Here is a 51,608-nt window from a genome sequence, read left to right as displayed (position 1 = left end):
AGCGTGGCAACACGTGAAGCTAAGCCTTACTAATCGCTCGATCGGCTTGATCTCATCGTTTACCGATAGGTAAATCGATCATCTCTTTTCCGAGCGCCGTGCGCAGCAGTAAGCCTGCGTCGAAGACACATGATCTCCGTCACAAAACCTGTTCTCGACGATCGAAGACACAGATAAGGCCGCCCATCCGGGCGGCCTTTCCGCGTTCCCCAACCTTGGCGAGTCGGCTTACGTCACCAGCCGACGAAGCCTTCCGCGACGGGGCTGACGACGTCTATGTGGTCCACCACCTCGCGCACGCCCGCTACGTTCCTAGCCCCCACCAGCAGGGCCTGACGCTGTGACTCGGTCCGCACGGAGCCCCAGAGATGGACGACGCCGTCCTTGACGACGACGTTCTCGCCGAAGTCGGGCGCCCAGCTCTGCCCCTTGTAGGCCTGAAGCACCCGGTCCCGGATCGTGCGGTCGTCGGCGGCCGGAGCAGCGGCGGCGGGTTCCATGGTCGCCAGGACGCGCATCAGGTTCGCGCGGCTGATGATGCCGACCACCTGACGGTTGCTCAGGACGGGCACGCGCTTGATCCGCTTCCCCTCCATCATGTGGACGACCTCGTTGAGGTCGGTGTTCTCGTCGACGCTGATGACGGTGGCGCTCATTACGTCGCGCACGGTGCGGCCGTGCTCACGCGTGAAGTTCTCCGCCTGGGACGAGGAACCCGCCACCAGCCCGAGCCACCACGACTTGCGCCGTTCGGTGCCGGTTTCGGCCCGGTGCAGCAGGTCGCCTTCGCTGATGATCCCGATCACCCGTCCACTGTCGTCCACCACCGGCATGCCGCTGATCCGGTGGTCGAGCATGCGCTGAGCCGCCTGCGCCACCGTACTGTCGGCGTCGATCGTGATGACGTTGCGGGTCATGATATCGCCGGCCTTCATGGCTTCCTCCGTGTGTTTTCAAGAGCTTACGCACCGTCTTAAACTGCGGTGTGGCATACAATATACCAACTACCAGCTGCCCTTGAAGTGGTTAATTGCTCAGCCAGCATCACAAAGCGCTTCGGCAGATTTTTCATTCGTTTCCAGGAATGTTTCCAAACTGCGATGCCTTTTTTCGCAAAGCGAAATGAATTTGACCTTTCAACGCTTCAATTCCCTTGCGCCAGCCTCTCAGAAGGTATTTGGTATCAATAGTTCTGAATACCGTATACCAGCCCTGCTTCAAGCCCAGACCGGCCCTTCGTTAGCCGGATCAAAGTTCCGAAGAGTTTCTGTCGGCAACATGGCAAGACGCGGCAAGACAACGCACAAAGTCGGTAAAGGACAAGGGAGTCGAAATGCTCGCACAACAGGCAACAGTAGTTAAAGGTCCACCCGGCGGCCGTTGGCTTCAATTGGTCGTCGGCATCATCTGCATGGCGATGGTCGCCAATCTACAATATGGCTGGACGCTTTTCGTTAGCCCGATGGACGCCAAGCACGGCTGGGGCCTCACCGGCATCCAGGTCGCATTCTCCATCTTCATCGTCACCGAGACGTGGCTGGTCCCGATCGAGGGCTGGTGCGTCGACAGGTTCGGTCCCTGCATCGTGACCGTCGTTGGCGGCATCCTCTGCGGCATCTCGTGGATGATGAATTCCGTCGTGGACAGCCTCGCCATGCTCTATGTCGCGGCGGCCATCGGCGGCATCGGGGCGGGCGCCGTCTACGGCACCTGCGTCGGCAATGCGCTGAAGTGGTTCCCCGACCGCCGCGGCCTCGCCGCCGGCCTGACCGCCGCCGGTTTCGGCGCGGGTTCGGCCATCACCATCATCCCGATCGCCAACATGATCGCGTCCTCGGGCTACGAACAGACCTTCATGTTCTTCGGCCTGATCCAGGGCGGTTCGGTCTTCCTGCTGGCGTTCCTGCTGCGGGCTCCCAAGGCCGGCCAATTGCCCCAGGCCATGCCGAAGGTCGGCATGTCGCGCCGCGACTACTCGCCGGTCGAGATGGCGAAGACCCCCGTCTTCTGGGTCATGTACTTCATGTTCACGGTCGTCGCCGCCGGCGGCCTGATGGCGACCGCCCAGATCGGCCCGATCGCCAAGGACTACGGCCTTGCCAACACCCCGATCTCGCTGATCGGCATCACTCTCCCGGCGCTGACCTTCGCGCTGACCATCGACCGCATCCTGAACGGCGTGACGCGTCCCTTCTTCGGCTGGGTATCCGACCATATCGGCCGCGAGAACACGATGTTCATCGCCTTCGCGATGGAAGCGGTCGGCATCCTGGCGCTCGCCAAGTGGGGCCACAACCCGATGGCGTTCGTCTTCCTGACCGGCATGGTCTTCTTCGCCTGGGGTGAGATCTTCAGCCTGTTCCCCGCCACCTGCGGCGACACCTTCGGCTCGAAATACGCGGCCTCCAACGCCGGCCTGCTCTACACCGCCAAGGGCACCGCGGCCTTGCTGGTCCCGATCAGCAGCGTGATCGCGGACGCCACCGGAAGCTGGGACATGGTCTTCGTCCTCGCCTCGGCCGTCAACGCACTGGCCGCCGTCATGGCATTGCTCGTCCTCAAGCCCATGCGCTCCCGGCTCATGGAAGCCAATTCGGCGGAGACAGCCATGCCGCCGCGTCCGGCGGTCACTTTGGCGGAATAGGCTACACCCCAATACCCGTGTGGATGGGTACTAACTGGAAGCCGGCTCCCTCGGGGGCCGGCATTTTTTACGACCGTTCCCCGTCCGACCCCCGGCCGCCCCGGACATAAGCCGACCCCAGCGCCGCCGGCAGGCTGGCGCCGCGCCCGAAGACGATCAAGACAGCCATGACGGCGGCGAACGGCAGCATCTGGATCACGTCGGTCGGCACGTCGAAGCCTGCGACCTGAAGCGCCGTCGTCATCGACAGGCAGGCGCCGAACAAAGCCGCTCCCGCCAGCACCCACAACGGCCGGCCCCGGGCGAGCATCGCCAGCACGATCGCGATGAACCCGGCGCCTCCCGTCATGAACGGGACGAACAGCCCCGCCCCGACCTCTGCCATGAAGGCCCCGCCGAGGCCAGCAAAGGCTCCGGTACACAGGACAGCCGCAACCCGCGTCCGGATGACATCGCCCCCGGCGGCGTCGAGCGCCGCCGGCTTGTCGCCCGCCGCCCGCAGCGTCAGTCCGAGATGCGTCCTCCGGTACAGCACCGACAGCACCACCGCCGACGCGACCGCCAGGTAGACGATGGGGTGCCGGTCGAACAGGGCGGAGCCGACGATGGGCAGTTCCGCCAGCCCCGGCAGCGGCAGCGTCTCGACGCCCGGCAACCTGGGATAGGAGCGGCTGAACCTGACATGGTGGAGCAGGGCAGTCAGCCCCTCCGCCCCCAGGGTCAGGCCGATGCCGATGACGATCTGGTTCAGCCCGAGCCGGACGCACAGCACCGCCATGACAGACGCCACCGCCATCCCCGCGCCGATCCCATACAGGAAACCGACCCAGAGCGACCCGGTCTGATAGGCGCCGAGGAAACCGGCATAGGCGCCGGCCAGCATCATCCCCTCGATCCCAATGTTGAGCACGCCGGCCTTCTCGGAAATCTGCTCGCCCAGCCCCGCCAGCAGCAGGGGAACGCCCGACACCACCATCCCGGCGACCAGCGACGTCAGGAAGGCGGCGGACAGGATCATGTCCATGCCGGACGCCTCCGCTGTGCCACGTATTCGACCACGGCCAGCACGATCAGCAGGTTGGCGACCAGTACCAGCGTGAAATAGGCCGGTACGCCCAGCCGCCGCGCCGCACTTTCCGCCCCGATCTGAAGCGCCGAGAACAGCAGCACGTAGACGATGGCGGCAAAGCCGTTCAACCGCGCCAGGAAGACCAGCGGAATGACGGAAAGCCCATAGGCCGGATTCCAGTCCGCCCGGACATTGCCGAGCACGCCCATCACCTCGACCGCACCGGCCAGTCCGATCAATCCCGCCGAAAGCGCGAACACCGCCACCGTCAGCAGCGGCACCGGCAGCCCCGCGTGGATCGCGGCGCGCGGGCTGGCCCCGACGACGCGCAGCTTGAGGCCGAAGGAAGTCCGCGTCATCGCCAGATGGACCGCGACGATGGCCGCCAGGCCGATCAGCACCCCGCCGCTGACGATGGTCCCCGGCAGAGCCGGCAGCCGGTCGGCGACGGCGAGCGTCCTGGTCTGCGGCACGGTGGTCCCCGGATCGAGAAACACCAGCTTGACCAGCGCATTGGCGAGCGACAGCCCGAGGAACGACATCATCAGCGTCGTGACGATCTCGTTGATGCCATGCCGTGCCTTCAACAGCGCCGGCAGCAACGACCAAAGCGCCGCCGCGACCATCGCGGCCAACGCGCCCGCCCCCAACGCCGCCCAGCCCGGCAACACCTCCGCCAGCGGCGGAGCGACAACAGCCGCCGCCGTGGCGCCCAGCATGAACTGCCCGTCCGAACCCAAATTCCACAGCCCGGTCCGGAACGCCAGGATCAGCCCGGCCGCGACCAGCAGCAGCGGCGCCATCCGCGTCACCGTCGCCTGCAACCCTGACGGCGTCAGCAATCCCCGGCGCGCCACATAGGCGTAGTATTCCAGCGGGTCAGTCCCCAGCAGCCAGAGGACTGCCCCCGACAGCACCAGCGCCGCCAGCACCGGAACGACGGCCAACGCCACGCCCCCTGCCACGGCCCTCATGCGCTGTCCCCCGCCATCAGCCGCGCGATCCGCGACCGGGCGTCGCCGTCGTTGGCGACGATCCCGACGATGCGGCCGTCCGACATCACCGCGACCCGGTCGGCCAGTTCGAGGATTTCGTCCAGATCGGTCGAGATCAGGACCGTCGCCACCCCGGCCCCTGCCGCTTCGCGGATGCGCCGACGGGTGGACGCGGTGTTCCGCACGTCCAGGCCATGGGTCGGCTTGCTGTGGATCACCGCGCGGGCTCCACCGGACAGCTCGCGCGCCAGCAGCACCTTCTGGATGTTCCCGCCCGACAGCTTGCCGACGGGAGTATCCGGACCCGGCGCGCGCACGTCGAAAGCCTCGATCAGGTCGCGCGCGTGCCGGCGGATTGGGTCCGGCTGTTCGATCCCCCACTTCCAGAACGGCGCGCCGCCGATCTCCTTCAGCAGCAGGTTGAGGGAGACCGGGAAGCCGGCCACCGTCCCCTCTCCCAGCCGGTCGTCGGTGACGTAGCGCAGCCCCAGCCGCCGGCGTGCCCCGACATCCAGCCCTGTTATCGGCTGCCCGTCGAGCAGCACGTCACCCCCCAGCGCCCGCCGCTGTCCGGCCAGCGTCTCGGCAAGCTGCTTCTGTCCGTTGCCGTCAATGCCAGCGATCCCCAGCACTTCGCCAGCATCGACCTCGAAACTGACGGCGGAACCCCCTTCCACCACCAGCCCATCAACGGCCAGCACCGCCCGCCCGCGAACACCGCCACGGGCAATCGGCCCGCCGCCGCCGCCCGTTCCGTCGAACATGGCGTGGATCACCTGCTCCCGAAGCGTCTCCGAGTCCTCGTCCCGAAGCCGATCCGGCCCCAGTTCCGCTACCTTGCGCCCGTGACGAAGGACGGTGATGCGGTCGCCGAACTCCAACGCCTCCCCCAGTTTATGCGTGATCAGCACGACGGCCATCGACCGCCGCGCCAGCTCGCGCATCAGCCCGCCCAGTTCGGCGACACCCTGCGGCGTCAGCATCGACGTCGCCTCGTCCAGCACCAGCACGCGGCTGCCGCGCAGCAGGGCGCGGAAGATCTCGACCTGCTGCCGCTCGCCCAGCGACAAGTCCCCGACCACGGCGCCGGGCGCGATCCGCACCCCAAAACCGGCGCACAGCGCGTCGAACCCGCGCTCGACCGCCCCCGCCGCCCAGGGCTTCCACCACGCGGTCCCCAGCGACAGGTTCTCCGCCACCGTCAGCGTCGGCGCCAGCATGCCGTGCTGAAACACCGCGCCGATGCCAAGCCGAAGCGCCCGCTTGGGCGAGGAGATCCGCACCGGCTCGCCCTCGACCCGGATTTCCCCCTCGTCCGGCTGGACCAGCCCCGCCAGCATGCCGATCAGCGTCGATTTGCCGGCGCCATTCTCGCCGAGCAGGACGTGGACTTCGCCGGCATGGATATCGAGATCGACATGATCGTTGGCGACGACGCCGGGAAACCGCTTCGTGATGCCCCTCAGCCCGATCAGCGGGCCAGCCGGCGGAGCCTTCAACGCGGAACGGCCCCGCCGGTATCGCTCATCAGCGCCCGCACCGCCGCCGCGTCGAAGGTCGCATCGACTTTGATCCTGCCGGCGATCACGTCGTCCCGGATCTTCATGACCGAGGCCCAGACATCCTCCGGCACGTTCTTCGTCCGCAGCAGCCGGAGCGAATCGTCGGCAAGCTGGATCTTGTAGTGCTTCGTCCCGAAGCTGCCGCCGCGCAAATCCTCGATCATCGCGGCATAGACGGGGGTGAGGTCCCACAGCACCGATGTCAGCAGGAACCCCTTATCGACCGGCGTCTTGTCGCCGATCACGTCGATGAACAGCACCTTGCCGCCATCGACCGCCTTGGTCGTCTCGACCGCCTGGAGCATGCCGAAGCTGGACCCGTTGCCCTGCCCGAAGATGACATCCGCCCCGGCCGCGATCACCGAAGCCGTCACCCGCTGGCCGCCCGCCGCATCGCTATAGGCCGCAGGCCCGATCACCGCATAGACGATCTTCATTCCCGGCTTCTCCGCCCGGACACCCTGGGCGAACCCGGAGCTTTGCGCGTTCCACGACGGCGGCTCGCCCGACACGACGATGCCGACTGTCCCGGTGCGGCTGACCTTGGCGGCCATGCGCCCGGCCAGATAAGCGCCCTCGTGCCCGCTCAACGTATAGTCCGCGACGAGGCCCGGCTTCAGGCTGTCGGGCCGGTCCACGATGGCGACGGGAACCTTCAACTCCTCCGCGATCTCGGGAGCCGCGGTGTTGTAGCCGCTGGCATGGGCGATCATCAGCCCGACCCCGTCCTCCGCCAGTTCGCGCAGCGTCGGCCGCACATCGCCATAGCCGAGGCCCTGGGCGACAGTGACCGCAACGCCGGTCTGGGTTGCGGCAGCCTTGGCGGAGTCGACGCCCTGCTGGTTCCAGCCGAAATCGGTGGCCTGTTCCGGCACCAGGATGGCGATGCTCTTGACCTCGGCCCCTTGCGCCTTGCCAACCACGGCCGGGACGGCCAGAACGAAACAAAGGGCCAGGAGACGGATACCGGGAATGTTCATGATACCTCTGTTCGCGCTGTTCCTGTTCGGCCCTGCCTTGGCGGACGAGGTTGCTTTCACTCAGAATGCCGTCGAAGTCAAGAACCGCACCGACCACCCCATCGCCTGCGCGGCCCAACTCGCCCATTGGTTCTCGGCAGACCTCGGCGTCGCCGCTCCCGGCGGCGCGGTGCGCATCGACTTCGTGTCCGATCCGGCGACCGGAACGGTCTTTATCCGGAACGTCGCGGGTGAGCGGATGCCGGTCGAGGCGGTATGGTGCGGGATTGAGGGGAGGGCGTGGGAGACGCGGTATCAGCTTGACTTGGCGGGGGCTGGCGGGGGCGGGGTTACGTGCGAGGCCGTGGCCGAAGGGCGCCTGGCTTGCCGGTGACGACGACACGAATCCACCCAGCTACCGCTTGCCACCCATGGAGCAGTGGGGCGGTATCATCATTCTAGCAGAGTGAAGCATACGGCATTTTAGGGGGACAGCGCTCCCCTAAAGATCTTTAATCCGCGACCGGCAAAGAAGTGATACACAACGTCAGAGCGTAGGAGGCTCTAACAATAAACCGGAGCCAGACACCTATTTTACTGACTCATTCAAAGGGTTCACTTTACCTATATCACATTGCAGACAGGGCTGAGTCCGGTTCTTTGATCTTATTTTCTAATCTGTCGTCCTAAGACGGGGTCCAACCCGTTCAGAAACATTATAGGCTTGAACCGTAATTACAACCTCTCGATTAGAATCGTCTTTGTGGGCGAAAAGATAGCTACAACTGGTCTCCGAATATTGTTTAATCAAATTTTTGAATCTCGTGTGCTTCTTAGTAAATTCAAAGATTTTTTCAACAACGCCGCTAAAGTCTTTATTTCGGTTGAAGACCAGAATAGCCGCTTTCGTGTCCCTCCAGCTTAAATATGACAGAACTTGGTCTATAGTCTCCAAATAGCCTTTTTCGCCGGTCCAGAATTTGCACTCACCAATAAAAATATTTTTACCATCAACCTTAATTGAAATATCTGTTTTCCCCTCAAAGTTGAAGGTTTCCCCGGTGGCATCTCCCATAAAATGTCCATTCAGTTGAACAAGAAAATGTGTTCTGAGGCTTTCTTCGTCAATTTTCTGAAAGGCTCCAGGGCTTTGCTCCATAACCCTGACCATATTTTCTAGCACTGAAAGAATATGTTCATAATCCGCTGTTAGAAGCGTTGGTTCCGGCTTGAATGGCTGACGTGAGCCTACTGGCTTAGGGATCTCGGTTTTTATTGTACGACGGACTTTCGGCGCAGAGTAAGTTTCACTTGAACTAGAGCGTGCCTTCATTTTGAAGCCAAGGCCGGCCACTAGATTTTGATCTTTTAGAAGTTTCTGCTTTCTCTGCTCAATTGCTTGTGTCGCTACATTTATCAAACCTTTGTTGTAGTCTTTAGCATCACGTTCAAGCCATTGAAGATGTTCATTAATGGAGGCAATTTTTTTCTCAATCCCTGATTTTACGTACTCAGAAGTTAAGTTCACGCCGGAAATTGAAAAATGAAGCGTAGAATCACCAATCGACGCTCTTGGATTGTTGTAGTTTTGAGTAGTCGGTTGAATTTTGAAGCTAATTGCATCGCCTGAGAATGGAACTTCAACTTCAATACATGTTCCAGCTATATAATATGGTCCTGAATTGTGGGAAAAATATCGGCCTTTATCATTAGAGACGTCAATTTGTACTTCTTTCTGATTTACCGTAATATCATCGGCATAAAGCACTGGAACTGATAGGGAAAATTTCGTGGCATAGTATGTCGCAAGATCACTTGTTGATGAATTAAGCAGTTCGTTTCCATCTATTTTTTCTATTTCCTGGAGTAGTTTTTTTCTCCATTCAGATGAAGTCGCGAACCAAGCGCCTTCATGAAAAAGGAAATCATCGGATGAGTTGTGGTTGCGCATTTGGTCACGTGCTCATGATAGGTTGTTTCGACATTATATTAGACAAAACTGGATAAAACAAATGATAAATTTTATGTTAGCGGCTTCCAGTTCAGATAAGTTAGGAGGCTAATTCCAGCTTTCCTCAAGCCGCATAATCCAAACTGTGGAAAGAATGGGGACAGAGTGAATATTTGATCGGCTCGCTTGCTCGATGGTATCTCCTTCTCTTGAACGCAGAGCTTCTCGCTATTCCCCGCCCCAAGCACGTCATCCTGGCAGTTCAGATGCACCACATAGTGCAGAGGGGTAATGACCGAACGGCGATGAATTGCCAAATTTCCAGCAAGTCGGCGTTCGCGCGAGCGCTTTATCGGTGCAGGGCCATGATGAGAGGCGGTCAGCCCTGCTTCTCCAGTCGGGCGCGGCCCTCGGCCATGATCTCCGCAACGGTGCGGGTCGAGGGGCCGCTGGCGATACCTTCGTTCCATGCGCGGCGCAAGGTTTCGATTTCTTGGGCGCGGGCCTGCTGGTGGTCGCGCCATAAGCGGAGCGCGTCCCGAATGACTTCGCTGCTGGATGCATACTCCCCGCTGCGAACGGCCTGCTTGACCATGCCCGCCATCTCGGGCGTCAGCGCGATACTCAATTTTTCCACATTAGCCATATCATCCTCCGCACGATACGGTGCCACCAAGTAAGAAAAATTCCTACCGGAAGAGGGTGGAGTCAGAGGGACTATCGACAAGCATGCCCGTTTTTACGTGGCGTCCACAGCGCGGCGGACGACCTCGGGATTCTGCGCGATGACGCGGAGCAGTGTCCGGGCTGGACCTTCCGGTTCCGCCTTGTGCTGCTCCCAATCTCGCAACGTCCAGATGTTCAAACCAAATGCGCGTGCAAACTCTTCCTGGGTCATGTTCAGTTGGTGACGGAGTTGACGCGGGTCCGGGTATGATCGACGCGCAGTCAGTCGAACTGGGTCGATTTCTCCAATGTCGAATCCGCCATCCTCGGCAATCTGCCGCTGGATTTCCTCCTCGGTCGTGCTTGCAAGCCTTTCCGGATTTTCCGGGCGGGCGTTTTCGATGTCCTCAAGGAAAGAACGCGGCATAAGTCCTCCTCTCGTGTCGGCTTACCAAACGCTTCGGTCTTATCGGGCCTTCACGTAAAGACGACAGCCGACCGAAGGGATATACGGGCGGCAGCCAGAACGCCAAGAAATCCGGGGCGCTTTGCAGCGGCGGGGCTTTTGACTCCAAGAATCAGGGCGGTTGATCGCGCGTCAGGAAAACGCGCCCACTCCAGCTCTGCCCATTACTTGACCGCTGGCCTATCAGGAAATCGTCGCCGGAGCGCTGGTGCTGATCGGGGCCGGGATGTCGTTCATGGTTCTACCGACGCGGGGGAGGTGACGCCTTGCACCCCAACCGCGTCGTCTTGCCGACACAGTTGCACGACATGTTGCGGCGTTATCCGCGCTCACGCATTCTTGCGTAAAATCCGCCTTCGACCTAATTTAGGATAGGAGGCCGCTATGCACCGCGAGATCGTCAACGACCGGCTGAAGCTGATGTATCACCGCTTGGTAGTGCGGCGGCTTGCGCGTGATGCCAGCCTGATCGAGGATGCACGCAAGGTAGTGGCGCAGTGGCAGGAGGAGCCGGAGCGAAGGACCTTCGTCGGCGAATGGGACTCGCTGCTGTCGCAACCACCCGATCACATTTGCCGGCTTATTGGTTCCCGCTCACAAGATGCGACCCGCCTACGCCTCAGTTCACCATTTCCACATGTAGAGCGGCTGAGAATTGGCGATGAAGCCATACGGAGGCGCATGTGGCGGAAAGCACTGTTATCCGCACGGTAGCGGATCTTGATCGCGCTGTCCGGGCGCTCTGCGAGTATTTCAATACCGACACGACGATAATCATCGGGAGTCAGGCAATCCTCGTCGGCTGGCCCGATGCCCCTGCACTTATGCGAACTTCGGTCGAGATTGACGCCTATCCCTGCAATGCCAGAGAATGGGAGGCAATGCACCCTGACGCCGAAGCGTCCGAGGAAATCAGTGTGTTGTTCGGGTATCTGTCAGATTTTCACACCGCACATGGTTTCTATATCGATGGCGTAGATGAGACGACCGCGCGCCTGCCTCCTGGATGGCGAGAACGCGCTGTGAGCAGGGCGGTTCATAGCTACGGCCGAATGGTGAGTGCCATAGCGCCTGCAACGAACGACTTGATCGTGTCAAAACTCCATCCGCTGCGCGAGAAAGACAAAGATTTCATTCGTGCCTGTCATCAAGCGAAGCCGCTTGATATTGCTGTGGTCAAGCAGTTGCTTGCCGATACCCTTCCCAGCCCTCATGTTCACAATGCTGCGATGGCATTCCTCAACACATTGAAATGATGGATGTTTGAGACCTGCGACCATCATGGACGGGCCTCGGGCGCTTCGTTCATGTTCTGCCGATGCAGGAAAGTTGACGCATTCCATGTCGAAGCCATCCTACCGAATAGCCTGTCCTTCGGCCGAACCGCGCTTCAGCACCGCCACCGCCTCCCGCACCAGATCGTCCAGGCCGCTGCCGCCGCTGCCGACATGGGCGTAGAGCGCGTCGCGCATGCGCGGGTCCCAGAAGCTCTTGATGTGGCCGGCCGTCTCGGCAACCGCTTCATCGTGCGGGTACGACTTGAAGTAGGTGGCGATCTGGTTCGCCATGCGGATCATGTCGGTCGATTTCATGATTATGGTGCCCCTCAGTGAAACAACACGATGCTCTCGGCGCGAGACATCGCGCCCAGCGTCATGCCGGCCTGCCGCGCCAGGTCCAGGGCCAGCGATGTCGGCGCCGACATCGTCGCCAGTAGCGGGACGCCGACGGCGGCCGCCTTCTGCACCAGTTCGAAGCTGCACCGGCTGGTCATGATCGCGAAGCCGTCTGATGGCGACAGCCCGCCCCGGATCACCGCGCCGATCATCTTGTCCAGCGCGTTGTGCCGTCCGACATCCTCGCGGGCCAGCAGGATATTTCCCTCCGCGTCGCACCACGCGGCGGCATGGACCGAGCGGTTCGCCCGGTTCATCGCCTGGAACGCCGGCAACTCCGCAAACGCCGCCTGCACCGCCGCCGGGTTCGGCACGAACCCGGCCCGCACCGGGCGCGGTTTCCGGACCACGCCTTCCAGGCTCTCCGCCCCGCACAGCCCGCAGCCGGAGCGGCCTTCCATCGACCGTTTGCGCAGCGCCCGCCGCGCCATCAGCATCTTGTCCACCGCCATATCGACGGCAATGCCGCCGGACTGCGGCTCCACCGCAACGCCTTCGATATCCGTGAAGGCGTCCAGGATCTCCTCGCCCAGGGTGAAGCCGACCGCGAAGTCTTCCAGATCGGCAGGCGTCGCCATCATCACGGCATGCGACCGGCCATTGTAGAGGAGGGCCACCGGCACCTCCTCCGGAACCTGCCACATGACCGGGTCGATCCGCCGGATACCGGCAGCGAAGCCAGTCCCGGTCGCGACCGTAGAACAGAGAACCGAGGCCATCATGCTTATTCCGCCGCCTGCGGGGGAGAAGCCGGCGCGATCTGCCGGCGCTGGATGCCGTCGCTCTCGTACTGGACCTGCCAGTCCGACGGCTGGTTGCTGCGGGTCACCTGCACGGCGGTCACCTTGTATTCCGGGCAGTTGGTCGCCCAGTCCGAATGCTCGGTCGTCACCACATTGGCCCCGGTCACGGGATGGTGGAAAGTCGTGTAGACGACACCCTGCGGCATCCGGTCGGAAATCTTCGCCCGCAGGGTCGTGCCGCCGACGCGGCTGGCCAGCGACACCAGATCGCCGTCGCGTAAGCCCCGTTCCTCCGCATCGTGGGGATGGACCTCCAGGATATCCTCCGGGTGCCACGCCACGTTGGCGGTCCGCCGCGTCTGCGCGCCGACATTGTAGTGGCTCAGAATGCGGCCGGTCGTCAGGATCAGCGGGAAGTAGCGGGAGGTGCGTTCCTCGGTCGGCACGAACTCCGTTATCATGAAGCGGCCCTTGCCCCGGATGAAGCCATCGACATGCATCAGCGGTGTCCCCTCCGGTGCCGCGTCGTTGCACGGCCACTGCACGCTACCCAGCCGGTCCAGCTTCTCGAAGCTGACGCCCCGGAAGGTCGGGGTCAGCCGGGCGATCTCGTCCATGATCTGCGAGGCATTGTCGTAGTGCATCGGGTAGCCCATGGCGGTGACCAGATCGCAGATCACCTGCCATTCCGCCTTGCCGGTCTTCGGCGCCATCACCTGCCGCACCCGGTTAATCCGGCGTTCGGCGTTGGTGAAGGTGCCGTCCTTCTCCAGGAACGAGGTGCCGGGGAAGAAGATATGGGCGAAGGTCGCCGTCTCGTTCAGGAACAGGTCCTGGACGATGACGCATTCCATCGCTTCCAGCGCCGACGTGACATGGTGGGTATTGGGGTCGGACTGCGCGATGTCCTCGCCCTGGACGAACAGGCCCTTGAAGGTGCCGTGCGTCGCCGCGTCGAACATGTTGGGGATGCGCAGGCCCGGTTCCGGGTCCAGGGCCGCCTGCCAGACTTCCTCGAACACGCTGCGGACCGCGTCGTCGGACACGTGCCGATAGCCGGAAAGCTCGTGCGGGAACGACCCCATGTCGCACGAACCCTGCACGTTGTTCTGGCCGCGCAGCGGGTTGACGCCGACTCCCCGCCGCCCGATGTTGCCGGTCGCCATCGCAAGGTTCGCCATGCCCATGACCATGGTCGAGCCCTGGCTGTGCTCGGTGACGCCCAGGCCGTAATAGATCGCGCCATTGCCGCCAGTGGCGTAGAGCCGCGCTGCGGCTCGCATCTCCGACGCCGGGATGCCGGTGAGCGGTTCGGTCACTTCCGGGCTGTTGCGCGGCTCGGCGATAAAGGCGCGCCAGCGGTCGAACTCGACCGGGTCGCACCGCTCGGCGACGAAGGCCTCATCGACCAGCCCTTCGGTCACGATGACATGGGCAAGGGCATTGACGGCGGCGACGTTGGCGCCAGGGCGCAATTGCAGGTGATGGGCGGCCTTGACGTGTGGGCTTTTCACCAGGTCGATCCGGCGCGGGTCCATCACGATCAGCTTGGCGCCCTGGCGCAGTCGCTTCTTCATCCGCGATCCGAAGACGGGATGCCCGTCGGTCGGGTTGGCGCCGATCAGCAGCATCACGTCGGTATCGTCGACGCTGGCGAAGTCCTGGGTGCCGGCGGAGGTGCCGAAGGTCTGCTTCAGCCCGTAGCCGGTCGGGGAATGGCAAACGCGGGCGCAAGTATCGACGTTGTTATTGCCGAAAGCGGCCCGGACCATCTTCTGGACGACGAAGACTTCCTCGTTGGTGCAACGGGACGAGGTGATGCCGCCGATCGAGCCGTTGCCGTATTTCGCCTGCACCGCGCGCAGCCGCTGGGCGGCGTAGCCGATCGCGTCTTCCCACGACACTTCGCGCCACGGATCGGTGATCCTTTCCCGGATCATCGGCTTGTAGATGCGGTCCTGGTGCGTGGCGTAGCCCCAGGCGAAGCGCCCCTTGACGCAGGAATGCCCCTCGTTGGCGCCGCCTTCCTTGTCCGGCACCATGCGGACGACCGTGTCGCCCTGCATCTCGGCGCGGAACGAGCAGCCGACGCCGCAATAGGCGCAGGTGGTCTGGACGGCGTGTTCCGGCATACCGTGCTCGATCACCGACTTTTCCATCAGCGTTGCGGTCGGGCAGGCCTGGACACAGGCACCGCACGACACGCACTCGCTGTCCATGAAAGACTCTTCAGCGCCGGCGGATACGATGCTGTCGAAGCCCCGACCCGCAATGGTCAGCGCGAAGGTACCCTGCGTCTCGGCGCAGGCCCGGACGCAGCGGGAGCAGGCGATGCATTTGCTGGGGTCGAAGGTGAAGTACGGGTTGCTCTCGTCCTTTTCCGCCTTCAGGTGGTTGGCGCCGTCAAATCCGTAGCGGACCTGCCGCAACCCGACCACCCCGGCCATGTCCTGAAGCTCGCAGTCGCCGTTGGTCGGGCAGGTCAGGCAGTCCAGCGGGTGGTCGGAGATGTAAAGCTCCATCACGCCGCGCCGTAGCTTCTCCAGCCGCGACGTCTGGGTCTTCACCTTCATGCCGGGCATGACGGGCGTGGTGCAGGAGGCCGGCGTGCCCTTCCGCCCCTCGACCTCGACCATGCACAGGCGGCAGGAGCCGAAGGCTTCAATGCTGTCGGTGGCGCACAGCTTGGGGACATTGATGCCGGCTTCGGCCGCTGCCCGCATGATCGAGGTGCCGGCCGGCACCATGACGACGCGGCCGTCGATGTCGAGGGTGACTTGAGTGTCCGACACGCGCTCCGGCGTGCCGTAGTCCATTTGCTTGATCGACGCCATGTCTGTGGATCTCCGCAATGGGTTTATTCGGCAGCGATAGCTGCGGCGGGACGGTGAAAGTCTTCGGGAAAGTGTTTGATCGCACTTCGGACCGGCATCGGCGTCAGCCCGCCCATGGCGCAGAGCGACCCGTCGGCCATGACCTCGCAGAGGTCTTCCAGCAGGGTGAGCTGCTTGTCGGCGGGGGCGGTTCCCGCGAGGATGCGGTCCATGATCTCGACGCCGCGAACGGCACCGATCCGGCAGGGGGTGCATTTGCCGCAGGACTCGGCGGCACAGAACTCCATCGCGAAGCGGGCCTGATGCGCCATATCGACGGTGTCGTCGAACACAACGATGCCGCCGTGCCCGACCATCGCTTCGCGCGCGGCGAAGGCTTCATAGTCCTTGGGCGTATCGAAATGCTCGGGCGGCAGGTAAGCGCCCAACGGGCCGCCGACCTGCACCGCCCGGATCGGACGGCCGGAAGCGGAGCCGCCGCCGAAGTTGTACAGCAACTCGTGAAGCGTGATGCCGAACGCCTTCTCCACGATGCCGCCGTGCCGGATATTGCCGCCGAGCTGGAACGGCTGGGTGCCGCGCGACCGCCCGACGCCGAAGTCCTTATAATACTTGGCCCCGCGCGCCAGGATTACCGGCACCGACGTCAGCGACAGGACATTGTTGACGACGGTCGGCTTGCCGAACAACCCTTCCAGCGCCGGCAGCGGCGGCTTGGCGCGGACCGTGCCGCGCTTGCCTTCCAGGCTTTCCAGCATGGAAGTTTCCTCGCCGCAGATATATGCGCCGGCGCCGACCCGGACTTCCAGGTCGAAGCTGTGGGTGGAACCGTGAATCCCATGGCCCAGCCATTTCTGCTGATAGGCCAGCCGGATCGCCTCGCGCATGGTGGCGACGGCGTGCGGGTATTCGGAGCGGATATAGATGTAACCCTGCTTCGCTCCGACCGCGATGGCCGCGATGGTCATGCCTTCGACCAGGATGAACGGATCGCCCTCCATGATCATGCGGTCGGCGAAGGTGCCGCTGTCGCCCTCGTCGGCATTGCAGCAGATGAACTTCTCGTCCGCGACGGCATCGCCGACGGTCTTCCACTTGATCCCCGTCGGAAACCCGGCGCCGCCGCGTCCGCGCAGGCCGGACTCCGTGACTTCCGCAATGATCTCGGCGGAAGTCATGGTCAGCGCCCGCTCCAGCCCGGCAAAGCCGCCGTGATTGCGGTAGTCCTCGACCGAGACGGGATCGACGATGCCGCAGCGTGCGAAGGTCAGGCGCTCCTGGTTCTTCAGGTACGGTATTTCCAGCGTCAGTCCATGACAGAGCGGGTGCGCCATCCCCTCCAGAAAACCGGCGTCGAACAGACCGGCCACGTCGTCCGGAGTCACCGGCCCATAGGCCATCCGCCCGAGCGGGGTTGCGACTTCGACCAGTGGCTCCAGCCAGAGCATGCCATGCGAGCCGTTGCGGACGATCCTGACATCGACGCCGCGCCTGTCCGCCTCTATCCGAAGCATGGCCGCGACCTTGTCGGCACCCATGGACAGGGCGGCGGCGTCGCGCGGAACGTAGAGGGTGATCTGTTCCGCCGTCATCGCCTCGGTCATCGGATGTCTCCCGCGATGCTGTCGAACCGCACCGTATCGACCCGCCCGTGAAGCTGGTCATCGACCATCACCGCTGGCCCCAGCGCGCAATTGCCCAGGCAAAAGACGCCCTCCAGCGTCACGGAACCATCGGCGCTGGTCCCACCCATCGTCACGCCAAGCCGGCGCTCCGCATGGGCCACCAGCCGGTTGGCCCCGACTGACTGACAGGCTTCGGCGCGGCACAGCTTGACGACGGTACGTCCCTGCGGCTGGCGCTTGAAGTCGTGATAGAAGCTGATGACGCCATGCACCTCGGCGCGCGACAGGTTGAGCGCCTGCGCCAGCACCGGCACCGCTTCGTCATTGATAAAGCCGAATTCATGCTGAAGGTCGTGCAGGATCGGGAGCAGAGTGCCACGCTGGCCCCGATAGCTTTCGACAATCGCCAGCGCCCGATTACGCTGCCAAGGCGTATGCGCCGCCATCCCGTTCCTCCCGCGCGGCTTACCGCCGCTGCTGCTGGTATCTTTTATTTCTTAAGCTTGGAGGGGAGGATGAGGGAGATCGGGGCTAGCTGGCAAATTTCAAATTCTGATGAGGTGATAGGGTTTGGCTATCATGGCCTGAAGATGCTTTGTGCAGCCTGCGATACCCTGGGGAAGCGGAACAGGCTTCGGTATTCTGGGTTGCTGAATCGGAAAAAAATCCCGTTTTAATATTCATTTTTCATGCATAAGTGTGCACGGAAGGGATGGAAAGACTTCCTTAACATTGTAACTTCATATTTCACAATTTCTGTTAAGGCCGAAGCGCTTTTCAAATCTTGATCCTTATAAAACAAACAGTTTTGTTAAGACGGAAGACCGAAAAAATGGAAAATACATCTTTATTGCGCGATTTAGGTATAGATTGGTATGGTGTTCTGATATTCTGGTATTTTCCAGGATTTCTTGGAGCGATGATGCTGTGTGCGCTTGACGGAAACTATAAGAAAGAGATCAATTTACATCATCTCGTCATATCTTTGCTGCTGGGTATATTCGGAATGATCATCCTTCTTGTAAGCGTCGTGAGAATTTCGGCCCGGAGAGGCGATCAGATCGTCCTGTTCAAATGGAACAAGGGTCAAGCTTGCAATAAACTCGACGACGGTCGCAGGGTTTGATCAATAACGCAGCGGCTTTGAACAGGTAGTTAAGCACTATGGTCTGACAGCGCCAGGCTCGATCCCCAGCCGCCCTAGCACCTCCCGCGTAGAACCTGCGATTGCGTCGCCGACCGCTCCCCGCGCGGCGATCACCGCCAGCGCCTGCGCCAGGGGCGCAGGCGGGTCGCGGTCGGCGAAGACCAGGCCTACGGTATAGGCCAACTCGGGCGAAACCAGCGGCAGCGCCATCAGGTCGGGGTCGGGCGGCATGATCGTGAGGAGCTGGCTCGCCACGATGCTGGAGCACAGATCCAGACGGACATGGGTGAACAGGCTGGTCATCGAGTTGGTCTCGATCGCCGGCGTCACCGTTCGCCCAGCCATGCGAAAGGCGGCGTCGGCGATGCGGCGGTTCTGCATGTCGGGGGTCAGTTGGCACAGCGGCAGGTCGGACGCCTCGGCCCAGGTCGCGCGGGTCCGGCCTTCAAACCCGGGAGTGCCCCGGCGGGTCAGCAGGAAGTAGCGTTCCGTATAGAGCGGCACCATCCGGACATGGCTCAGCGGTTCGTTGTCCAGATAGGTGACGCCAGCGTCGAGTTCGAAATCGTCAAGCTCGCGCTGGATCTCGCGCGAGCTGAGCGACATGATCGACACTTGGATCTGCGGGTACTTTGCGCGGAACGGCACCAGCAGGTGAGGCACCACCGGCAGCGCCGTCGGGATCGCGCCGATCCGGAGCCTCCCGGTCAGGCCTGTCGTCAGGGCGCCCAGTTCCTGATGCAGGCCGTCGCGCTCCGCCAGGATGCGGCGGGCGTATTCCAGGACCTTCTGTCCTTCGGGCGTGAATCCCTGGAACTTCTGGCCACGCTCGACGATCGGGACCTGAAGCTCCTCCTCGAGCTGGCGGATCGCGTTGGACAGCGTCGGCTGCGAGACATGGCATGCGGCGGCAGCGCGGCCGAAATGGCGCTCGCTGGCCAGCGCCATCAGATAGACGAACTTCCGGAACATCGCCGGAGCGGGGGCGGGCGCGCCGCCGTCAGTCCAGGAAGTTGCCGTATTGCTCGATATGCGTCGCGAGGCCCAGCGTGTGGTCGCGGACGAGTTGTTCGGCGGCGACGGGGTCGCGCCGTGCCAGCGCGTCGATGATGTTCTTGTGGTCGACGATCGAGCGTTCCGCCCGATTGTCCTGGCCGATGGTCAGCTTGCGGATCGCCCGCATGTGGATGAACAGGTTTTCGGTGATCTCCTGGATCAACTGGCAGCCGCTCATCCGGATGATCGCCTTGTGGAAGGCGATGTTGGCGTCGCTGTACTCGTTGACGTGCTCAGCCGGCTTCTTCTGCTCGAAATCGCTGAACAGCTCGCGGAGCGACCGGATGTCCTCGTCCGACGCTTTCTCGGCGGCGATGCGGGCAGCCATGCTTTCCAAGGCCGCCCACACCGTGACCATCTCAAGTATTTCGCGCTTGGTCTTGCGGATCACGAAGATGCCGCGGCGCGGCTGGGAACGGACGAAGCCTTCCTGCTCCAGCAGAGTCATGGCTTCGCGGATCGGGGTCCGGCTGACGCCCAGTTTCTCGCTGACTTGCCGCTCATCCAGACGGATTTCGGTCTTATGGTCGTAGATATCCATTTCAGTGATCGCCTGCTTCAGGGCATGATAGACCTGAGTACGAAAACTGGTGCTGGTATCCAGCGGCTGGACGTTCAACGTAGGACCAGTCATTGACTGCCACCTTCTACTTTTCTGGTTGAGCCGTACCGCGTCGCAAGCCCCCGTCCTGACCCGACTGATCTGGCCGACTGCATTACTAATACAGTATACGCCTCGCATACCCGGTTCTACCGTTTCATGGCGTGTCGCGCAACAATCCTACAAGGGGCGTATTGACCCAGGGGTTCCTGTTTCAAGGCTTTCCACGATGTGAACTGGAATCGTGTTGACACACAGTATTATGTATACCAAGATCAAAGCCAGGAACGCAGGATCCGTGGTCCGCATGCTGTGTGCCGACGGGCGTTGCGCACACCAAATAAGAACAGCGAAAAACAAGAGCAGCACACCAAGAAGAGCATAAGAGCCACAAGCCTCAAGGGAGAGACGCTCATGAAGATTTGTATTTTCGGCTCGGGCGCCATCGGTGGTTATATGGGAGTGCGCCTGCATCAGGGCGGTGCGGATGTCAGTCTGGTCGCTCGCGGTCCCCATCTGGCGGCCATGCAGCAGAACGGCGTCAAGCTCATCACCGATGAAGGCGAGGACGTCGTCCACCCGACATGCAGCGACGATCCGGCCAAGCTCGGTCCGCAGGACTACGTCATCATTGCGCTGAAGGCGCATTCGGTGACCGGAGCGATCCCGTCGATCAAGCCTCTGCTTGGCCCGGACACCGCGATCGTAACCGCCGTCAACGGCATTCCTTACTGGTACTTCCACAAGCACGGCGGCGACTTCGAAGGCCGGGTGGTAGAAAGCGTCGATCCCGGCGGCAAGCAGTGGCAGGAATTCGGGCCTGAGCGTGCCATCGGCTGCGTCGTCTACCCCGCTACCGAAGTGATCGAACCCGGCGTCATCAAGCACGTCTACGGCGACAAGTTCAGCCTGGGCGAGCCTGATGGCAGCTCGTCCGATCGCATCATGAAGTTGTCCGCCGCTCTGACCGCCGGCGGCCTGCGCGCACCCGTACTGGACAAGATCCGCGACGAGATCTGGCTGAAGCTTTGGGGCAACCTGTGCTTCAACCCGATCAGCGCGCTGACCCACGCCACCCTCGATGTCATCACTTCCGATCCGGAGACACGCGCCGTCGCCCGTGCCATGATGCTGGAAGCCAAGGAGATCGGCGACCGGCTCGGCGTACACTTCCGCGTCGATGTCGAACGCCGGATCAATGGCGCAGGTGCCGTCGGCGCGCATAAGACCTCGATGCTCCAGGACCTTGAGCGCGAGCGCCCGATGGAGATCGATCCGCTTCTGACCGTCGTCCAGGAGATGGGCCGCATGGTCGGCGTTCCGACTCCGACCATCGACGTGGTTCTGGCTCTTGTCAAGCAGCGGGGCGAAATCGCCGGTTGCTATACCAGGACGAAGGCTCCCGAACCGGCCGGACAACCCGCCGTAGCGGCGCAATAAGCTCCACAAAAAAGGGGTGCTACCCGTCAAACGAGGAGGAAATGTCATGAGGGTTGAGGACGTTCTCCGTAGCAAGAACCACCGGATCGTAACGATCCGCATGAACGAAACCGTGGAGACCGCGGCGCGCCTGATGAAGGCCGAAAACATCGGCGCGCTGGTGGTCAAGGATGTCTGCCGGACCGAGGGCAATATCGTCGTCGGCATGTTCTCCGAACGCGACATCACCCGTGCCCTGCTGGAACATGGCGCGCGGGTTCTCCAGATGCAGGTCTCGTCGTTGATGAGCCGCAACCTCATCACCTGTTCTCCGACCGACACCCTGCTGCATGTGCTTGGCCTGATGGAAGACAAGCACATCCGCCACGTGCCGGTGCTTGACGGCGACACCCTGGTCGGGCTGGTCGGCGTGCGGGACTTCATCGGCATCCGCCGCGCCGAAATCGCGGCGGAAGAGAACGCCAAGGCGCCGGAACTCGCGCACTGAAGCAGACCCGCTGAGACGGAGGAGGCCGGGGCTAAGCCCCGGTCTCCGGACCGGCACGATCTTTCCACGACTTCCAGGCGGGCGCAGTAATGACTACCCTGATATTCACCCATCCCGACTTCCGTCTGCACGACACCGGCATGGGCCACCCGGAATGCCCGGCCCGGATCGAAACCGTCTGGGACGTGCTCGAGTCCGGCGACTTCCGCCAGTTGGAGCAGCGCGAAGCTCCGGAAGCGACGGTCGAGCAGTTGGCGGCGGTTCACAAACGGCCCTATGTCGATGCCGTGCTGGATGCGGTGCCGAGCCACGGGCGGGTCCATCTGGACGCCGACACCGTCCTGTCCTCCACCTCCCGGTCGGCCATCCTGCGCGCTTCGGGAGCGGTCTGCGCCGCCGTCGACGCGGTGCTGGGCGATGAGGGCATCGACAACGTGTTCTGCGCGGTCCGGCCCTGCGGCCACCATGCGGAGCCGGCGCGGGCGATGGGCTTCTGCGTCTTCAACAACATCGCCGTCGGTGCCGAGCATGCCCGGCGCAAGCATGGCATAAAGAAGGTCGCCATCGTCGATTTCGACGTCCACCACGGCAACGGCACGCAGGCCATGGTGGAGGACGAACCGGACCTGTTCTTCGCGTCCACCCACGAATGGCCGTTCTATCCCGGCACGGGAGCGCGCGAGGAACGGGGTAATCACGACAACGTCGTCAACGTCCCGCTGGCGGCGTTCGCCGGTTCGGGAGAGTTCCGGCGCGGCATGAAGGACTTCGTCCTGCCGGCGGTGGAGGCTTTCGCCCCCGACCTGCTGATGATCTCCGCCGGCTTCGACGCCCATCGCCGCGATCCGCTGGCCCACATCAACCTCGAGGCGGAAGACTTCGCCTGGGCGACGCGGGAGTTGATGGCGGTTGCCCGGCGGCACTGCGACGGCAAGATCGTTTCCGTCCTGGAAGGCGGCTATTCCATGGACGGGCTGGCCGAAAGCCTTGCGGCGCATCTCCGCGAACTGATGGCCGCCTAACCCTTCAATCATCCGATTTCTACCGGCGCGGCCCCGCGATGGGCCGCGAACGGATCCCCTTTGCCGAGATTCCAGCAAAGGCAAGAACAAGCCCCGGAGGAGCACGATCCCATGAAAATCGCAATCCCGAAGGAGCGGCGCGCCTCTGAAAGGCGGGTTGCGGCCTCGGTCGACACCATCAAGAAGTACAAGGCGCTGGGCGCCGAGGTGGTCGTCGAGACCGGAGCCGGCGACGGCGCTTCGATCCCGGACAAGGCCTTCGCCGATGCGGGGGCGGAGATCGCTCCGGACGCCGCATCCACATATGCCGACGCCGATGTCGTGCTGAAGGTGCGGCATCCCATGACCGCCGCCGAAGGCACCGACGAGCTGGCGTTGATGAAGCGCGGCGCGGTGCTGATCGGCATCCTGAACCCGCATTCCAACCGCGATCACCTGCCGGCCTATGCTGAGGCTGGCGTCACGGCGCTGGCGATGGAACTGGTCCCGCGCATCACCCGCGCGCAGTCGATGGACGTGCTGTCCAGTCAGGCCAACCTTGCCGGGTACCGGGCGGTGCTGGATGCCGCGTCGGAGTTCGGGCGGGCGTTCCCCATGATGATGACGGCGGCCGGCACGGTCCCTCCCGCCCGCGCGCTGATCATGGGCGTCGGCGTCGCCGGCTTGCAGGCGATCGCGACGGCCAAGCGGCTGGGCGCCGTGGTTTCCGCGACCGATGTCCGGCCGGCGGTGAAGGAGCAGGTCCAGTCGCTGGGCGGCACCTTCGTCGCGGTCGAGGATGACGAGTTCAAGCAAGCGGAAACCTCCGGTGGCTATGCCAAGGAAATGAGCAAGGAGTACCAGGCCAAGCAGGCGGCCCTGATCGCCGAGACGATCAAAAAGCAGGACATCATCGTCACCACGGCGCTGATTCCGGGGCGTCCCGCCCCGCGTCTGGTGACCGACGAGATGATCGCGACCATGAAGCCGGGGTCGGTGATCGTGGATCTGGCGGTCGAGGCCGGCGGCAATGTCGAAGGCTCGGTCGCCGGCGAGATCGTCGAGAAGCACGGCGTCAGGATCGTCGGCCATGCCAACGTGCCGAGCCGGATCGCGGTCGATAGCTCGATGCTCTACGCCAAGAACCTGTTCGCGCTGCTCAGCCTTTGTTTCGATGCCGAGAAGAACTTCGCGCTGCCGTGGGACGACGAGATCGTCAAGGCGATTGCGCTGACCCGCGACGGCGCCGTGATCCATCCGACCTTCGCACCGGCTGCCGAGGCTCCGGTTCAACCTGCCAGCGTGGGAGCGTGAGCCCATGGCCGAACATAGCTTCTTCATCACCGGCCTGACGGTCTTCGCGCTCGCCTGCTTCGTCGGCTACTACGTGGTGTGGCGGGTTACGCCGGCGCTGCACTCGCCGCTGATGAGCGTCACCAACGCGGTGTCGTCGGTCATCATCGTCGGTGCGCTGATCGCGACCGGCAGCACCGCCGGCTTCACCTTCTCCACGGCGCTGGGCTTCCTCGCCGTCATCCTTGCCTCGGTCAATATCTTCGGCGGGTTCATCGTCACGCAGCGCATGCTGGCGATGTACAAGAAGAAGCAGAAGAAATAAGGGAGCCCGGAATTACCATGGTCGCTTTCGCTCCTCTGGCGTATCTCGTCGCCGCCATCTGCTTCATCATGGCGCTGCGCGGTCTTTCCAGCCCCGAAACTTCCCGCCAAGGCAACAACTACGGCATCGCCGGCATGGTGATCGCCATCGTCACCACGCTGCTGCTGCCTGGCCTGATCTCCGGCCTGTCGCTGACGCTGATCGTCATCGGCATCGCCATAGGCGGCGCCATCGGCGCGGTCACCGCGCGCAAGATCGAGATGACGGCGCTGCCGCAGTTGGTCGCCGCCTTCCACTCCCTGGTCGGTCTGTCCGCCGTGTTCGTCGCCATAGCGGCGTATTACGCGCCGGAAGCCTATGGCATCGGCGTGCCGGGCGACATCCGGGTCGGCAGCCTGATCGAGATGGCGCTCGGCGTCGCCATCGGTGCCATCACCTTCACCGGCTCGCTGGTCGCCTTCGCCAAGCTCCAGGGGCTGGTCACCGGCAAGCCGCTGGTGTTCAACATGCAGCACACGCTGAACGCCGGTTTGGGCATCGCGCTGCTGCTGGCCATCGTCTGGCTCTGCACCACCAACTCGACGGCGGCGCTTTGGGTCATCGTCCTGCTGGCGCTGGCGTTGGGCTTCCTGCTGATCCTCCCGATCGGCGGCGCCGACATGCCAGTGGTGGTGTCGATGCTGAACTCCTACTCCGGCTGGGCGGCTGCGGGTATCGGGTTCACGCTGGAGAACAACCTGCTGATCATCACCGGCGCGCTGGTCGGATCGTCGGGTGCCATCCTGTCCTACATCATGTGCAAGGGCATGAACCGGTCGATCTTCAACGTGATCCTGGGCGGCTTCGGCGGCGACTCGGCGGCGGCTGTCGCCGGCGGACCTGCGGGAGACCGCTCGGTCAAGGCCGGCTCGGCGGAGGATGCCGCCTTCATCATGAAGAACGCCTCGTCCGTGATCATCGTCCCCGGCTACGGCATGGCGGTGGCGCAGGCGCAGCATGCGCTGCGGGAGATGGCCGACCTGCTGAAGCACGAAGGCGTCGATGTCCGCTACGCCATCCATCCCGTCGCCGGCCGGATGCCCGGCCATATGAACGTCCTGCTGGCCGAGGCCAACGTGCCGTATGACGAGGTGATGGAGTTGGAGGAGATCAACCGCGACTTCGGTCAGGCCGACGTGGCCTTCGTGATCGGAGCCAACGACGTGACCAACCCTGCCGCGAAGACGGATCCTACATCGGCAATTTACGGCATGCCGATCCTGGACGTCGAAAAGGCGAAGACCGTGCTGTTCATCAAGCGCTCGATGGCGTCCGGCTATGCCGGGGTGGACAACGAGTTGTTCTTCAGGCCCAACACGATGATGCTGTTCGGCGACGCGAAGAAGATGACCGAAGAGATCGTCAAGTCGGTAGCGTAACGGACAGGTAGGGGGCAGGGAAGTTTTTCCCGGCCCCCTACCGCACTCAGTGGCTGACGGCGGCGGCGGCGCCGATGCCGGTCTGGGAGCGGACGTTCTGGTCGTCGAACGCGTCGCGTTCCTTGGCGGCGGACGCGGAGTTGTCCAGCTTGGACACCACGATGGTCACCAGGAAGGCGAGCGTCATGGAGAACAGGGCCGGCTGCTCGTACGGGAAGATGGGAGCCGGGTTTTCCAGCACCACGACCCAGACGGCCTTGGACAGCACTACCAGCACGACGGCGGAGACCAGACCGGTGACGCCGCCCAGCAGCGCGCCGCGCGTCGTCAGGCCCTTCCAGTACATCGACAGGATCAGCACGGGGAAGTTGGCCGAGGCCGCGATGCCGAAGGTCAGGCCGACCAGGAAGGCGACGTTCTGCTTTTCGATCAAAGAGCCTACCTTTCACCGGCTTACCTGACATAACACCACCGAGAAAAAATTGTTCTGTTGCTTGAGGTTACGATTGCCTAAGGCTACATTGGATAACACGGCAGTACGCCGATTTATGTTACCCATGTTACCCGGCCAGTTACCCAGCAACAGGAGAGCCTGTGCCTCGGCTCACGCAGAAGTCCCTCAGTGCGGCATTCGTTGCGAAGGTTTCCCCGACTTCGGTCCGCGTTGAGTATCCGGATGCGAGCGTGAGAGGATTGAGGCTTCGCGTGGAACCGACTGGGCGGAAGACATGGTTCGCCCTTGGTCGCGCGGAAGGGAAGTTGGTTCGGGATCGCTTGGGAGAGTACCCGACGATGTCGCTGGCCGATGCTCGATTTGAGGCCGTAAAGGCTTTGGGGGAGATGCGAAAGGGCACTCGAACTAAGGCGACGGTGCCCTCAACCCGTTCCGTCGAATTCGTGGCTGAGGAATGGCTGAGACGAGATCAATCGGGAAATCGAAGCGCGGCCGACGTCGAGCGCTCCATCCGCAAGGATGTGCTCCCGGTTATCGGCATGAAGGAGATTGCGGCCGTCAGCAAGGCTGATATCCACAGTCTGCTGGACGGGATTGTCGATCGCGGCGCCCCAGTGGAGGCGAACCGGGTCTTCAGCCGTCTGCGGCGCATGTTCACTTGGGCGATGAGCCGCGACTATATCGCTGTCAATCCACTGGCTTCCATGGAGGCGCCGAGTGTCGAGCAGTCGCGCAATCGGGTGCTGTCTCATGACGAGCTGAGACAAGTCTGGACTGCCGCGGGGCAGGATAGCTATCCCTTCGGACCCATGACGCAGTTGCTCATCCTGACAGGCCAGCGGCTTCGGGAAGTGTCTAATGCGTGCTGGCGAGAGATTGATCTGGAGCATGCAGTCTGGACCATTCCGGCTGAACGGGCCAAGAACGGCATTGAGCATGTTGTCCATCTTTCACCACCCGCAATGCAGATAATAAGTGGCCTTCCCAAGTTGCACGCGGATTTTCTGTTCACGACGACACTGACGACGACGGTAAGTGGCTTCGCCCGCGCGCAGAAGCGCATTTCTGCGCGCAGCCGTGTGACGGGTTGGTGCTATCACGATTTACGAAGATCATTCGCAACCATCGCGAGCCAGGATTTGGCGATCAACCCGGTAGTCGTCGACAAGATCCTCAATCACGCAAGTACCTCAGTCCGCGGGGTCGCAGCCGTGTATCAGCGTGGAAAGTATCTCGACCAGCGGAAGGCCGCCATGGACGCATGGGGCAGCTTCATCTGCTCGTTGGCTGAGGGATCAGATCGAGCTGGCAGCGACGGGATCGAAGCGAGAGCCACTTGATATGACAGGTCGCCCTGAACGGCGTTCCCGGTTGGAGGCATTCCGCGAGCGTCGGCCCTTGATGGAAGCTCTCTCCCGTATCGAGGTCGAGCTTCGTGACGCGGTTCCGCAGGACGGTGCAGGCTTGTTCATGGCCCGTATCAAGGGGGCGGTGCAGGAATACTACAGCCAGCCTGATCGGGTTGTCGTTGCCCGTGAAATTCGCGAGTTGTACGAAGCAACAAGACTCTTCCTTCAAGGTCGTCCTGTCACGTCGCCAGGCGCCGACCTGCCGACTCTGCTCAGTTCACTGTCAGATGGTGCTCGGGAAATTGCCGAACAATTCAGGCCGCTTCCTCAAGCGGATCAGCTGTTGAGTTCAGATGCCTCAGTCCGAAAGTCATCAGCCGAGCAAATAACGATGTCCTTGGTATCAGGCGGTTGTGTGCGGCAGACCGGCAAGAAACGTCCGCAAAACCGATGGCATACCGAACTGCGGGCACAGGTAGGTCCGGGCGGGCAGGGCAGGCCAGCCGAGGCAGTACTCGTCTCATCTATCGCGTATGCCTACAGCATCGCCACAGGTAAGGTCCCAAGCCGCTCATGGAGCGATGGAGATGGACGCGACGGATCGTGGACGCCGTTCGAAAGCTTGGTGGAAGAAATCCTCGTTGCGATAGCCATAGATGACCTAGTGAATTCCAAAGAATTAGTGCGGCGCCATCTCGAAGAGAAGGCGGAAGCCTCCGCCGCTGAAGGCGTACCGGAATACATGTGGTGTGGTCAATGCCAATGGCATGGCCCGGCCGGCGAAGTCATCAATGGGCCAGATCTGCTCGATGAAACCTGTCCCACTTGTGGGTCTGATGATCTATGGGCACCGACGATGAGTGCCGAGGACCAATCGTTGCTCGCTGCGTTGGATGAAGTCACGGCGTCGGAAACAGCTTCGGTCGCTGCACGCGCAGGAATGGGATCAGGGAAACGTCGTGTTCAGCAAGTTCGGAAACGACTCGGTGAGCTGATGGTCGAGGGCAGTGTTGCCAACCATGTGGAGCCTGATGCCCATAACAAAAATGAAATGCGGAGGGAGCGGGGCGCCTGGGTGCGGACAGCCAGAGGAACTAAAGAACTGGAAGCGGCCGAGAGGGGACTTGCCAGAGCCAGGAGGATGTGGGCAAGCCCTATGCCGCCTCCCTGACTAGTGACCGTCGACCAGGTTCTGGATCGATTGGGGAGCTGGACTGGCTTGTCTGAACATCAACCGGCGCCAACGCCATCTGAGCGTTATTCAACCCCGGTGCTTTCCTACCGCTACCAGTGCATTCATTCCTCCAGTCAGGTTTCAGGAGGAAGATCGATGCTTACAGACCGTCCGGCAGCCAGCGCTGGCTTGGAGAAGCTGATTTCGTCTCGAGAGCTGCGAGAGATGATACCATATTCCGCAGTGCATATCTGGCGCTTGGAACGAGATGGCAAATTCCCGCGCCGCATTCATCTCGGCCCTCGCCGGATTGCATGGCGTAAGACCGAAATCACTGAGTGGATCGAAAACAAGTCGAAATCCAGGTGAAGATCCCCGTCGTCTAAAACCTCATAGGTGAGACGGATCATGGCTGGCGCTTGGTCACGCCATAGCCATCCGGCAGGAACACGATCCCGGCCGCTTCTAATGCTCGCTGGATGCCTTCCACGGTTTCAGCCTTGGCGTTCCTTATCGAAACCACGCCGTTCTCAATCCGCTGAATAGCAGTGAGGCCGACTCCTGCCTGCTCTGCCAACTCTTTGGCAGACAGTCGCGCTAGCGCCCTGCCTGCTCGTATTTGATCGCCTGAAATCACACAAGCCCCCCAAAAAAGCTTTTGAGCATCAAAATAAGGCTTGAAAGCCTCACGAAGAAGCCTCATTATAATGCCCACAAGCACTAAACACAACACCAGCAGGAGTCTTCGGGAATGGATGCTAACAAAGCCACCGTCCTCAGCTCCATCGGCGATGAGAACACCTATATCACTCTGTCGGTACGCCGCCTGGGCAGCTCCATCGAGTTGGTTACGGTCATGACCAGCTACTCGCCGCTCGCCGGCACCTACCTCACCGCTGATCTGGCCCGCGAGCTGGCTGAGGACGAAGACGTAGCCATCGCCATTGCCACCGACCTGGAATATGCGGCTCAGGACGAACTGCGCGTCATGGACATCGATTTCTACAAAGAGCCCTGCGGCTTCCCCGAGGCGCTGGAAAAGCACTTCGATAACGCGCGGTACGCCGCCGCCCTCGCTGCGGAGTAATGGCCATGGCCCAGCACCAGCCCGTCATCATCGGCCGCACCGGCAGCGCGGTCTATACGCTCCGCGGAGCCTGGATCTACCGCGACACCGACAACAGCCACTGATCAACCCCGGTGCCGGGGGACTGCTCGAACAGTCTCCCGGCTCCACCGAAGTGGAGTTCATGCAAGTGCATCCAAACACGAACAACACCACAAATACCACCGGCAGGCTTGCCCTGTCCATGTTGGCCGGCTGGACCCCCAGTCACCGGTCCCTGGCGGCCGAAGTGGCCGAGCTGCTGGACATGAAGGAACGTGACACCGCTGCCCGTGTGGCCTTCCAGCGCTGCAAGCCCGTGGAGCACTGACCATGGCTTGCACCTGCTTCGTACTGGGCCAGCTCGACTTCGGCGCCCTGGTCCTCGATCCCGAGATCATCGCCCAGACTGCCGCCCATGGCGCAGCAAAGTCCCGAGCCGCTGCCGCGCCGAAGACCAAGCCGCGCCGCTGCCTGCACTGCTCCAGGGACTTCGCCAGCACCGGGCCTGGCAATTGGATCTGCTCGCCTTGCAAGGGCCTGGAGGTCTTCACCTGCTCGCCGTCGTCTTTCTCCGTCCACGCCAGTTTCTGAGGAGCGCGACAATGCCGACGCCCCAATCCTACGCCGACCCGGCTATCGACCTGTTTTTCCAGTGGAAAGAAGCCCGCTATGCGACGACTGCCGCATCAGATGCCCTGGAGGGTTGCACAAACGGTGACGAGCGGGATGCTCTATCTACTGCCGAGGACACGGCTGTCGGTCGAGAGAACGCCGTCATTGATCAGATGATGGCTACTCAGGCACAAACCCCAGCCGGCGGTTTGGGAAAGGCTATCGTACTCGCTCACCTTGCCGAGCAGGGCGGGGATCCGCTCGTTATCCAGTTCATTGCCGAGATCCAGCCTGATTTCGAGCGACTGCTGGCCGACCTCATCGGTGGAGCGGAACCGAAGACTAGCTGACCAAGAGATGGGCAGTTCGGCCGACATGGCAACGTCATCATGTCGGCCGAATTGACCTGAATGAGGTTGAAAAATTATCTCATGCCTCGTCTATCTCCATGAAACGTAATAGAAAAATGGCCTTCAAAGACAGAGACTGACACAAAAAGACGTGTCATATCAGAAATTTTTCGAAGTAAAAGAAACACACGGAAGGTGTCTAACTCTCACACAAATGAAGTGTTAGACTTGGCTCTTATCTCATCATTCGGGGTACTATTGACGAAAAGGTTATTTGAGACTATAACCGTATTATCCGATTTCAACCAGTTAAGCACGGATAGCCCATGATGCCGGACGAGCTTGGAAATGCACTGTTGAGTATTTCGGAATTCTGCGCGCTGACAAGGCAAAGCCGACCGACTTACTACAATGCGAGAAAACGAGGCCTAGGCCCTGTGGAAGTTCGGTTCGGTCCTCGCGGCGGAAAGGTATTCGTTCGACGCGCAGACGCAGAGGCTTGGCTCTTGAAGCATCGACAGGTCCCACGGGACTTGGATGCTCCCAGCGAAAACTCTGAGCCGATAGCGCGTCCTTCAGAGCAGGCCGAGCAATTCGCCTAGAAAGCAGAAACGGCCGCATGGGGATGCGGCCGTTTTGTCTGTCACCTCCTGCCGCGCCAACGGCAGAAGTTACCTGGAGTTCTGCTTATGAAAAACTCGAACTTCTTATGCAGCATGGTACAGGATAACCCCTGTCCGCTCAACACGTTTCTTGTGTCAACAAGATCAGACCTTCAAGGCTTTCCGATCGCTTGGATCAGCCAACGGTACGGCCTCTCCCGTGATCGTGCCGCTCTCATCGTTGATCTCGCTGGTCTCGGCCGGAATGGTGGTGCGGTATGAACCGGAAGTCTCCAGCCGCTGCTGATAGCCTTGGGTTTGCCCGGGATCGAGCTTTAGAGCGACACGTGCTCCGGATCCATCAGCAGGGGCCCCGCGCTTTGCTAGAGATGTTGCGCGATCTCGGTGCTGAAACCATGCGCATGACAGCAGTCGAGCAGATTGCGGCTCGATACGCTGCGCTCGATCCCGCCGCTCTCGGACCTTTAGGCGCCGATCGCTTTCCTCCACCCCGCCCAAGCCTTCGCTTGGTTGAGGTGCCTCATGACTGATCTACAAGACAGCATCCGGTCGACGATCAAGGCTTGGCGGACAGGCACGATTTACACCGCCTGTCCCGAATGCAGCCACAAGCGAAAGAAGAAGAAGGCCCGCTGCCTGAGCATCACCGTACACACCGACCGCGCTGTATGGTGTTGTCACCATTGCCAGATCTGCGGCGTCGAGTTTCGCACCGGCGTATCGCGGCTGTCTCGAGCAGAGCTGACGGAGCGGCGACGGATTGCAGAGACGGAACTGCGACGCGATGCCGAACGGCGGATCTACGTCGCCAGACAGATCTGGAACGCGACGCAATCGGCTTCAGGAACTCCAGTCGAGCAGTATCTGCGGCACCGGGGCTTCGAGCTGGAGGATATCCCTCCGACACTGAGATATGCCCGCCTCCGCCACCCTGGCACCGGTGAAACCTACGACGTCATGGTCGCCGCCGTCGGCTATGGCGGACCGCCCATGGCAGTTCACCGAACCTTCTTGGAGCCAGGGGGCAATGGCAAAGCCAAGCTGCCGGACGATCTGGACGCCAAGATGTCGCTAGGACCGGTGCGCGGCTTGCCGATCCGCCTCGACGCGACCTCTGATGCTGATGCAGTGGTTGGAGCGCTGGCAGTGGCCGAGGGCATCGAAAATGCCTTGGTCGCCGTCCAGGAGTTCGGCCAGCCGGCTTGGTCCTCGATCTCGGCCGGCAACATGCCTCTGCTTCGCATCCCCAACGATGTGTCCGTGGTGACCATCATGGCCGACCATGACAGGATCGGCTTAAGCAAAGCACATGAGGCGGCTCGGAACTGGGGGTCTGTTGGGCGAGTCGTGCGTTTGGCAATTCCGCCCGATCCTCGTCTCGATTTCAACGACATGCTCCGCGCTAAATCGCGGGTAGTGATGGCGTGATGCCCCTGGACGACATCGATGATCTTGATCAGGGATTGAGGGTAGATCCCTTGTCTTCAACTTGGGATGAAGCTCCACCTATCGATAACGTAGGGATGTCGCCTCCTCCCGATCGGCTTGAGCCTATCTGGTTCGAGGATATCAAGCCGCCGATGAAATCTGCCTCCTTGGTCAAAGGTGTGCTCGATGAATGCGGAATGTCAGTGCTGTATGGAGAAAGCGGTGGCGGTAAAACCTTCTTTACCCTGGACTTGGCGTTGCATATCGCGCTGGGCTGGGAGTGGCGTGGGCATAAGGTAAAGCAAGGTGGCGTCATCTACATCGCCGCCGAAGGCCAAAACGGCATCCGCAAACGGATCGAGGCCTTCAGGCGCCATTACGGCATGAAGGATGCCGCTCCCCCTTTCGCCATGATCCCTACGTGCGTGGACCTGCTGGACCCGGCCGCTGACACCGAGCCTTTAATCGGGAAGGTGAAAGAGGCAGCGCTGCGGTTCCCAATCAAGCTGGTCGTGGTCGACACCTTAGCGAGAGCCATTGCTGGCGGAAACGAGAACGCTCCGGAGGCTATGGGAGCCTTCATCCGCAATATCGATCGCATTCGTGAGGAGACCGGAGCGCATGTCCTCATCATCCACCACTGCGGTAAGGATGTCGCCAGGGGAGCACGAGGCCACAGCAGCCTTCGGGCGGCAACTGATACCGAGATCGAGCTGACGTCGGACGGCGATGCCGGAATTAAGATGGCGTGCATCAAGAAACAGAAAGATGGCGAGGAAGGCGCGGAATTTGCCTTTCGCTTGCAAAGCCTGACGATCGGCGAGGATGAGGATGGCGACCTGATCAAATCCTGTGTGGTCAAGCATGAAGGCGCCGAAGCGGTTACGGGTGCGGCCGGCAAGAAGCCGAAACCGCTAACTCCTGCCCATGAAGCCGCCCTGGAAATTCTGAAGAATGCCCTCTGCGATAAGGGGCGAAGCGTTACGCATAACGCCATCCCAAAATCCGTAACGGTCGTAACGCTGGACGAATGGGGAGAATACGCCAGACGCGGCGGAGTGATCGAGGAAGGCAACGCAGGGCGCCAGGCATGGCATCGGATAAGGGTGGCATTACGTGGGAAACACCGGATCGGCATGGAGGATGGCTATGTCTGGCTGGTCTGATCGCTATATTCTGACGGGAATAAGGGCGTTACTATTTCCTGCAGTGACGTGTAGCCACTTCCCCTCTTTTCAACCGCTCTCCATGCCCTCGGAAAACCAGGGCGTTACTAGTCAGAAATCTTGGAAAATAGTAACGCCTTGCCCATCCAATATGCTGATTACAAAGGATTTTCAGGACAAGCGTTACGGGCGTTATAGGGCGTTACTAAACGCTGTCCGTAACGCCTCGGCAAACCGGCTAGGCGTTACGTTACGTTACTCCCCCTCTATAAGGGGAGTAACGGGCGTAACGCTTGATGCCCACGACCAGGAATTTGCCCATGGACCGGCCTGATCAGTTTGGTCCCTGGATGCAGGGCCTGGATCCAGCCGAACGGCTGGCACGACTTCGCAGCCTTCGCGCGCTCGTCCAGCTCCTGGCCGGTCCCGATCATCCGTTGTGCGAGGCACTGGCTCAAGCCGAAGTGGATCCGACTGACGCGGCCGCGATCGAGGCTTGGGAGGCGCTCATGACCATGCCAACCCTTCGGCGCCGGCGTATCCTCGCAAGCCTCGCCACGCTGACCCGGTCAACGACCCGCCAGGGTGTGAGCTGTGGTTGAGCTGCTACTCCGCGGAACCAGTTCGCGCCGACGGCGCATCTCCGTCCGGAGACGTCATCATGCTCGCCACCAATGCGGACACCTCCTCGGCATCCATGAGATCCCGGTCGAAGGGTTCGTGAAAGATCCGAACTTCGTATTCGTCAGGATCAAGGCCAGCTCTCACGACAGCGACGATCGCCCGCACCTTCGGATCAATGTCCTGGTCACAGAGACGGGCGGTCAAAAGGACCCCGATGACGACTTCCAAGACGAGCGGCTTTTCGTCCCGCCTGAGCAGTCGCTCGAGAAGCTGTCGACCCGCTCCCTCCTGCCCACGGTAGAGACCCGGCGCCATCAGTTTACGGCAGATCCGCTCCAGAGTGCGAAAGCGGATTGGAAACAGTTCGGAGTCGATGCCATGAGGCTTCACCAGGATGGCCCCAACGCTGACCATAGGGTTCCTTCTCATGACGGGCAAAATCTCCGGCCGGCGTTGTCAACCAGCGAAGAACGCACGAGATCGGCATCCGTGCCCAAGAGATCATTTTCCAGAAAATGCGGCTGTTCCGCTCCCGTTCCGAAAAGCTTAGTTCGAACGCTAACTTCATCGGATTTCGAACGAATGCGGAACGCAGCTGGCAATCAATGCCGGCCTGGAGCGGTAGCGCCGCAACCCCAAAAAGGAGACACCATGATGCCCGACCCGGTCTTTTTCACCAGCCTACCGCACGATCTCCACGCACCGCTGCGCATGGTGGCAGATCGCTTGAAGACGGATCCAGGCTTCGCCGACGCCTTGAACGCCTTCCTCGCCGACGATGGGAGCGAGTGCGACGAACCGGCCGATCTGAACGATGATCCCGTTCCGGACATCATGGTCTTGGACGCGAACAACAGACTATTCGTCGTCCTGGAAGGCGACTGGGCGCAGTTGGTGCGGGTGCTTGCCGGCTTGAACAGCCTGCCCGTCGATCAAGGGATCCGGGCTGCGCTCGAGCGGTACACAGCCACCACCCTCGCGCAAGAGGCCGCGGGGAAAGTCGGTTAATGCCTGGATGCCGGCGCGTTGTCGATGATGCTGACCCCCATCTCGGCCGCCACCTTGTTCAACTCAGCGATCATTTCCTCGCGGCTGGCTTTCGGTCTGACGTTCTCGACCTTGCGCTCCTGCCGGTCGACGATCAGGCCGTTCAGCTTGCCGATGGCGAGTACTGCTCCGGTCATATGGGCAGCATTAGAGTTGTGCCGGGCGACTTCGTAGGCTTCGAGGGCCATCTCGGTGAGCCGCGCCGTCGAGATCTCCATCTTCTCCCGGCTGGCCTGGGCGGCCTCGGCGAGTCTTTGGGCTATCTTAGGGTTTTGGCACAGCTTGCTCGCTTCGACGTGCTGGGCGTTGTCGCTCATGCCCGAGACGTCATACGCGGCCCGGTATGCGTCCACCTGCGTCATCCCGGAGAGAAGCGCCTCGACGAACGCGGTCTGTTTAGAGGTCAATTTGTCCGCCATGACGAAACTCCAGAGACACGAAATCTTGATAAAGAAGATACTTCAAGATCGTGGCTTCAGTCCAGATTTTCAACTCTGAGGCATATGTCGCCTTAAACACACTTACTGCGTCAAAGCTGCGTAATGCATGCCTTTGCAATCGGGCAGGAGGCAAGCTCTCAACCTTGATCAATGCAAGCATCTTCCCCAAGTAAAGACAGGCGGCACGGGTTCAGCTTTCACTAAACCGATGCCGCGCTGGATCATTAGACAGTTGGAGGATCAAACCGATCGCCGCTCTGGGTCAACAACTCTACGATCCACCAAAGTGTGCGGCCGATGGTGATGAAGATGCTTGCGATCCGCAGGGGCTTCAGGATTGTTTCGAATTTTGCTAATATGGCCAACATAGGCTGATCCTCTTTTCCGTAGGATTGGTCCATGCATGAGCCGTGGGGCGTTCCGGCCAAGAAAGGTCCCACGGTTCATTCTCTTAAGTTCGATGCGAACATGGTGATAATCCGGCCATTGCACCAGCGTTCAGCAGGCGGATCCCGATCTGAATTCCGGCGAGGGTCAGTGCCGCCGCGCCGTTGCCGCCCTCGATCATCGGCCGGATGTCGCGGAACATCAGCGTCGCGATGCCGAAGGCCGCCAGATGGAGGACCAAGGCGACGATGCCCTACAGATCATGTCCAGTACGAAGATGCTGGTCGCTGGCCTGACAAGTCGGAGACAGCCTCCTGCCTGGATTGATTGCCGCGACACCAGCGGTGTGTTGGGTTTTGAAAAAATGGTGCGCTTGCTCGCGGGGCCTAAACGCTTTTCGATTGACGGCCGGAGGGGGTCTCCCCCGGGGCGCCGGTACCCCAGCCAGGATATCGCCCTCGCTCAGCGCTTCCAGGCCGCCCTGGAACCCCACCAGAGCTGTCGCTAGTGGTGGGGAGCCACTCCAGCACCATGGCGCATCCTGCCCCTGTTCTACCGCACTCAGGCGCATGGCCCCGGATGCCTGAAATTTCTCCAGTCATAGAAACTCCATCACGATCACGGAGACCGCATGCCGGCTGGTCGATCATGCATCAATGGGCCGGCTGGCCTTAAAGGGGGCATCCGTACTTGATGGTCTTGTTCGTGAGACCTACGAGAGCATGGGCGCTCCTGCCCATTCAATCTCCCTGGTTCAATTCACTGATAGTATCATTAGTACACTACCCCAATTTGTACATAACCAAATCCTATTACCGGAAGTAAATTTGATATGGCGATATAATATAAATTATGTGGATCATCAGATGGCTACTATCAATGGAAACGACAACGCGAATACGATAAACGGCACAGCCTATGCTGACACTATCTATGGCAAGGGTGGTAGCGACGATATTTATAGTAAGGGAGGTAATGATTATATTGACTTGGGTGCCGGAGCCGACCTTGTTCTGGCTGGTGATGGCGCTGACAGAGTTCTCGGTGGTACCGGCGACGACATCATCCGAGGCGATGCCGGTAACGATACCCTATCTGGCGGTGCTGGCAACGACAGCATCAATGGTGGCATTGGCGATGATCGCCTATGGGGGGATGAGGGAGTCGATCAGATCCACGGCGGTGATGGTAATGACACGATCGAAGGCAACGGCAAGGACCAAGATTACCTGCACGGCGAGAACGGCAACGATACGATCAAGGTCAGCGAGTACGACAATGCCTTCGGCGGAAGCGGCAACGACACTTTCAACACAGCTACGCTGCCCGGTGGAACTTACTACAGCGGGTTGCACAACCTCATCTCCGGTGGCACTGGCTTCGACACCGTTACTATTACTAACAACGTTGCCGGTAGCCTCACTTTCGCGCACAGCAGCGAGGTCGGAACGGTAGATCCACAGAACGACATGGGTTGGAATTATGGTCAGATTGCAACAATCGACAGCATAGAGCGCATCCAGTTTGCCGGCACCCAACCCGGTGAGTACCGTGGATACTACAATACTGCGCCGGTCGAAGTGATCGGTTCAAACCAAGCCGATCGGTTTCAAGGCGGTGTGTTCAACGATACCTTCAAGGGCGGCAATGGAGATGACAGGCTGTACGGAGGTAAAGGCGGTACCAACATCCTAACCGGCGGCGCTGGGAAAGATTGGTTCGCCTTGCTCTCAGATAGTGACGGCATCGTAACTGTCACGGATTTCAAGAAAGGTGAAGACCACTTGTTTCTCGATAGCTGGGTCGACAGCATTCAGGAGATCAACGGCTCCACCGTTATCGTCATGGACGACATGAACACTTCAGGATCGGCTACCATGAAGTTGGTAGGTGTCACTGGCATCAAGTACGGCTTTGATTATGAAATCAACGACGACCATTCGGCATTTACCCATCCGTGGACATATTGGGGCTAGTATTGATCAGGATGGCCGGTGATGGCAGTCTCCAGACATACCCGCGGCCTAATCGGTGTTGGCATCGTCATGGTGGGCATGGTGGCCGTGGGCGAGTTGATCGGCTGGGAGCCGAAGCCACGGGAACCGGAACAGCCACGTCTCAGGACCGAAAACATCCAAGGGGCCGGAGTTCTGAAAAACGGCTACCTGATGTGTGTGTCGGAAAAGGCCTTGAGCGAGTCCTATGCCATCGTGAAGGCCAAGCAGATCGACATGCTGGCCTCGATCGGCTGCTACCGGACAAGCGACCAGATTACCGGCGTAGTGACCGATAGCGGTTTCGCTGTAACCGAGGTTCGCATCAAGCTCAAGGGTAACGAGACAGCCTTGGTCTATGTACCCAGCGAAGCTATCGGCCGGCGTCAGGTAGTGAGATAGTCGAGGCCACCAACGAGTGGCGACCAGCTCGCCCACGGTCGAGGTAAAGCATTCCTACAGCCTGTTTTGAACCACGCACAAGCCCCTCTTTAAGCCATCATCGGAGAGGAATGCCGACCAGTGGCGGGTTACAGATAATACGTTGCGGTCTGCGACTTAGTGCAGCGCAACAAACGTCTCTTTTGATACTGTCTTATCGAGTCAACACAGAATGTGTGTTGTTCCTGTAGGTTCCTTGATACTTCGAGCCCATGCTTCTGATACAGGACCCACTTCAATGGCAACCTATAACGGTACCTCGGCCCGCAACGTTTGGTACGGTACCAGCTCAGCCGATACAGCGCGCGGCAATGGAGGTGACGATAGCCTCTATGGCCACGATGGCAACGATACACTGTACGGCGATGCCGGCAATGACGGCCTGTATGGAGAGAACGGCAACGACCTGATCTACGGCGGGGCTGGAGTCGACGCTCTGTTTGGCGCAGCGGGAAGTGACACGTTGCGAGGCGAAGACGGCGACGACTACCTGGAAGGAGGAAGCGGCGACGATGGTCTGTATGGAGGCAACGGCATTGATCGCCTTCGCGGAGGTGACGGCATTGATGCCCTGTTCGGAGACGCCAACGACGATGATCTCGACGGTGGAAGCGGCGACGACTATCTCGTCGGCGGGTTAGGCAACGACAAGATCCTCGGTGGGGTCGGCCATGATCGACTGCGGGGTGGTGACGGGAACGACTATCTCTCCGGCGGATCAGGAAACAACAACGTCATGGGGGAAGCCGGCAACGACACGCTGGTCTTCACCGCCAGAGCGACAGACCCACTCCCGAATGATACCGGTCTTCTGGATGGTGGCGCCGGGTACGACACCCTCGTCCTCGATGTTCAGGGCGGTCCCTTCGACCAAGACGGAGCGCAGACCGTCTATCTCGACCTAAACAGCGCTACGCAGCGCGGCTTCATCGGTATTGTCGCCGACCATGTCGAACCCAGTGGTTTGTGGTTCGGCAATGTTCTCAGCATTGAAGAGGTCCGAGTCGCATCGAACAGCAACCCGCTGGCTCTATCTGCCGGAACGAGCATGAAGGTGACGGGAAGCTCCCACACCGATTATCTTGAAGGCGGTGCCGGCGATCAGGTCTTTGACGGAGGAGGCGGGGCTGATCGTTTCCAGTTCCTCCATCGAGTCGGCTTCTTCTCCGGGCATGACACGGTCAAGGGCTTCAGCATGGCTCAGGGAGATCGTATCCAATTCAACAACGAGGATTATGGGTCAGGGCCTGATTGGGACCTATCCGACCGTCATGTAACTACCAAGGTAGAGAAGAGCGGCCACACCATCTACACGACCAGCGACTCGGCGACCGGGCAGGTGATGCATACCCTTGATGTCGACGCGATCGGGCTGCCGCCGCCCGACTATTATCTCCTCGGCTGACCGCCGAGTCCGCCAACGAGCGGACGACCAAGTCGCCCACGTTCAAGGTCCATGGTCTTCTCGAGGGACCCGTTCGCAGCCCGGTCATCATGGCCGCGGTTGGGTCATCGCTGAACCGGGCGAGAATGGGACGGAAGGCCGTTGACCCCCACAAGCCCATAACCTATCGGCCTCTCATGGCTGATCTTCCTTCAAGATCGGCCGGGAGATGCCACCCGGCGAGGGTTCTATCTTCCTTATAGGTGCGTCGTCGGGTGTCGTTCATTGATTTTGCTAAATGGATTTTCCAAAATGGGCTTGATGTGGATCCGAAATTGCGTTTCGGGCCTGAAGGGAATATAACGGAGTAGATATGACTTTTCATGGCACCTTCGAAATTGCGACTCCGGAAGAATATTTCGAGAAGATCGTTCTCAGAACTTACTTGGAGACCAAGGAACCTCAGAATAAGTGCTCTTCAGCCGCTTTCCTGATTGCTACGACTTTCGCCTACCATTTTATCGACTGGCGTTATTCGAGCAAAAAAAGTGAGAAGAAGGACGACGGTATTGGCATGATAAAGCGGGTCCTCGACGGGATTGCAACCAACGAGGAGATCGACTACTTCGATGTCGCTCGCCAGATCGCGAACGGGACAAAACATTTCAAACGTTCCGATGGTGCTCCGAATGACGATCGGGCAAAAACAGCAGTTGTGAACCCTTTTTCAGATGAATTTACTGACGAGTTTGGGCCAACCCTGCTGATCGATATCACGCGCTCCGACGGCTCTGGGACCGAGAAGGTCACCGCCCGCGACTTCCTGGAAAAGCTGCTGATATTCTGGCGTGGCCAGATGCCTTGAGCCGAACCAAACCCAGCAACCAGCTTAACGATCTACCTCAATGACTGTTTTCGGCTGTTCCGAGAAAGGCGGGAGCTGTCCAATCACGCTAGTATTTACTGCGTTTTCGGCGGCGGCGGGAGTCACGCTGCTTTTCCTGCCTTTTCCGTCGGGAACTTGACCGAGCCGTCGTCGCGGTCGAGCTTGTAAGTCACGGCCGGCGGTTCGACCGGGGTCTGCTCCAGGTTCATGAAGTTCGCATCGGCGTACCAGCAGTTTCGCTTTAACCGGAACGCGGGCGCTCCCTTGCGGAACATGATCTCTTCATTGTCGGGAAGCGTCGCGACTTCTTGGGGGAGCAGCAGAGCACGCTTGGCCTGGCCTGTGTTTTCGTTCTGCTCTTTCGCCCTGAACCATCCGAAGAAGCGCGGCGTCGATCTGCTGACGTTCTCGACGGTGTCGTATCCGGTTCGCTCGCTAACCTCCTTCGTCAGCAGATCGTCGTTGGTGCCGAAGACGATCTCCGCGCCGAGGTTTCCCAATAGCGAGGCCAGTCCGTCTTCCTTGTACTCGTCGCGCAGGTCGGTCTTGGTCTGGACGACGAAGCTGAAGTGCAACCTGAAGCCCCGCGCGAAGCCGTTGGCCTTGGCGATCGGCCGCATCGGGGGGAGGGCGGTCAACTCGTCCATCAAGACATGGCACCGGTGGGTGATGGTGCTGTCGTGATCCGGGTGGGAGTCCATGCAGGCGTCGAACAGCTGGAGGAAGAACAGGCGCAGCAGGAAGCCGAGCTGCTCCAGGTCGGACGGCATCACGCCGATGTAGATGGTCATCTTACGCCGGCGCAGATCCCTCAGATCGAAATCGCTGCGCTCAGTGGCCGCGACGACCTTTGGATTGAACCAGATCCCCATGGTCGATGTGACCTGCTTGCGGATGCCTTGGACCATGTCCTCGTTGCCGCGCAGATAGTCGGAGAGCAGGTTGACGCAGTCCTGGGTGTAGGGCCGGTCGGTGGCCCGGCGCTCCTCGACCATGCGGGCGATCGTCTCCACGCTGTCGCCGCGCGTGAAGAAGCGGAAGATGGCGGCCGGTGTCAGGTCCATACCCGGCGTCTCGCTGATCAGCGTCGCGATGCCTGTCCAAGCGGTCCGCGCGCTGTCGACCCAGAACTTGTTCTTGTTGGCCGAGCCGACATCGGGAAACAGATTGAATGCCCGGCGCTGGATTTTGGAAAGGTAGTCGGGCTGTGACTCATCGATCCCGCCGACCGGGTTCCAGCAATGGGTGGCGCCGTCTTCGGCCAGGGGCGAGAACAGGAAGACGTCTTGGCCGAGGACGTTTTCCCGATGCGCTGCCGTCCGCGTGTAGTTCTCGCGCTTGATGTCGAGCACGACTAGGCTGTCGGCGTAGTTGAAGCAGTTCGGCACGACATAGGCGACGCCCTTGCCGCTGCCGGTCTTGGCGCAGAGCAGTGCGTGTTCCGGACCGGGAAGGCAGACATAACGCTTCCCCATCCCCATGAACCCGGCTGTGCGGCCGAGCAGGATGCAGTCGGGTCGGGGACGGAACGAGTAGATCAGTCCGGATTTTCGACCCTGTCTTGGGGTTGCGTATTTCGCACTACCGAACAGCGCGCGGCCGTCCCGGCTGACCAGGGTGGTTCCGTCGCCCAGGATGCGGTAGAGGGTCATAACGGCGGCGCCGGTGCCGGCGGCGGCTCCATACAGCAGCCATTCGTTCACCCATGACTGGGTGTAGGCATCGGGCATGGTGGCGGAGAGATAGCTCCACCACTCAGCGGTAGGGATGCCGGCTTGCCGGATCGTGCCGAGACCGTAGAGGGTGACGGCGGAAGCGGTGAAGGTGAAGGCGGCGAGGGCGACGCCGGCGGACAGGATCAGCTTCAACTTCCTCATGCCGCGACATCCGCATGACGGAACCACACCTCGGAGACGGCGAAGCGTCCTTCGGGCCGGTGGAAGTGAACGACGACGTCGATCAGGCTCTTCAGCGATGCTTCGATGTCACCCAACTCGATGCTGGATGCGGCCGGCGCCTGCTTGACCATCAGCGCCAGTGTCGGGAAGACTTCGCGCGTGTTGGAAGCGTGGCAGGTGGTCAGGCCGGGATGTCCGGAGCGGCGGGCCCGCAGGAACGAGAATGCCTCCGCGCCGCGGAGTTCCTGGAGCAGCAGCCATTTCATTGCAAGCCGCAGCGATGCCTCGACTAAGTCGTTCGGCGTGACGTGCGCGGCTCCCTGGCCTCCCTTGCTGTAGAACAGGTCGGTGCGGTTCCGGTGGGGCAGCGAACTCCATTCGTCACTGTCTTGGACCGTAACGATCCGATCGTCCAGCGGGATCTCGTTGGCCAACCCCATGCCGAAGAAGGTCTTGCCTGACCCGACTTCGCCACACAGGACATGCGTCATCCGTGCCTTCATCGTGGCGCGCAGGAATGCGGTCCATGTGCGATGGCGTTCATCGGGCCCGGTGGCGCGGCATGCCTCATGGTAGAGGGCGACCAGCGCTTCGGCGTCGCGAGAGAGGCCGTCCCGCAGCGGTTCCACACCGGAGAAGATGCCGCCGGCGGCGAGCTGGTCAAGCGTCGGTGACGTCTTCTTCGCCCGCCTGATGGCCAGCGCCACGTTGCCGTCGTTGACGCAGGGCGGGAGCACGGCCTGTAGGCGGGTGCCGCCGGGCAGATCGCACGACAGCAGCGGCGTTTGTTTGCCCACGTTCTGGCCCTTGATGGCGGCGGCGAGGATGGCGACGCCCTGCTGATCGACGAAGTCGACCGCGACCTCGTGGCGCGTCGTCGTCGCCCCACGCCGGACGAACACTTCATTGGGCCGGTTCATGATGATGTCCTCGACCGTATCGTCGGCCATGAACTCGGCGAACGGTGCGAGCGCGAAGTCGAGCAGGGGGATAGCCGCGTGATGGTTCATGTCCGTATCCTTCGGCGATCGGGTTATCGGGCCATCGTCAGCGAGAAGCACGGCCGCATGTCGATGTCGTCCATGGCCATGATCAGCACCTGCGGTGCCTGTGCCCGACGTAGTGTCGGGGGAATGTTGATGTCGTCGCCGAAGCTGCCCTGGGCGAGGTTCTTGGAACCGCTCTGGAACTGGTTGAAGGAAATGCCGCTGTCGGCGCCGATGGCGTTCGACGCGCCGATCGCGGCGGCCTGACCGGCGGCATCAAGCAGGGCGATCATCGCGACGCCGCGGAACCGTTCGAAGAAGTGAGTGTCGACCTCGCCGTCGATGCCGGGGGTTCCAAGCTGGTCTCCCAACGATGCCCGCAGCTTGATCAGGCAGCCCTGCGGCGTCTCGAGCCGGGTGACCACGGCGAACGCGCGATCCATCCCGCGCTCCAGGTGCTGGGCGACACGCCCGAACGCCCAGGTGCCATCGTCCAGCAGCGGCACCGCGCCGGACGTGCTGTAGACCGGACCGCGAACCTTGCACCGGAACGGGCCGGGGACCTGGGTATTGATGGGCTGCTCGAGGATGCACGGGATTGGCGTTCCCATCGTCATGAACAGGTTGCGGTCAGGCAGCATCGCGGCGGAAACCGTGCCGCCGTCGCGGCCGGCGCCGAGACCTTCGTCCAGCCGGTCGCTACCGCCGCCGCCGTTCATGGCGGAGATGCTCTCGACGCCACCGCCGGCAGACTGCGGGGATGCGGTGGAATTGGTGGCGGTGGTCTTGAGTCCTCCGCTCGTCTGCAATGCCGAGATAGGCGGCCGGACGACCGGTCGGGCCAGAACGGTGGGCATCGTCGGCATGCCCATGCCCGTCGGCCTTGATGGCGGCAGTGGCGGTGGCGGCCTCACGGCAGCCGGTGTCACCGGTGGAGCCGATGGCGGGATCGGCGCAAAGGCGCCCCCGATTTCACCATTGCGGGCGACTGTGCTGCGGTCGGCTTCGACCCGCGGCGGTGGGCTGTCGGTCAGGATGAAGAAGCCGGCGGCGACGATGGTGACGGTGCCGAGCAGCGCCTTGCCCAGTTTCTTCTTCCTGCTCTCCCTGGGTCCGGCGATCTGTGACGTCGTGGCGTCGGTCTGGGGGGTGATGTTGTTGCCGAACATTACGAGCCGCTCCTGACCTGTCGCACGACTCCGGGGTCGACGGTGCCTGTTCCCGTCCGATGCCCGACTGGGTCGTAGGCGTTGTTGGTGATGCACAGGACGGAGTTACCGTCGCGCAGCCGGAGCATGGGCACGACGCCGTGGATGATCAGCAAGCTGCCCTTGGTCGCGGTGTCTACGACCGTGTTTTGCCCGATGAGGGCTTCGCTTCCATCTGGCATGACTTGGTAGGCCAGAGGTACCGGGCGATTGCCGGGATAGCGAAGGAAGGTCCGCTGCCCGTCATCCCACATCGCATCCAGCCCGGCCGGCGCCGTCGGTGCCAGTGCCACGCGGTCGGCTTCGGTGCCTTGACCATCATAGGCCACGTTGCGGGAGAGTACGGACTGCTGGACCTGCGTCAGCCGGTCGGCTACCGCCTGCGCCTGGAGCTTCTGCTGCTTTTCCTGCCATATCCGCTGCCGCTCCTTCCGCTCGGCTTCCTTGAGGATCTTCGACGCGACCGGATCGGAGAAGACGACAGAGAAGAAGGCATCGGGCGCCTGCGGACCGCCGGGGATGGTGCTGAGTTCGAAGGAGTGGCGGCGGTGTTCCTGCTTGCCGGTGACGGGGTTCGTCCACACGCCGATGACGGTGAACGGCTGCGGCTCCAGGTGGCGTAGCGCCTTGACCATCAGGAACTTCGACGGATTGGCATCGGTGCCCGGCATGTGGACCTGGAGGTTGTCGTCGGCGGTGGAGGACTGGCCGGTGGCGACCCGTTCGGCCGGCGGCTTGCCGCTGATGATTTCGTTGTCCGATGTGCCGACGCTGTAGACCACCTCGTTGTCGGGCAACTGGAGGGTGGTCGTTGCGCCGGGAACCAGGAACAGGCTGACGATCTGGCTCGGATTGTAGGCGATGCAGCGCTCGCGCGGATCGGGACCGCACGGCTTGGGGACCTCGGCGGCGGTGGCGGTCGAGGACATCAGCGCCAACACCAGGGCTGAACCGATGAGGAATGCTTTGTTCACTTGCTGACTCCTTCGCGCTGGGCGCCTGCGTACTCGATGACCTGGATCTGCGGGGCATTGAAGGTCCATCGCTGCCAGATCCGGTCTTGGGGAAGTTCGACGTTCCGCTTGATGGCAACCGTCGCGGCGTACCGGACCGGCGGCATCCGCTTGCCTTCCGGCAGCGTCTCGACCCGGTCGAACCACACCCGGTAGGCGGGAGGACCGTCGGAGATGCAGGCCGTCTCGATCGGGCAGATCGGCTCCCAGCGGACAAAATTCGCCTCGACCGTCATGTCCTTGTAAATCTGCGCCGGGCTTTGGGGGTTGTCGGCACGATACCAGTTCTGGAAGCTCTCGCGGACACGCGGCGCCGACAGGGCCGAGACCATCGTCCACGCCCAGCCTGCGTTACCGGCCGACCAGCTCTCGCGCTGCTGCACATAGCTCCACACGACGTTGACTGTCGCGTCTTCGCGGACCGGCTTCGGCAGGCTCTCCCACTTGACGGCCGTGGTCGTGGTGCCGTCCTCGCGGACAACGGTCGTGATCGGGATGATCTCCTTCAGCGGCAGAAGGTAGGAGATGAAGGCGGCTTCGGCAGCGGCAATGAATACGAGCCCGGCGATGGTGCCGCCGCTGATCACGCGCTTGAAGCGGTCGCGGCGCCTGATGCGGGCACGTTCCTGTTTCTGCTCCTCGTACAGCCGCCTCAGTTCGTCGGCGGGAATGATGATGCTGCCGACCCTGTCGTCGTCGTGCGGCTCCGGCCGCCGGCTGATGGCGTTCATTGGGCACCTGCGGTCTGGGGTGATGGCGCGTTGATCGAGAAGGCCGTGCCCCGGCATGCGATGGGTTCAGAGCTCGGCCCCGAGGATGCGCAGGCCGCTAGGAGGACCACGATCGCACCGAGGATCAGCAGGTTGAAAAGAAGGCGGGAAACGCAGTTCATCGTGATCTCCTGTTACCGGCTGCCGGTGTACTGGCCGAGTTTCTGTCCTAGTTTCGCGGAGCCCTTCACTGTGCTTGAGGCAGCCGCCGAGCCCACGCTTGCCGCCATCCCGGTCACCATAGTGACCACGCCCGATGCGCCGTTTCCGATGGTCAGCCACAGCGGCAGGACGAACATCATCAGCGCCGCGAGGAAGAAAATTCCCGTTACTCCAGCGAAGTTAATAATCATCTCGTCTACGGAAGTACCGGTGTTCCGGTCCAGTGCTATTAGTGTATCCGATATTTGCAATATGACAAACCGTGTCAGAATTGACGTCCCAATCTGAAGCACAATCAGACCGACTAATTTTCCGATCCATTGATTTACGTATTCCCTCGCTCCTCTGAACAGGTACAGGATTATCAGGAACGGCCCGATGCAAAGAGTAATTGCCATGAATACACGGGAAACGTACCAGATGAAGAAGCACACGCCGATGGCAAGCAGGTCGAGAAAGGCGAAAAACCAGACGACGGCGCGAAGAATGGGGCCTGACATACCCATTGACTGGCCGTTGATGAAGGCCACGGCATGAGCGACGGCTTCCCACAGAGCGTCGAACTGCCTTGATGAGTCTACACTGGCCCGAGGACCGTTCATCGCCGCCGCTATCGCGTTCGGCAGGTCGGTGAAGAACAGGTCACGCACGTAGTAATTGTAATTCGACGCCTTGAGGATGGCGACGACTGCCATTGCCCGAACGACCGCGTGCAGGAAGCCGCCGGCGTCCATTTTGCCATACATCATCAGCAGGGCATTGCCGATAACGTAGAGGGCAAGGGCAGTGCGGAGCGGTGCCGCCGCCCAGGCCAAGCCAGCGTTGATGGTGTCATTCATCCCCGCGACCAGGACTTCGTCCATCCCGGTCGCGAAGTTGTAGAAGATAGTCTCAAGCGCCACGTTCTTTTCCTCTCGGCAACGGAGGCTGCTTGGTGGACGGGATCTTCCCAAAGTCCTTCCCAAAGTTGCGAGGCAGCGGTCGGCCGATACGGCGGGTACCCGCGCGTTCCGCATTCTCACATTCGAGAGTCATCGCCAGACGTTCGTCGTTGTGGCAGCGGCGCAGCATCTCCTCGTGGACCTTCGGGTTGGCAAGAAAGTACGGGATGTCGAAATCAGCGACGGGCACAGCCGCGCCGCCAAGACCGAGAGCCAGCAGGAGAGACGCCGCGCCGCCGATCATCGCAGGTCACTCATCGGCGAGGTTGCCATGAACAGCAGGTCGGCGCTCTCACGCTGGATCTGTTCCTCGCGCTGGCGGGTGACCCGCTCGTCGGTCTCCAGCAGCAGGGCGACGTTCTGCACCTGCATCTGATGGGCAGACATGTTCTGCTGCTCCAAGGCGATCAGCCCGTTGACAGCGGAGACCTCGGTGACGTCGACCGCCGCCTCAAGCCGTGCCCGCAGCAGGTCCAGCTTCATGACGTGATCCTCGGCATTGAGGGCACCCGCCTCCGCCATGGCCTTGGCGTTGCTGGTGACCGCCATGCGGCGCTCCATTTCGTCGGTCCAGCGATCACCCCACTTGTTGAGTACGTTGCTGGCGTAATACATGTCGTTGTAGTTGTAGTAACCGGCGCTTCCCCACAGGTTGCTGGCATCGCGCATCAGTTCGGGGATGGCGTTGGCTTCCGGCATGAAGTTGCGGGTCAGACCGCCCAACGCGCTGGCGGCGCTGCCGAGATCCGTGACATGGGACACCGCGTTCCATGTGCGGTCGGCCACGTCGTACTGGCGCTTATACCAGCCGATCTGCTCGACCCAGTGAGCGCCTTCTTTGACGTACTGGATGACGTTCTGCATCCAGAGCGACGGGTCGTAGACGATCTCGAATGCGTGAGCCGGCGCGGACGCCGTCGATATCGAGGCGGCCATGACGGTCACCAACAGAAGCTTTTTCATGCTTCGGCCTCCAGATAGCGGTTGCGGTATTCGGCCCAGATGACATCCGGGTCGGTGGTGTTCTTCTCCGCCGCGATCCGGTGCCACAGGGCGCTCCGGTTCGGGTCGGAGGAGAGAACGGCGATGAATTCAGGCTGATTGATGCGGGCGCGAGCGATGAAGGTGCCCTTGGGCCGCTTCACCAGGAACGTGCCCTCGCCCATCTCCAGCATCCCTTCGCGGATGGCGTCGATCTCGCCGGCGGAGCACTTGAGGACGTCGCGATAGACCTCCTCGTTAAGGCCAGGATTGGGGAACAGCAGCTTGGTCGGCGAGTTCGCTAGGATCGCTTTGCCGACGGGATGGTCGGAGAAGTCCTGCGGGTGGTGGATCATCATCCACAGCAGGCCGTTGCCCTTCCGCAGCTCGCGGGAGAAGGCGTCGAACCCGGCGGCGAAGCGGGCGTCGGGCAGGTAGGAAGCGGCCTCGTCGACATAGACCGCGGCCCGCACGCCGCGCCCCGCCTTCTCCCGGATGCGGAAAAGCTGATAGGCGGCGGCGGGTGCCCGCACCGTGATCATGTCGTCGGGCAGTATCTCGGTGTTGTCGATGCCGACCACGCCCGTATCCATGCGGATCAGGTCCCGCTCGCCGTCGAATGCCCAGCCAAGAGAACCGCCCTGGCACCACTGCTCCAGCCGGGCGCCGGTGCTGTCGTTGCCGTGATCGAGAAACTGGCGCAACCCGGCGAGTGAGCGGAGTTCGGCGGGACGGCGCATGACATAGACGATGGCGTGGCGGAGGCGGCTGATCTGGTCGGCCGGCGGTTCTCCTCGACCATCGGCCATGATCAGGCCCTTGACGAACTCTTCCAGCCAGGAACGGGCGTCCTCGGTGTTGGGCAGTGCTCGCAGCGGAGCCATGCCGCTTTCCTGACCGCGCCGGATGCGAACATAGTAGCCGCCGCGCGCCAGCACGCTCAGTTCGTTCGATCCGTCCTTGTCGAGGATGATCGACACGCCGTTGTGCGGGACGAGGTTCTGTTCCAGGCAGGAGTCGAACAGGCCGAACGTGGTGCTCTTGCCGTAGCCGGTCGGGCCGATGCCGACGGTATGTCCGACGCGGCGGGAGTGCGGCGAGAAATCGTGGACGGTGTTGCCCTGAGTGCGCAGGCGGATCGTCGGCCGCCCCCAGTGGGGCCGCTTCTCGCCGCGGGGAAATCCGCCCAGCGAGGAGAAGGAGCAGAAGTTGATCAGCTTGATGTCGCCGTGCCGGGCCTTTATGATCTCCGGCGCCCCGGGCATCTGCGACCAGTAGGCTGGGAAGCACCCCAGCGCCTCGGTGGTGGCGGTGACGCTGGTGTTGGTCAGGATGCTCTTGATCTCGCTGGCAGCCTTGTTCAGGTCGGGCAGGCTGTCGGCGTGAACGGCGAGGCTCCAGTGGTGGTCGCCCATGACGGAGCGGCCGGACTGGACGTCGTCCAGCGCATCGTGCAGTCCTTCGTGAAGAGAGACGGCGCGATCGCCGGCATTGCTCATGCGGCGCTGCTTCAGCGACATCCGATTGGATGCGGCGCCGGAGGACCGGTAGACGAACGAGTTCGTCATGACGACCCGACACTTGGACGTCAGAACCTTGTCCAGGATGTCGGGTCGGGCGATTTCCGGGTAGTCGCGGAAACCGAAGATGATCCCGAAAGTCGAGCGGCCGGGGTGAAGCACTTCGAAACCGCGCTTGCCGCAGATGACCCGGTCGGTATAGATCGCCCCTGCCATCGTCCCGAGTGTCATCGGGACCGGCTGCCGGCGGCCGTAGAGGACCATTCGCATGGCCTCGCCGATCTCACTGTAGGGAACGCCGTTGTCGATCCGGACGCCGAGCCGCGTGGGGCTGTACTCGCGGAGCATGGCCAGCAGTGTCCGGATCCGGTCGTTGGCCTGTTCGGTAAGGACGTCGTCGGCCTCGACGGCGCCACCCCAGAAGCGGTTCGTGAGGCGGTCGATCAGCTTCGGCTGTACCAGGATCGTGATGATCCATTCCCGCGCCAGCGCCGCCTTGTCGATGTCGGCGTGATAGGCCTCGACCAGCTCACGCGAGAACCTGGACCGGAACTCACCGATGCGGAACGGCTCCACCCGGTCGTGGCAGACATGGTGCTCGTAAACCGTGATGTTGCTGTCCGCCAGCGACCGCATGACGGCGTGACGGCGGCGACGCTCCTCGTAGCGCCGGGGATCGTCCATCAGCGACAGCGGCTTGCCGT

General features: G+C 61.5%; 54 protein-coding genes and 1 pseudogene. 26 read left to right on the top strand and 29 right to left on the bottom strand.

Going from position 1 to position 51,608, the window contains the following annotated elements; translation table 11 throughout:
* Positions 1-233 precede the first annotated feature (233 nt).
* Complete coding sequence (locus N826_RS32115) at positions 234-935, bottom strand: CBS domain-containing protein (RefSeq protein ID WP_044435797.1); 702 nt, start codon at positions 933-935, stop codon at positions 234-236.
* Positions 936-1,333: 398 nt separating this feature from the next.
* Here N826_RS32115 and oxlT point away from each other — a divergent pair, with 398 nt between their 5' ends.
* The gene (oxlT, locus tag N826_RS32110; RefSeq protein WP_044435795.1) at positions 1,334-2,644 is read left to right on the top strand and encodes an oxalate/formate MFS antiporter; all 1,311 of its coding nucleotides are present in this window, start codon (positions 1,334-1,336) and stop codon (positions 2,642-2,644) included.
* A gap of 67 nt (positions 2,645-2,711) precedes the next feature.
* Here the strand turns inward: oxlT and N826_RS32105 are convergent, their stop codons facing one another.
* Genes N826_RS32105 through N826_RS32090 form a run of 4 tightly spaced genes read right to left on the bottom strand, consistent with a single transcriptional unit; the run spans position 2,712 to position 7,250 of the window.
* Positions 2,712-3,668, bottom strand: coding sequence for a putative B6 ABC transporter permease subunit 1 (locus tag N826_RS32105; RefSeq protein ID WP_044435793.1), 957 nt, complete (start codon positions 3,666-3,668; stop codon positions 2,712-2,714).
* Positions 3,659-4,687, bottom strand: coding sequence for a putative B6 ABC transporter permease subunit 2 (locus tag N826_RS32100; protein ID WP_044435791.1), 1,029 nt, complete (start codon positions 4,685-4,687; stop codon positions 3,659-3,661). Before N826_RS32100 ends, N826_RS32105 begins: the two co-directional genes overlap by 10 nt.
* A complete protein-coding gene (locus tag N826_RS32095) occupies positions 4,684-6,207 on the bottom strand; it encodes a putative B6 ABC transporter ATP-binding protein (RefSeq protein ID WP_044435789.1) in 1,524 nt (507 codons plus the stop codon). The genes N826_RS32100 and N826_RS32095 overlap by 4 nt, the downstream gene beginning before the upstream one ends.
* Complete coding sequence (locus N826_RS32090; protein WP_044435787.1) at positions 6,204-7,250, bottom strand: putative B6 ABC transporter substrate-binding protein; 1,047 nt, start codon at positions 7,248-7,250, stop codon at positions 6,204-6,206. The genes N826_RS32095 and N826_RS32090 overlap by 4 nt, the downstream gene beginning before the upstream one ends.
* Between N826_RS32090 and N826_RS32085 the strand changes: the two genes are divergently transcribed.
* Positions 7,243-7,623 carry a hypothetical protein gene (locus N826_RS32085; RefSeq protein WP_052832428.1) on the top strand — a complete coding sequence of 127 codons (381 nt, stop codon included), beginning with the start codon at positions 7,243-7,245 and terminating at the stop codon, positions 7,621-7,623. The genes N826_RS32090 and N826_RS32085 overlap by 8 nt on opposite strands.
* A 279-nt stretch (positions 7,624-7,902) precedes the next feature.
* Here the strand turns inward: N826_RS32085 and N826_RS42180 are convergent, their stop codons facing one another.
* From N826_RS42180 to N826_RS32075, 3 genes are all read right to left on the bottom strand, one after another.
* Positions 7,903-9,180 carry a hypothetical protein gene (locus N826_RS42180; RefSeq protein ID WP_211099437.1) on the bottom strand — a complete coding sequence of 426 codons (1,278 nt, stop codon included), beginning with the start codon at positions 9,178-9,180 and terminating at the stop codon, positions 7,903-7,905.
* 379 nt (positions 9,181-9,559) lie between these two features.
* Positions 9,560-9,826: a type II toxin-antitoxin system ParD family antitoxin gene (locus tag N826_RS32080; RefSeq protein WP_044435785.1), complete on the bottom strand. Its 267-nt coding sequence runs from the start codon at positions 9,824-9,826 to the stop codon at positions 9,560-9,562.
* Between the two features lie 93 nt (positions 9,827-9,919).
* Positions 9,920-10,273: a helix-turn-helix domain-containing protein gene (locus N826_RS32075; protein ID WP_052832426.1), complete on the bottom strand. Its 354-nt coding sequence runs from the start codon at positions 10,271-10,273 to the stop codon at positions 9,920-9,922.
* Positions 10,274-10,696: 423 nt separating this feature from the next.
* On the opposite strand from N826_RS32075, the gene N826_RS43570 reads away from it, so the two are divergent.
* Entirely contained in the window at positions 10,697-11,026 is a 330-nt protein-coding gene (locus N826_RS43570; protein WP_147041059.1) for a hypothetical protein, read from the top strand.
* A complete protein-coding gene (locus tag N826_RS32065) occupies positions 10,996-11,568 on the top strand; it encodes a DUF6036 family nucleotidyltransferase (protein WP_044435782.1) in 573 nt (190 codons plus the stop codon). The genes N826_RS43570 and N826_RS32065 overlap by 31 nt, the downstream gene beginning before the upstream one ends.
* Positions 11,569-11,667: 99 nt before the next feature.
* Here the strand turns inward: N826_RS32065 and N826_RS32060 are convergent, their stop codons facing one another.
* The 5 genes from N826_RS32060 to N826_RS32040 are packed head-to-tail and all read right to left on the bottom strand — an operon-like array spanning position 11,668 to position 17,636.
* Positions 11,668-11,904 carry a formate dehydrogenase subunit delta gene (locus N826_RS32060; RefSeq protein ID WP_044435780.1) on the bottom strand — a complete coding sequence of 79 codons (237 nt, stop codon included), beginning with the start codon at positions 11,902-11,904 and terminating at the stop codon, positions 11,668-11,670.
* Positions 11,905-11,918: 14 nt separating this feature from the next.
* Complete coding sequence (fdhD, locus tag N826_RS32055) at positions 11,919-12,710, bottom strand: formate dehydrogenase accessory sulfurtransferase FdhD (protein WP_244619707.1); 792 nt, start codon at positions 12,708-12,710, stop codon at positions 11,919-11,921.
* A gap of 2 nt (positions 12,711-12,712) precedes the next feature.
* Complete coding sequence (gene fdhF / locus N826_RS32050) at positions 12,713-15,565, bottom strand: formate dehydrogenase subunit alpha (protein WP_044435778.1); 2,853 nt, start codon at positions 15,563-15,565, stop codon at positions 12,713-12,715.
* Positions 15,566-15,588: 23 nt separating this feature from the next.
* The gene (locus N826_RS32045; protein WP_244619708.1) at positions 15,589-17,169 is read right to left on the bottom strand and encodes a formate dehydrogenase beta subunit; all 1,581 of its coding nucleotides are present in this window, start codon (positions 17,167-17,169) and stop codon (positions 15,589-15,591) included.
* Positions 17,166-17,636 (bottom strand): formate dehydrogenase subunit gamma, encoded by a 471-nt coding sequence (locus tag N826_RS32040; protein ID WP_044435777.1) that lies wholly within the window; start codon positions 17,634-17,636, stop codon positions 17,166-17,168. Before N826_RS32040 ends, N826_RS32045 begins: the two co-directional genes overlap by 4 nt.
* A gap of 386 nt (positions 17,637-18,022) precedes the next feature.
* Between N826_RS32040 and N826_RS32035 the strand changes: the two genes are divergently transcribed.
* Positions 18,023-18,316 (top strand): hypothetical protein, encoded by a 294-nt coding sequence (locus tag N826_RS32035; protein ID WP_147041061.1) that lies wholly within the window; start codon positions 18,023-18,025, stop codon positions 18,314-18,316.
* A 36-nt stretch (positions 18,317-18,352) separates the two neighbouring features.
* Here N826_RS32035 and N826_RS32030 read toward each other — a convergent pair whose 3' ends face one another.
* Together N826_RS32030 and N826_RS32025 are read right to left on the bottom strand one after the other, a co-directional pair.
* Positions 18,353-19,309, bottom strand: a complete 957-nt coding sequence (locus N826_RS32030) for a LysR family transcriptional regulator (protein WP_044435773.1) — start codon at positions 19,307-19,309, stop codon at positions 18,353-18,355.
* A 28-nt stretch (positions 19,310-19,337) separates the two neighbouring features.
* The gene (locus N826_RS32025) at positions 19,338-20,027 is read right to left on the bottom strand and encodes a GntR family transcriptional regulator (RefSeq protein ID WP_044435771.1); all 690 of its coding nucleotides are present in this window, start codon (positions 20,025-20,027) and stop codon (positions 19,338-19,340) included.
* Between the two features lie 381 nt (positions 20,028-20,408).
* Between N826_RS32025 and N826_RS32020 the strand changes: the two genes are divergently transcribed.
* The 6 genes and pseudogenes from N826_RS32020 to N826_RS31995 all read left to right on the top strand — a co-directional run bounded on the left by N826_RS32020 (position 20,409) and on the right by N826_RS31995 (position 25,958).
* On the top strand, positions 20,409-21,434 hold the full coding sequence (locus tag N826_RS32020; protein WP_044435769.1) for a 2-dehydropantoate 2-reductase: 1,026 nt from the start codon (positions 20,409-20,411) through the stop codon (positions 21,432-21,434).
* Between the two features lie 46 nt (positions 21,435-21,480).
* Positions 21,481-21,921, top strand: coding sequence for a CBS domain-containing protein (locus N826_RS32015; protein ID WP_044435767.1), 441 nt, complete (start codon positions 21,481-21,483; stop codon positions 21,919-21,921).
* Positions 21,922-22,010: 89 nt separating this feature from the next.
* On the top strand, positions 22,011-22,943 hold the full coding sequence (locus N826_RS32010; RefSeq protein WP_044435765.1) for a histone deacetylase family protein: 933 nt from the start codon (positions 22,011-22,013) through the stop codon (positions 22,941-22,943).
* Positions 22,944-23,054: 111 nt separating this feature from the next.
* A complete protein-coding gene (locus tag N826_RS32005; RefSeq protein ID WP_044435764.1) occupies positions 23,055-24,236 on the top strand; it encodes a Re/Si-specific NAD(P)(+) transhydrogenase subunit alpha in 1,182 nt (393 codons plus the stop codon).
* 34 nt (positions 24,237-24,270) lie between these two features.
* Positions 24,271-24,540: pseudogene (locus N826_RS32000) on the top strand (proton-translocating transhydrogenase family protein); the annotation flags it as partial.
* A gap of 17 nt (positions 24,541-24,557) precedes the next feature.
* A complete protein-coding gene (locus N826_RS31995; protein ID WP_044435762.1) occupies positions 24,558-25,958 on the top strand; it encodes an NAD(P)(+) transhydrogenase (Re/Si-specific) subunit beta in 1,401 nt (466 codons plus the stop codon).
* Between the two features lie 46 nt (positions 25,959-26,004).
* On the opposite strand, the gene N826_RS31990 is transcribed toward N826_RS31995, so the two are convergent.
* Positions 26,005-26,391, bottom strand: a complete 387-nt coding sequence (locus N826_RS31990) for a sodium:solute symporter family transporter (protein WP_044435760.1) — start codon at positions 26,389-26,391, stop codon at positions 26,005-26,007.
* 161 nt (positions 26,392-26,552) lie between these two features.
* Between N826_RS31990 and N826_RS31985 the strand changes: the two genes are divergently transcribed.
* The 3 genes from N826_RS31985 (at position 26,553) to N826_RS46055 (ending at position 29,304) form a co-directional block, all read left to right on the top strand.
* Positions 26,553-27,752 (top strand): tyrosine-type recombinase/integrase, encoded by a 1,200-nt coding sequence (locus N826_RS31985; protein WP_044435759.1) that lies wholly within the window; start codon positions 26,553-26,555, stop codon positions 27,750-27,752.
* A 58-nt stretch (positions 27,753-27,810) separates the two neighbouring features.
* A complete protein-coding gene (locus N826_RS43565; protein WP_147041063.1) occupies positions 27,811-28,932 on the top strand; it encodes a hypothetical protein in 1,122 nt (373 codons plus the stop codon).
* A 159-nt stretch (positions 28,933-29,091) separates the two neighbouring features.
* Positions 29,092-29,304, top strand: coding sequence for a helix-turn-helix transcriptional regulator (locus N826_RS46055; RefSeq protein WP_084721355.1), 213 nt, complete (start codon positions 29,092-29,094; stop codon positions 29,302-29,304).
* A gap of 37 nt (positions 29,305-29,341) precedes the next feature.
* Here the strand turns inward: N826_RS46055 and N826_RS31980 are convergent, their stop codons facing one another.
* Positions 29,342-29,638: a helix-turn-helix domain-containing protein gene (locus N826_RS31980; RefSeq protein WP_084721357.1), complete on the bottom strand. Its 297-nt coding sequence runs from the start codon at positions 29,636-29,638 to the stop codon at positions 29,342-29,344.
* A gap of 48 nt (positions 29,639-29,686) precedes the next feature.
* On the opposite strand from N826_RS31980, the gene N826_RS31975 reads away from it, so the two are divergent.
* The 7 genes from N826_RS31975 (at position 29,687) to N826_RS31945 (ending at position 34,824) form a co-directional block, all read left to right on the top strand.
* The gene (locus N826_RS31975) at positions 29,687-30,022 is read left to right on the top strand and encodes a hypothetical protein (protein WP_044435758.1); all 336 of its coding nucleotides are present in this window, start codon (positions 29,687-29,689) and stop codon (positions 30,020-30,022) included.
* Between the two features lie 163 nt (positions 30,023-30,185).
* The gene (locus N826_RS31970) at positions 30,186-30,371 is read left to right on the top strand and encodes a hypothetical protein (protein WP_044435757.1); all 186 of its coding nucleotides are present in this window, start codon (positions 30,186-30,188) and stop codon (positions 30,369-30,371) included.
* 2 nt (positions 30,372-30,373) lie between these two features.
* Positions 30,374-30,634: a hypothetical protein gene (locus tag N826_RS31965; RefSeq protein WP_044435756.1), complete on the top strand. Its 261-nt coding sequence runs from the start codon at positions 30,374-30,376 to the stop codon at positions 30,632-30,634.
* A gap of 11 nt (positions 30,635-30,645) precedes the next feature.
* On the top strand, positions 30,646-31,005 hold the full coding sequence (locus N826_RS31960) for a hypothetical protein (protein WP_044435755.1): 360 nt from the start codon (positions 30,646-30,648) through the stop codon (positions 31,003-31,005).
* A gap of 1,145 nt (positions 31,006-32,150) precedes the next feature.
* Positions 32,151-33,056, top strand: coding sequence for a DUF7146 domain-containing protein (locus tag N826_RS31955; protein ID WP_052832423.1), 906 nt, complete (start codon positions 32,151-32,153; stop codon positions 33,054-33,056).
* Positions 33,056-34,222, top strand: coding sequence for a helicase RepA family protein (locus N826_RS31950; protein WP_052832421.1), 1,167 nt, complete (start codon positions 33,056-33,058; stop codon positions 34,220-34,222). Before N826_RS31955 ends, N826_RS31950 begins: the two co-directional genes overlap by 1 nt.
* Before the next feature lie 320 nt (positions 34,223-34,542).
* Complete coding sequence (locus N826_RS31945) at positions 34,543-34,824, top strand: hypothetical protein (protein ID WP_044435753.1); 282 nt, start codon at positions 34,543-34,545, stop codon at positions 34,822-34,824.
* A gap of 4 nt (positions 34,825-34,828) precedes the next feature.
* On the opposite strand, the gene N826_RS31940 is transcribed toward N826_RS31945, so the two are convergent.
* Entirely contained in the window at positions 34,829-35,260 is a 432-nt protein-coding gene (locus N826_RS31940; RefSeq protein WP_044435752.1) for a hypothetical protein, read from the bottom strand.
* Positions 35,261-35,497: 237 nt separating this feature from the next.
* Between N826_RS31940 and N826_RS31935 the strand changes: the two genes are divergently transcribed.
* On the top strand, positions 35,498-35,854 hold the full coding sequence (locus N826_RS31935; RefSeq protein WP_044435750.1) for a hypothetical protein: 357 nt from the start codon (positions 35,498-35,500) through the stop codon (positions 35,852-35,854).
* Here the strand turns inward: N826_RS31935 and N826_RS31930 are convergent.
* The gene (locus N826_RS31930; RefSeq protein WP_044435749.1) at positions 35,851-36,312 is read right to left on the bottom strand and encodes a terminase small subunit; all 462 of its coding nucleotides are present in this window, start codon (positions 36,310-36,312) and stop codon (positions 35,851-35,853) included. The genes N826_RS31935 and N826_RS31930 overlap by 4 nt on opposite strands.
* 472 nt (positions 36,313-36,784) lie before the next feature.
* Positions 36,785-36,961 (bottom strand): DUF350 domain-containing protein, encoded by a 177-nt coding sequence (locus tag N826_RS42170; protein ID WP_169789448.1) that lies wholly within the window; start codon positions 36,959-36,961, stop codon positions 36,785-36,787.
* A 625-nt stretch (positions 36,962-37,586) separates the two neighbouring features.
* Between N826_RS42170 and N826_RS40765 the strand changes: the two genes are divergently transcribed.
* The 4 genes from N826_RS40765 (at position 37,587) to N826_RS31905 (ending at position 41,404) form a co-directional block, all read left to right on the top strand.
* Positions 37,587-38,696, top strand: a complete 1,110-nt coding sequence (locus N826_RS40765) for a calcium-binding protein (protein ID WP_052832417.1) — start codon at positions 37,587-37,589, stop codon at positions 38,694-38,696.
* Between the two features lie 21 nt (positions 38,697-38,717).
* Complete coding sequence (locus N826_RS31915; RefSeq protein ID WP_044435747.1) at positions 38,718-39,116, top strand: hypothetical protein; 399 nt, start codon at positions 38,718-38,720, stop codon at positions 39,114-39,116.
* Between the two features lie 277 nt (positions 39,117-39,393).
* Positions 39,394-40,560 carry a calcium-binding protein gene (locus N826_RS31910; protein WP_052832416.1) on the top strand — a complete coding sequence of 389 codons (1,167 nt, stop codon included), beginning with the start codon at positions 39,394-39,396 and terminating at the stop codon, positions 40,558-40,560.
* A 352-nt stretch (positions 40,561-40,912) separates the two neighbouring features.
* The gene (locus N826_RS31905) at positions 40,913-41,404 is read left to right on the top strand and encodes a hypothetical protein (protein ID WP_044435745.1); all 492 of its coding nucleotides are present in this window, start codon (positions 40,913-40,915) and stop codon (positions 41,402-41,404) included.
* 122 nt (positions 41,405-41,526) lie between these two features.
* Here N826_RS31905 and N826_RS31900 read toward each other — a convergent pair whose 3' ends face one another.
* From N826_RS31900 to N826_RS31860, 9 genes are all read right to left on the bottom strand, one after another.
* On the bottom strand, positions 41,527-43,302 hold the full coding sequence (locus N826_RS31900) for a type IV secretory system conjugative DNA transfer family protein (RefSeq protein WP_044435743.1): 1,776 nt from the start codon (positions 43,300-43,302) through the stop codon (positions 41,527-41,529).
* Complete coding sequence (virB11, locus tag N826_RS31895) at positions 43,299-44,333, bottom strand: P-type DNA transfer ATPase VirB11 (protein WP_044435741.1); 1,035 nt, start codon at positions 44,331-44,333, stop codon at positions 43,299-43,301. Before virB11 ends, N826_RS31900 begins: the two co-directional genes overlap by 4 nt.
* A gap of 23 nt (positions 44,334-44,356) precedes the next feature.
* Positions 44,357-45,478 carry a TrbI/VirB10 family protein gene (locus N826_RS40760; RefSeq protein WP_052832414.1) on the bottom strand — a complete coding sequence of 374 codons (1,122 nt, stop codon included), beginning with the start codon at positions 45,476-45,478 and terminating at the stop codon, positions 44,357-44,359.
* Complete coding sequence (locus N826_RS31885) at positions 45,478-46,491, bottom strand: TrbG/VirB9 family P-type conjugative transfer protein (RefSeq protein ID WP_044435739.1); 1,014 nt, start codon at positions 46,489-46,491, stop codon at positions 45,478-45,480. Before N826_RS31885 ends, N826_RS40760 begins: the two co-directional genes overlap by 1 nt.
* A complete protein-coding gene (locus N826_RS31880; RefSeq protein ID WP_044435737.1) occupies positions 46,488-47,261 on the bottom strand; it encodes a type IV secretion system protein in 774 nt (257 codons plus the stop codon). The genes N826_RS31885 and N826_RS31880 overlap by 4 nt, the downstream gene beginning before the upstream one ends.
* A gap of 173 nt (positions 47,262-47,434) precedes the next feature.
* Complete coding sequence (locus N826_RS31875) at positions 47,435-48,364, bottom strand: type IV secretion system protein (protein WP_044435735.1); 930 nt, start codon at positions 48,362-48,364, stop codon at positions 47,435-47,437.
* Positions 48,354-48,647: an EexN family lipoprotein gene (locus N826_RS44475; RefSeq protein WP_044435733.1), complete on the bottom strand. Its 294-nt coding sequence runs from the start codon at positions 48,645-48,647 to the stop codon at positions 48,354-48,356. The genes N826_RS31875 and N826_RS44475 overlap by 11 nt, the downstream gene beginning before the upstream one ends.
* Entirely contained in the window at positions 48,644-49,366 is a 723-nt protein-coding gene (locus N826_RS31865) for a type IV secretion system protein (protein WP_044435731.1), read from the bottom strand. The genes N826_RS44475 and N826_RS31865 overlap by 4 nt, the downstream gene beginning before the upstream one ends.
* A partial coding sequence (locus tag N826_RS31860; protein ID WP_044435729.1) for a VirB4 family type IV secretion/conjugal transfer ATPase occupies positions 49,363-51,608 on the bottom strand: 2,246 nt, incomplete at its 5' end. The genes N826_RS31865 and N826_RS31860, both read right to left, overlap by 4 nt.

It is taken from the genome of Skermanella aerolata KACC 11604 (genome assembly GCF_000936425.1).
In the GTDB taxonomy this organism is placed as follows: Bacteria; Pseudomonadota; Alphaproteobacteria; order Azospirillales; family Azospirillaceae; genus Skermanella; species Skermanella aerolata.
This window is presented reverse-complemented; position numbering and strand designations above follow the sequence as displayed.

Bases quoted from the DNA above. Each gene is read 5' to 3' on its own strand.
- N826_RS32115 (WP_044435797.1), bottom strand. From the start codon at position 935: ATGAAGGCCGGCGATATCATGACCCGCAACGTCATCACGATCGACGCC.
- oxlT (WP_044435795.1), top strand. From the start codon at position 1,334: ATGCTCGCACAACAGGCAACAGTAGTTAAAGGTCCACCCGGCGGCCGT.
- N826_RS32105 (WP_044435793.1), bottom strand. From the start codon at position 3,668: ATGGACATGATCCTGTCCGCCGCCTTCCTGACGTCGCTGGTCGCCGGG.
- N826_RS32100 (WP_044435791.1), bottom strand. From the start codon at position 4,687: ATGAGGGCCGTGGCAGGGGGCGTGGCGTTGGCCGTCGTTCCGGTGCTG.
- N826_RS32085 (WP_052832428.1), top strand. From the start codon at position 7,243: ATGTTCATGATACCTCTGTTCGCGCTGTTCCTGTTCGGCCCTGCCTTG.
- N826_RS32090 (WP_044435787.1), bottom strand. From the start codon at position 7,250: ATGAACATTCCCGGTATCCGTCTCCTGGCCCTTTGTTTCGTTCTGGCC.
- N826_RS42180 (WP_211099437.1), bottom strand. From the start codon at position 9,180: ATGCGCAACCACAACTCATCCGATGATTTCCTTTTTCATGAAGGCGCT.
- N826_RS32080 (WP_044435785.1), bottom strand. From the start codon at position 9,826: ATGGCTAATGTGGAAAAATTGAGTATCGCGCTGACGCCCGAGATGGCG.
- N826_RS32075 (WP_052832426.1), bottom strand. From the start codon at position 10,273: ATGCCGCGTTCTTTCCTTGAGGACATCGAAAACGCCCGCCCGGAAAAT.
- N826_RS43570 (WP_147041059.1), top strand. From the start codon at position 10,697: ATGCACCGCGAGATCGTCAACGACCGGCTGAAGCTGATGTATCACCGC.
- N826_RS32060 (WP_044435780.1), bottom strand. From the start codon at position 11,904: ATGAAATCGACCGACATGATCCGCATGGCGAACCAGATCGCCACCTAC.
- fdhD (WP_244619707.1), bottom strand. From the start codon at position 12,710: ATGATGGCCTCGGTTCTCTGTTCTACGGTCGCGACCGGGACTGGCTTC.
- fdhF (WP_044435778.1), bottom strand. From the start codon at position 15,565: ATGGCGTCGATCAAGCAAATGGACTACGGCACGCCGGAGCGCGTGTCG.
- N826_RS32045 (WP_244619708.1), bottom strand. From the start codon at position 17,169: ATGACCGAGGCGATGACGGCGGAACAGATCACCCTCTACGTTCCGCGC.
- N826_RS32040 (WP_044435777.1), bottom strand. From the start codon at position 17,636: ATGGCGGCGCATACGCCTTGGCAGCGTAATCGGGCGCTGGCGATTGTC.
- N826_RS32035 (WP_147041061.1), top strand. From the start codon at position 18,023: ATGGAAAATACATCTTTATTGCGCGATTTAGGTATAGATTGGTATGGT.
- N826_RS32030 (WP_044435773.1), bottom strand. From the start codon at position 19,309: ATGTTCCGGAAGTTCGTCTATCTGATGGCGCTGGCCAGCGAGCGCCAT.
- N826_RS32025 (WP_044435771.1), bottom strand. From the start codon at position 20,027: ATGACTGGTCCTACGTTGAACGTCCAGCCGCTGGATACCAGCACCAGT.
- N826_RS32020 (WP_044435769.1), top strand. From the start codon at position 20,409: ATGAAGATTTGTATTTTCGGCTCGGGCGCCATCGGTGGTTATATGGGA.
- N826_RS32015 (WP_044435767.1), top strand. From the start codon at position 21,481: ATGAGGGTTGAGGACGTTCTCCGTAGCAAGAACCACCGGATCGTAACG.
- N826_RS32010 (WP_044435765.1), top strand. From the start codon at position 22,011: ATGACTACCCTGATATTCACCCATCCCGACTTCCGTCTGCACGACACC.
- N826_RS32005 (WP_044435764.1), top strand. From the start codon at position 23,055: ATGAAAATCGCAATCCCGAAGGAGCGGCGCGCCTCTGAAAGGCGGGTT.
- N826_RS31995 (WP_044435762.1), top strand. From the start codon at position 24,558: ATGGTCGCTTTCGCTCCTCTGGCGTATCTCGTCGCCGCCATCTGCTTC.
- N826_RS46055 (WP_084721355.1), top strand. From the start codon at position 29,092: ATGCTTACAGACCGTCCGGCAGCCAGCGCTGGCTTGGAGAAGCTGATT.
- N826_RS31980 (WP_084721357.1), bottom strand. From the start codon at position 29,638: ATGAGGCTTCTTCGTGAGGCTTTCAAGCCTTATTTTGATGCTCAAAAG.
- N826_RS31975 (WP_044435758.1), top strand. From the start codon at position 29,687: ATGGATGCTAACAAAGCCACCGTCCTCAGCTCCATCGGCGATGAGAAC.
- N826_RS31970 (WP_044435757.1), top strand. From the start codon at position 30,186: ATGCAAGTGCATCCAAACACGAACAACACCACAAATACCACCGGCAGG.
- N826_RS31965 (WP_044435756.1), top strand. From the start codon at position 30,374: ATGGCTTGCACCTGCTTCGTACTGGGCCAGCTCGACTTCGGCGCCCTG.
- N826_RS31960 (WP_044435755.1), top strand. From the start codon at position 30,646: ATGCCGACGCCCCAATCCTACGCCGACCCGGCTATCGACCTGTTTTTC.
- N826_RS31955 (WP_052832423.1), top strand. From the start codon at position 32,151: ATGACTGATCTACAAGACAGCATCCGGTCGACGATCAAGGCTTGGCGG.
- N826_RS31950 (WP_052832421.1), top strand. From the start codon at position 33,056: ATGCCCCTGGACGACATCGATGATCTTGATCAGGGATTGAGGGTAGAT.
- N826_RS31945 (WP_044435753.1), top strand. From the start codon at position 34,543: ATGGACCGGCCTGATCAGTTTGGTCCCTGGATGCAGGGCCTGGATCCA.
- N826_RS31940 (WP_044435752.1), bottom strand. From the start codon at position 35,260: ATGGTCAGCGTTGGGGCCATCCTGGTGAAGCCTCATGGCATCGACTCC.
- N826_RS31935 (WP_044435750.1), top strand. From the start codon at position 35,498: ATGATGCCCGACCCGGTCTTTTTCACCAGCCTACCGCACGATCTCCAC.
- N826_RS31930 (WP_044435749.1), bottom strand. From the start codon at position 36,312: ATGGCGGACAAATTGACCTCTAAACAGACCGCGTTCGTCGAGGCGCTT.
- N826_RS40765 (WP_052832417.1), top strand. From the start codon at position 37,587: ATGGCTACTATCAATGGAAACGACAACGCGAATACGATAAACGGCACA.
- N826_RS31915 (WP_044435747.1), top strand. From the start codon at position 38,718: ATGGCAGTCTCCAGACATACCCGCGGCCTAATCGGTGTTGGCATCGTC.
- N826_RS31910 (WP_052832416.1), top strand. From the start codon at position 39,394: ATGGCAACCTATAACGGTACCTCGGCCCGCAACGTTTGGTACGGTACC.
- N826_RS31905 (WP_044435745.1), top strand. From the start codon at position 40,913: ATGACTTTTCATGGCACCTTCGAAATTGCGACTCCGGAAGAATATTTC.
- N826_RS31900 (WP_044435743.1), bottom strand. From the start codon at position 43,302: ATGAGGAAGTTGAAGCTGATCCTGTCCGCCGGCGTCGCCCTCGCCGCC.
- virB11 (WP_044435741.1), bottom strand. From the start codon at position 44,333: ATGAACCATCACGCGGCTATCCCCCTGCTCGACTTCGCGCTCGCACCG.
- N826_RS40760 (WP_052832414.1), bottom strand. From the start codon at position 45,478: ATGTTCGGCAACAACATCACCCCCCAGACCGACGCCACGACGTCACAG.
- N826_RS31880 (WP_044435737.1), bottom strand. From the start codon at position 47,261: ATGAACGCCATCAGCCGGCGGCCGGAGCCGCACGACGACGACAGGGTC.
- N826_RS44475 (WP_044435733.1), bottom strand. From the start codon at position 48,647: ATGATCGGCGGCGCGGCGTCTCTCCTGCTGGCTCTCGGTCTTGGCGGC.
- N826_RS31865 (WP_044435731.1), bottom strand. From the start codon at position 49,366: ATGAAAAAGCTTCTGTTGGTGACCGTCATGGCCGCCTCGATATCGACG.